The following is a 56,214-nucleotide window of genomic DNA, read 5'->3' as shown; positions in this document are numbered from 1 at the left end:
CTTCGCCGGCCTGATGTTCCTCATCTCCGGCGGCGAGTTCGCCGGACAGTTCCTCGCGGGCTGGCTCACCGAGTACAGCCTGTCGATCGACAATCTCTTCGTCTTCGTCATCATCATGGCGAGGTTCTCGGTGCCCAAACGGCTCCAGCAGGAAGTGCTCATGGTGGGCATCATCATCGCCCTCATCTTCCGCGGAATCTTCATCCTCCTCGGTGCGCAGCTCATCGAGAGCTTCAGCTGGGTGTTCTACCTCTTCGGCGCCTTCCTGCTCTACACCGCGTGGAAGCAGGCGTTCGGCCACAACGACGACGCTGAAGACGGCGAAACTGCCCTTATCACCTACATGAAGCGCCACATCAGCGTTTCGCCCGACTTCCACGACTCGAAGCTCCGCACGGTCATCGACGGCAAGAAGGTGTGGACGCCGATGCTCATCGTCTTCATCGCCATCGGAACCACCGACGTGATGTTCGCGCTCGACTCGATCCCCGCGATCTTCGGAATCACGCAGAGCCCGTTCATCGTGTTCACCGCGAATATCTTCGCTCTGATGGGACTCCGCCAGCTGTACTTCATGCTCGGTGGCCTCCTCGAGCGCCTTCACTACCTCAAGTACGGCATCGCGTTCATCCTCGCGTTCATCGGAGTGAAGCTCGTGCTCCACGCCATGCACGAGAACGAACTTCCGTTCATCAACGGTGGACAGCACATCGAGTGGGCACCGGAAATCAACACCTGGACATCGCTCGGCGTGATCGTCGTATCGATGGCCGTCGCCACGATCGCGAGCCTCATCAAGTCGGGTCGCGACGCGCGGCGCGCTGAACCGAAGGAATCAGTTCCCAGCGAGTGATATTCTGAGCGCGTGCTGTTCGGGATGCTTCTTAGCTGCCGCGACGGGGCCTAGTCACCAGGCTGCCCCGTCGCGGGGTTCGTCGTTGCCTGAACCATCACTCTTCGCAAGGAATGCAGCATGCAGCAGACAATAGAGTCCACAGCACCGGCGCCGTTCACAGGCATCGGGCACCCGAAGCACGCGGCGCCGGCCGGACAGCCGCGCACTCTCGCCGAAAAGGTCTGGGATGACCACCTGGTTGCCAAGGGTGAAGACGGCAATCCCGACCTGATCTACATCGACCTGCACCTCGTGCACGAGGTCACCAGCCCACAGGCCTTCGACGGTCTCCGGCTGGCCGGTCGACCGGTACGGCGCCCGGACCTCACCATCGCCACAGAGGACCACAACACGCCGACGATCGGCATCGACAAGCCGATCGCCGACCTGACCAGCCGTACCCAGATCGAAACGCTGCGCAAGAACGCCGTCGAATTCGGCATCCGCCTGCACTCGCTCGGTGACATCGAGCAGGGCATCGTGCACGTCGTCGGGCCACAGCTTGGCCTCACCATGCCGGGCATCACCGTGGTCTGCGGCGACTCGCACACCTCTACCCACGGCGCATTCGGGGCCATGGCATTCGGCATCGGCACGAGCGAGGTCGAGCACGTCATGGCGACGCAGACCCTCCCGCTCAAGCCGTTCAAGACCATGGCGATCAACGTCGACGGGACACTGCGGCCCGGCGTGACCGCGAAGGACATCATCCTCGCGGTCATCGCGAAGATCGGGACGGGTGGCGGGCAGGGCTACGTGCTCGAGTACCGCGGTTCGGCCATCCGGGCGCTCTCGATGGAGGGCCGGATGACGATCTGCAACATGTCGATCGAGGCTGGCGCCCGCGCGGGCATGGTCGCCCCGGACGAGACGACCTACGAGTACCTCAAGGGCAGGCCGCACGCACCGAGCGGTGCGGACTGGGATGAGGCCGTCAGCTACTGGAACACCCTCTCGACCGATGAGGGTGCCACCTTCGACGCCGAGGTCTACCTCGACGCCGACACCCTCGATCCCTTCGTCACCTGGGGCACCAACCCGGGGCAGGGCGTCTCTCTCAGCGACACTGTGCCTCACCCGGAAGCCATCGTCGACCCCAACGAGCGCGCAGCCGCCGAGCGAGCGCTCGAATACATGGACCTCGTCGCCGGAACACCGATGAAGGAGATTCCCGTGGATGCCGTGTTCATGGGATCGTGCACCAACAGCCGGATCGAAGACCTCCGTGCCTTCGCGTCGGTGATCGCGGGCAAGAAAAAGGCTGATGGAGTCCGTGTGATGGTGGTTCCCGGATCGGCGCGCGTCCGGATCGAAGCGGAAGCCGAGGGGCTTGACCAGGTGATCAAGGACTTCGGCGCCGAGTGGCGGTTCGCCGGCTGCTCGATGTGCCTCGGCATGAACCCTGATCAGCTTGCGCCGGGCGAGCGCTGTGCCTCGACGAGTAACCGCAACTTCGAGGGTCGCCAGGGCAAGGGTGGGCGCACCCACCTCGTGTCGCCGCTCGTGGCAGCGGCAACAGCCATCCGCGGCACTCTGTCGAGCCCCGCAGACCTCGAAGGAGCGAACTGACAATGGACAAGTTCACCACGGTGACCGGTATCGCAGCGCCGCTGATGCGCTCGAATGTCGACACCGACCAGATCATCCCAGCCGTCTACCTCAAGCGAGTCACCAAGACCGGCTTCGAGGACGCGCTCTTCGCCGGCTGGCGCCAGGATGAGAACTTCGTGCTCAACCGCCCGGAGTTCCAGGGAGCGACGGTTCTCGTGGCGGGTCCCGACTTCGGGACGGGCTCCTCACGCGAGCACGCTGTATGGGCGCTGCGTGACTTCGGCTTCAAGGTGATCCTCAGCCCGCGCTTCGGCGATATCTTCCGTGGAAACTCCGGCAAGCAGGGACTCCTCGCCGCAGAGATCTCCGAAGACGACACGAAAAAAATCTGGGCAGAAATCGATCGCCAGCCGGGAATAGAAATTACAGTCGATCTGGTTGCGAAAGAAGTCGCTATCGGTGACCTCACGGTTTCGTTTGAGATCGATGATTACACTAGGTGGCGATTGATTGAAGGCCTGGACGACATAGGCCTGACCCTGCGTGACGAGGCGCGGATCACTGAATTTGAGGCTGCCAGGGAAACCTGGCGCCCCAAGACCCTTCCCATTAAGTAATCAGGCTGCGCAGGTAAAACATTTGACTTCACTTCTTCAGGACGCATCACGGGCAGGAGCCAGCGTGGGGCTCGCAGGTGACAAGATCACAATCCACGGTGGACGCCCGCTCAACGGACGAATCGAGCTGAAGGGGGCGAAGAACCTGGTCACCAAGGCCATGGTTGCTGCCATCCTCGGTGAGACACCGAGTGTGCTCCGCGATGTGCCGGATATCAGCGATGTCCGCGTGGTTCGTGGCTTGCTCGACGTCCACGGCGTCAAGGTCACAAGCGACGAAGACGGCGTGCTCACCCTCGACCCCTCGAACGTTGAGAGCGCCCACATGGCGGACATCGACGCTCACGCGGGATCAAGCCGTATTCCGATCCTGTTCTGCGGACCGTTGCTGCACCGCCTCGGCGAAGCGTTCATTCCCGACCTCGGTGGGTGCCGCATCGGTGACCGCCCGATCGATTACCACCTGGAAGTTCTTCGTCAGTTCGGTGCCGTCGTGGAGAAGCAGCCGAGTGGCATCCGGATGAGTGCACCGAACGGGCTCAAGGGCACCAAGGTCCACCTGCCGTACCCGAGCGTCGGCGCGACCGAGCAGGTCCTGCTCACCGCTGTGCGCGCGGAGGGCATCACCGAGCTGCGTGGCGCGGCGATCGAGCCCGAGATCATGGACCTCATCAACATCCTGCAGAAGATGGGCGCGATCATCGCTGTGGACACCGACCGTGTGATCCGCATCGAGGGCGTTGAACGACTCGAGGGCTACAGCCACACCGCCCTGTTCGACCGCAACGAGGCTGCAAGCTGGGCAGCGGCTGCACTCGCGACCGAGGGAGACATCTTCGTCGGTGGAGCACGCCAGGCCGAGATGCTCACCTTCCTCAACGTGTACCGCAAGGTCGGCGGCAAGTTCGACATCCACGATGACGGCATCCGTTTCTACCACCCGGGCACCGAGCTCAACCCGGTGATCATCGAGACGGACGTCCACCCCGGCTTCATGACCGACTGGCAGCAGCCGCTCGTCGTCGCGCTGACCAAGGCGAAGGGCGTCTCCATCGTGCACGAGACCGTGTACGAGCAGCGCTTCGGTTTCGTTGACGCGCTCGTCGAGATGGGCGCGACAATCCAGGTGCACAAGGAATGCCTCGGCGGACAGGCGTGCCGCTTCGGGCAGCGCAACTTCAACCACTCAGCGGTGATCTCGGGCCCGACCAAGCTGCGTGGAGCAGACATCGTGGTCCCGGACCTCCGTGGTGGATTCTCGCACCTCATTGCCGCGCTGAGCGCCGAGGGAACCTCGACGGTGTCGAACGTCGGCATCATCAGCAGGGGCTACGAGAAGTTCATCACCAAGCTCGAGCAACTGGGAGCCGACTTCGTTCTCGAAGGATAATGGGGCGGTGACCTCACCGAAACCAGTGCGCCTCAGGGCGAGCCCGGAAAAGACCCGACCGTCCATCTACTGGCTTCTGGCATCGATTGCTTTGCCGCCGGCGAGCCTGATGATGCGGCTCCATGTCACCGGCGGTGAGAAGCTGCCTCGGAGCGGACCGTTCATCCTCGCGCCGAACCACTTCAGCGAGATCGACCCGATCGTTGTGGGCATGGCCGTGTGGAAGCTCGGCCGTGCGCCCCGGTTCATGGCAAAGGCGGGCCTGTTCAAAGTGCCGGTGATCGGTTACCTGTTGACGAAGTCGGGCCAGGTCCCAGTGGAACGGACCGGCTCGGTTCGCGGCCAGGACCCGGTCGCGGCCGGCGGGGAGCTCGTCGACAAGGGACAGGGCGTTGTTGTCTACCCGGAAGGGTCGCTCACCCGCGACCCGGACCTGTGGCCGATGCGCGGCAAGACCGGCGCCGTTCGGATCGCGCTGACCTACGGCATCCCGATCACGCCGATGGCGCACTGGGGCACCGACAAGGTCATGGCGAGGTACTCGCGCAAGATAAGCTTTTTCCCGCCCAAGCGTATTGACGTCAAGGTGGGCGATCCGGTCGATCTGTCGCGGTTCGCTGACCGACCGCTCGATGCCGCGACGCTGACCGAGGCGACCGCCGTCGTGATGGCGGCGATCACCGGGTTGCTCGCCGAGATCCGCGGCGAGACGCCCCCGGATGAGCCGTGGGACCCGAGTAAGCACAACCAGAAAGACACGGGCCGATTTTGAGCCGAAAGACAACCGCGCGCGTTGCCGTACTCGGGACGGGCAGCTGGGGCACAACCTTCGGCAAGATCCTGGCGGATGGCGGTTCCCACGTCACCATGTGGGCGCGCCGGCCGGAACTCGCCGCAGAGATCTCCCGCAGCCACCGCAACAGCGACTACCTCCCCGGCGTCGTGCTGCCCTCGAACCTCACGGCAACAGCGAACCTCGCGGACGCGCTCAAGGGCGCCCAGCAGGTCTTCATTGCGGTTCCCAGCCAGTCGCTGCGCGAGAACCTGGCGGCGATCCGCCCCCACATCGAACCGACGACGATCGTCGTCTCGCTGATGAAGGGTGTCGAACGGGGGACAGGACTCCGGATGAGCGAGGTCATCGCCGAGGGCCTCGGTATCGACCCGTCGAGAATCGCTGTGGCCTCTGGCCCGAACCTCGCGCTCGAGATCGCCAGGGAACAGCCGACCGCCGCGGTGATCTCCTCGCAGAGCCTCGAGACCGCCCAGGCCGTCGCGCTCCTCGCCCGCAACAAATACTTCCGTACGTTTGTGAACACGGATGTCATCGGTACGGAATTCGGCGGCGTGCTGAAGAACCTCATCGCGGTTGCCATCGGCATCGTCGACGGGGTCGGGTACGGCGAGAACACCAAGGCGTCGATCATCACCCGCGGGCTCGTTGAGATGACGGACTTCGCCGTCGCGCAGGGCGCGAAAGCCGAGACGCTGTCCGGTCTTGCCGGCCTCGGCGACCTCATCGCCACCTGCCAGTCCCCGTTGTCCCGCAACAATACGGCGGGCCGGCTGCTCGGGCAGGGCTACAGCTTTCCCGCGGTGGTCAAGCAAATGCAGCAGACCGCCGAGGGCCTCGCGAGCGTTGCCCCCGTTCTCGAGCTCGCACGATCCATCGGCGTCGGAATGCCGATCGTCGAGCAGGTCAAGCAGGTACTCGACGGTACCCTCGACCCCAAAGACATTGCACCTCACCTCACGACAGACAGCGACGAGCCCCAGGGCGAAAGGACAAACGATGATCGAGAAGCGCCTGGTGGTGGTGTTGTTTGGAGGTCGGTCAAGCGAGCATTCGATCAGTTGCGCTACGGCGGGCGGAGTACTGCGGGCAATTGATCGCTCGCTGTTCGATGTTGTCCCCGTCGGGATCACCCGCGACGGCGTCTTCGTTCTCGAACAGGACGACCCCGACAGGTTCGCGCTCGACAGGTCGCACCTGCCAGAGGTCGTCGACAACGGCACCCGTGTGCGCTGGCCCGACAGTGCGACCAGCCGCGAGCTGACCGTCACCGCCGACGGCGTCACGACGTCGCTCGGCAACGTCGATATGGTCTTTCCCATCCTGCACGGTCCGTTCGGCGAAGATGGCACGCTCCAGGGCATGCTCGAACTGATCGACATGCCGTACGTCGGCAGCGGAGTGCTCGCGTCAGCCCTCGGGATGGACAAGCACTTCACCAAGACCGTGCTCGAGCACGCGGGGATCACTGTCGCGCCGTGGCGGACCATCTCGCAGCGCGACTACCACGTTGACGACTCGGCAGCATTCGAGGCGCTCAGCACACTCGGTGCGCCCGTGTTCGTGAAACCGGCGAGGGCCGGCTCGAGCGTCGGCGTGAGCAAGGTCACCTCACCCGAACAGCTCGACAGCGCCATGCGCACGGCGTTCGCCGAGGACGACAAGGTGCTCATCGAAAAGGGCATGCCGGGGCGCGAGGTTGAAATCGCCGTGCTCGGAGGCCGTCCGGGTGAACCGGCGCGGGCATCCGTCGCCGGTGAGATCATGATCACCGGGCGGGACTTCTACGACTTCGACGCGAAGTACCTCGACGCCCCGGGAGTCGACCTGATCTGCCCGGCTGACATCGACGCGGACACGCTCGCGGCGCTGCAGTCAATTGCACTCCGTGCGTTCGACGCCATCGGTGCTGAGGGGCTCGCTCGCGTCGACTTCTTTCTCACTGAGGACGGAATCGTCGTCAATGAGGTCAACACGATGCCGGGATTCACGCCCATCTCGATGTTCCCGAGCTGCTGGATCGCGAGCGGCCTCAGCTATGCCGATCTCATCACCGAGCTCATCGACGTTGCCCACGCGCGCCGCGCAGGCGCGCTCTACAGCTAGTCGAGGACGTCTTCGGGGCCGACACAGGCTGTCGTCGCCGGTAGCGACGACACGGCGCTGGAGAGATCGATGAGAGCCGTCGTCCCCGAGACGCCGCCGGTAGCGGCATCCGCGTTGATAATGACCTCGACGGCTGGCTCACGCCCGTAGGTGGTGTATCGGTAGGTGTCGTTCGCCGCTTCGCTCTCGTCGGCGATCCAGTCGATGCCGTTGAGGGCGATGCACGGATCGGTTGTCGGGCCGGGAACGGCGACTCCGCAGCGGAGGATGACAGCGGCTGGTGACCCCCAGGCGGCCGTCGACTGGGCGTTGGTCTCGCGCTTCGGTTTGTCGGCGACGGTGTCTGGCAGCCGGACGATCACGTCGGCGCACGCCGGGTTGTTGGCGTCTGCCGCTGGCTCGAGGGTCACGGCCGAAGAGCACCCGGTGAGGCCGATGAGCGCGGCGAGGAGTACGCCACCGGCGAGGGAACGGAGGGGGAGAGCGCGAGGAGACATCAGGTTCAGGCTACCGTTGAACGCATGACGCAGCCTGACAACTCCCACCCGGATGCCGGGTCAGACACGGTCGGCAGCGTGCACGAGCTGGCCGTGCTGTCGCGCATCTTCCCGCTTCTGCCTGCGGCCAGTGCGGCAACAGTCGGTCCAGGCGATGACGCAGCGGTGATGGCGGCTCCCGACGGCAGGTTCGTGATCACGACAGACATGATGGTGCACGGACCGGACTTCCGCTTCGCGTGGTCGACCGGGCACGACCTCGGCTGGAAGGCAGCCGCGTCAAACCTCGCCGATGTTGCCGCAATGGGTGCACGGCCGACAGGGCTCGTCGTGGCCATCGCTGCAACACGCGACACCCCGGTCACGCTGCTCGAGGACATCGCGACAGGTCTTCGGGATGCCTGCGAAGAGCTCGCTCCCGGCTGCGGTGTGGTCGGCGGGGACCTGTCGGTCTCCGACACCTTCACCCTCGCCATCACCGCATTCGGCGACCTCGAGGGCCGCGCGCCGGTTCTCCGCTCCGGGGCACGCCCCGGCGACACTCTTGCGCTGTGTGGCGACGCCGGGGTCTCAGCGGCCGGCCTGAAACTGCTCTTCACGGATGCCGTGACCCGCGACGGGAGGCCTGACCACGCGAAAGCTCAACGGCTGAGGCAGGAGCACCCCCGCGTTGTCGGCGCACAGCTGGCACCTCGTCCTCCCATCGCGTCAGGCGTCGCCGCCGCACTCGCCGGCGCAACAGCGATGCTCGACGTGTCGGACGGGCTCGGCCTCGACGCGCGAAGAATTGCCGCAGCATCCGGTGTCGCCATCACCCTGGACCGAGCCAGCCTGGGAGACGACCCCGACACGGCACTGCGCGGAGGCGAGGACCACGCACTGCTCGCGACGTTCCCACCCGGCAGTGAGCTGCCGGAGGGATTCCGTGTCATCGGCAGCGTGACCGCCGGCGACGGTGTGACCGTTGGCGGCGAAGCTATCGCTGGTGTCGACGGCTGGGATCCCTATGAGGGGTGGAACGGCGGCACGGGCTAGGGCCTATTCCGGCACTGCCCACCACACGGTGGTCTCGCCATACTTTTTGCGTCGCGCCTGCACGAGACCCGCAGGCCAGACCGGCTCGGGGGAGCGTGAGCTCCGTTCGACCACAACGAGCGAGTCGGGGCCGAGGACCCTGAGGACTGCCGCGAGGTTCGACGCCAGCTCTGCCTCGGGCAGGTCGTACGGCGGGTCGAGGAAGACGAGGTCGAACGGCCCGACCGCTGAGTCGAGGTAGCTCTGCACCGGCCGCGATGCCACGTCGATCTTCACCTTGCCCGGCGCTGCGTTCGACACGGCCTTTGCGTTGAGGCGGCACACTGCTGCTGCCTGAGACGAGCGTTCGACGAGAATGACCTCGCTCGCACCCCGGCTTGCCGCTTCAAGGCCGAGGGCGCCGGATCCGGCGTAGAGGTCGAGCACCTGCGCGCCGTCCAGAATGTCGCGTGCATCGAGTGCCGAGAACATGGCCTCCCGAACCTGGTCGCTCGTCGGCCTGGTGCCGGATTTGGGGACCTTCAGGGGCAGGGAACCGGCAAATCCGGAAACGATTCTTGTCACCAGCCCACAGTACGCTGAGCCTCGACGTCGGTGCGCCCGAATAGACTCGGAGCATGAACGCCCAGCCACTGGCCGCCAAGCTCGACAGCGTCATCGGCGGTCGAACGGCGTCCGCGTTCAAGCGTGCCTTCGGCGTCGTCACCGTCGGCGACCTGCTCGAGCACTACCCGAGACGATACGCGCGCAGGGGTGAGCTGACCGCCCTGAGTGAGCTGCCGGTCGGCGAACCGGTGACCATCGTCGCCGAGGTGATCGAGGTGCGAGAGCGCACCATGAAGGCCCGCAGGGGGTCGATCCTCGAGGTTCGCATCACCGACGGAAAAGGCATCCTGAGCCTGACGTTCTTCAACCAGGCGTGGCGGACGCGCGAGCTTCGCCCCGGTGCCCGCGGAATCTTCGCCGGCAAGGTCGGCGACTACAAAGGTGCACTCCAGCTGGCCCACCCCGACTACGAACTCTTCGAGTCAACCGACGCGGACGCCAGACCGGATGCGGCCAGGAAGTGGGCGGAGACTCCCATCCCGATCTACCCGGCAACGAGCACAGTGGCGAGCTGGCAGGTGCACAAGGCGATGGCGCTTGTGCTCGATTCGCTGCCAGAACTGCCCGACCCGGTCCCGGTTGAGGTCAGGACTCGCGAGAACCTCTTGACCTACGGCCAGGCGATCGAGAAGATCCACCGGCCGACGACGGATGCCGACTGGCACGTCGCGCAGGAAACCCTGCGGTACCGCGAGGCGTTCCTTCTCCAGGCGGCGCTGCTCCAGCAGCGGCAGATCGCCCGACTGGAGGAAACGACACCACGCGTCGCCACCCCGGGCGGTCTGCTCGAACAGTTCGACAGGCAGCTCGCCTTCACCCTCACCGGCGATCAGACCCGCGTGGGCGCTGAGATCGCCAGGGACATGGCGGAGCCGGTGCCGATGAACCGGCTCGTGCAGGGCGAAGTGGGTTCAGGCAAGACTCTCGTCGCCCTCAGGGCAATGCTCGCCGCCGCAGACTCGGGCGGGCAGTCCGCGTTGCTCGCACCCACCGAGGTCCTCGCCGGCCAGCACCTCAGGTCCCTGGTGAAGTCGCTCGGGCCCGACCTGTCCGCGCAACTGTTCCCGACGCTGCTCACCGGGACGATGCCGACCGCGGAGAGACGCAAGGCGCTGCTGCGAATCGTGAGCGGCCAGGCGCGCATCGTCGTCGGAACCCACGCCCTGCTCGGAGAGAGCGTGACCTTCTACGACCTCGGACTCGTCGTCGTCGACGAGCAGCACCGATTTGGGGTGGAGCAGCGCGAAGCGCTTCGGCAGAAGGGCCATCAGCCGCCCCACGTGCTCGTACTGACCGCAACTCCCATTCCGCGAACCGTTGCCATGACCGTCTTTGGCGACCTCGAGGTGAGCACGATTCGTGAGCTGCCGGCTGGCCGGGCCGGGATCGAGTCGTTCGTCGCCGGTCTCGCGGAACATCCCGGGTGGATCCACCGGGTGTGGGAGCGGGTCAGCGAGGAGGTGGCTGCCGGTCGACAGGCGTTCGTGGTCTGCTCAGCGATCGACGTCAACGAGCCCGACGACGTGGACTTCGACCCCACCGACCCCGATGCGCAGCTGCCGGACCTGAAGGACGTGAAAGACCAGGGCCCGCCGCGTTCAACCGTGGTCGGGACGCTCGCCGAACTGCGCCAGTTGCCCGCGACAAAGAATCTTCGCATCGAGGCGCTCCACGGTCGGATGCCAGGCGAGGAGAAAGACCGCATCATGCGCGCGTTCGCCGCCCACGAGATCGACATTCTCGTGGCCACAACGGTGATCGAGGTGGGTGTCGACGTGCCGAACGCATCGACGATGGTCGTGCTCGACGCCGACAGGTTCGGAGTATCCCAGTTACACCAGCTCCGTGGTCGCGTCGGCAGGGGGGAATGGGCCGGACTGTGCCTGCTGGTGACGAACGCAGCACCCGGGACCATCGCCAGGACCCGCGTCGACGCGGTCGCCAGCACCCTCGACGGCTTTGAACTCGCCCAGGCCGACCTCGAGCTGCGCCAGGAGGGAGATGTCCTCGGCAGTGCCCAGTCCGGCGGACGCTCCTCACTCAAGCTGCTGCGCGTGGCTTCGGACGGCGATCTCATCGCCAGGGCGAGGGAAGACGCGCAGGATGTCCTCGAACACGACCCAGGGCTCGACGACCACGTTGCGTTGCGTCACGCGCTCGAGCAGCGCGTCGACGCGTCGGCCCGCGCGGCGCTGTCCAAAAACTGAGAACCGCCGCGCGGCGAATCGGACGAGGGGGCGTCACTGCGGATTCTCTGGGGGACTGCCCGTGACTCTTGTGTGTGCCGGTAGGCTGAGGCCATGCAGAGGATCGCCGTCGTTCCAGGCTCGTTTGACCCCGTCACCCTGGGGCATCTTGACGTGATCGAGAGGGCGGCCGGCCTCTTCGACGAGCTCCACGTGCTCGTCGTGCACAACCCGTCGAAGGTTGCCCTTCTGCCGATCTCTGAGCGCGTCTCGCTCCTCGAGGAGTCGATTCGTGACGCGGGGATAGCGGGCAAGATCGTGGTGGCGTCCTGGAGTGTCGGGCTCCTCGTCGACTACGCGACCGACGTCGGCGCCTCTGTCCTGGTGAAAGGCATCCGTTCACAGGTCGACGTGGCCTATGAAACACCGATGGCGATCGTCAACCGGCACCTCGCCGGCGTCGAGACGGTGTTCATGCTGCCTGATCCCGCCCATGCCCACGTGTCGAGTTCTCTCGTGCGACAGGTGTCCTCCCTCGGCGGGGATGTCAGCCCGTACGTGCCAGCTGCAGTGACCCGGTTCCTCCAGCGATCATGACTTCGATCCCGGCGACGGACGGCAAGGCCACGGCGGTCGAAGAGACCGCGGGCTTCGACATCCGCGACGCGCATCGCCTCGCCTCGGACATCATCCGCAATGTGGAGTCGGTGATCGATGGGAAACACCGGGTGGTGCGCACAGCGCTCACGGTGCTCCTCGCCGAGGGACACCTGCTCATCGAGGATGTGCCGGGCGTCGGGAAGACGATGCTGGCGAAGGCGCTCGCCCGGTCCATCACGGCGACGGTCAGCCGCATCCAGTTCACGCCGGATCTCCTGCCGAGTGATGTGACCGGAATCTCCGTGTACAACCAGGCCGAGCGGCGGTTTGAGTTCAAGCCTGGTGCGGTCTTCGCGAACATCGTGATCGGCGACGAGATCAACAGGGCGTCACCCAAAACGCAATCCGCCCTGCTCGAGTGCATGGAGGAGCGTCAGGTCACCGTGGACGGGACCACCTACCATCTGGCCACGCCGTTCACCGTGATCGCAACCCAGAACCCGATCGAGATGGAGGGGACATACGCGCTCCCTGAGGCCCAGCGAGACAGGTTCATGGCGCGCATTTCGATGGGTTACCCCGATGAGTCCGCCGAACTCAGCATGCTCGCTTCGCGGGACGTCACGAATCCGCTCGCCGATCTTGCCCCCGTTGTCTCGGCATCCGCTGTGCAGCGCCTGATGGCGAGCGTTCGGGACGTTTACGTCTCTGATGCCGTCAAGGAGTATGCGGTCCGGATCCTGCGCGCGACCCGCGAACATCCCGACCTCAGGCTCGGAGGGAGCCCGCGCGCGACGCTCCAGCTCGTGCGGGCTGCGAAGAGCTTCGCGCTCGTCGAGGGCAGGGACTTCGTTCTTCCCGATGACATCGATGCGCTCGCGAACGCTGTCCTCGGCCATCGCCTGATGCCGACGAGCAGGGCGCTCGGCAACCACCAGCACACGGACGAACTCATCCGCGACATCATCGACGGCATCATCGACGAGACGGCAGTGCCGCCGTCACGCACAACAGGGACCTGAGATGCCGACGCCCAGCCGTGGGAGTTCGCGGGCCGTTCGGCCCACGAGGCGCGGCTGGAGTGTGCTTCTCACCGCTGGCGCTGTTCTCGTCGGCGCGACCCTCATCGACAGGAGGGAAGGCCTCTACCTGTCCGCGTTCCTGGTGCTGCTGTTCGTGGGCTGCGTTGTGTACATCCAGGCCCACAGGCCCAGGCTCGCCGCGGTTCGCTCGTTCTCGCCGCCGAGCGTGATGGTCGGCCAGCCCGCGGTCGTGCACACCAGGGTGACGTCGAAGAGTGACCTTGAAACCGCGACCGTCTGGATCGAGCAGGTTCCGGCTGTCTTCGGGCGAACGCCGACCGGCGAACTGGCGCGAGGCAGGTGGCAGCGCGGGCGTGGTTACTCCACTGACATCGAATACGAGCTCAGGTCCTCCCACAGGGGGCGGTACCCGATCGGTCCGCTGTGGGTCACCCACGGTGACCCGTTCGGGCTCGTCGTTGCCGAGCGCGCGATCGCCGGCACCAGGGAGATCTCGATTACGCCGCGCGTCAGTGTGCTCGCCAATGCGGGCCTCGCGAATGCCAGCGGCGACGGCGTCCGTCACGAACTGAACCACTTCGCGGCCCAGCGTGCCGACGAACTCATCGCCAGGGAGTACCGCACCGGCGACTCGCTGCGTCGCGTGCACTGGAGTCAAACGGCCCGCAGGGGCGAACTCATGGTGAGGCAGGAAGAGCGCCAGGGCGACCCGGAAGCAGCAATCGTGCTCGACACCGCCCTCGCCGGCAGGGGTGAGGCGAACGGTGCCACCTCTGACGCTCACTTCGAACGCATGGTCGAGCTCGTTGCGTCGCTCGGCGTGCACCTTCTTGATGCGGGCTACCAGGTCTCCCTCGTCGAATCAGCGACGGATGCCATCCCGAGCACTGAGGGGACGTCGCCGTACCGCATCTCACGGTTCGAGCCCGGCGCTGCACCCGCCCTGCTCGATACCCTCGCCGAAACGCAGCGCCACCCGGTGCCGGACGGCTATGACGTGACCGCCGGACTTGCGACGGTGATCAGGAGAACGGGAAAAGTGATGCCCGTCTTCGCGGTTCTCGGACAGGTGTCTCCGACGGGAGCCCGGCGGCTGGCGGGGATGAAGATCAACGCAGCCCCCGCCGTCGCTTTCTTCGACCCCGCCGAGAACCAGGCGAGCCGCGGCTACTCGACCGAGGCCCAGGTTCTTGGCGACGCCGGATGGCGAACCGCCGTGTTCACCGAACGCACGCCGGTGGTCGAGGCGTGGTCTCTCGTCGCGTTCGGGGCAACCGGCGGACAGTCCGCCCGGAGGGGCCGTGACCGTGTCGGGAACTAAAACAGCCCCAGAGCGCCCGGCAGCGGCGAAGGCCCCGCCGACAGCCGGGCCGGGAGACCGGCCGGGACGTGATCATGTCACCAGTCAGAGGATGGGCGCGCGGCTCTGGCCGCTGAGCCTCGCGACCCTTCTGGTCTACACGGTGGCAATCTCGACACTTTCCCCGCTCCTTAGCGGTGCCTCATGGTGGCTGGGAACCGCGATGCTCGGCGCCGTCGTCCTCTGCTCCGCGGCAACGGCCCGGGGACTCGGCGTGAGGCCGGCTCTCGGGTCGCTCATCGGTGGTGTCGTCTGGGTCGCGATGCTCGTGCTGTTTTTCGCTCCCGACACCGCGCTGGCCCTCGTCGTCCCCACCTGGGACACCGCCGAAACCTTCCGCGAACTGATGTCGGACGGATTCCGCTCGATCAGCCGTCAGGGCACGCCGGCGAACGCCGACGTCGGAATTCTCTTCGTCCTCGCGGTGGGGGCTGGCGCATTCGCCCTTCTCTGTGACCTGCTCGCGGTCGTCGTCCGGATGCCGGCGCTCGCCGGCATCCCTGTTGTCGCCATCGCACTGGTTCCCGGCTTCGTCATCGGTGAGGTCAACCTGGTCGCGCTCGCCCTGTGCGCCGCCGCGTATCTCGTGCTCCTCGCCGCCGACACGAGGGTGCGCCAGTCGGCAGCGCGGCACCCGAGGGGAATGCTCGGCATCGGCGCTTTCGCCGTCATCGGTGCACTGCTGGCGGCGGCGGTCGCCCCCGGTTACAACGGCGAGAGCCTTTTCCAGGCAACGGGTGGTTCGACATTCGGACGCGGCGTGAGCCCCCTCGTCGACCTCGGAAAAGACCTGAGGCGACCGGGAGGGGCCCGCCAGTTCACCTACACCACGACGACCGATGAGTCGCTGTATTTCCGTCTTCTGACCCTCGATCAGTTCGACGGGACCACCTGGTCTGCGAGCCGTTCGAACGATCGTGTCTTCAACGAACCAGACCTCATGGTCGATGTCCCCGGGCTGTCCGCTGAGGTGGCCACGGAGCCAACGACGACGACCGTCGAGGTCGCGGCCATGGTGGCGCCCTGGGTTCCGGTCCCGTTCCCGAGCGTGCGCGTCTTCGGGCTCTCCGGGCGCTGGTCGTGGGACGTCGACGGGCTCACTCTCTCGAGTCGCCTGTCGAGCGCAAGCGGGCAGTCGTACATCGCCGAGAGCGTGCTGATCAAGCCGACACGGGAGCAACTGATCGCCGCTCCCGGCGCGTATCCGGACTCCGTCAGCCGGTTCCTTGAACTTCCTGATGAGATCCCCTCGATCATCACTGATACAGCCGCCCAGCTCGTTGGGGAGTCGACGAACGGGTTCGACCGGGCGTTCGCGCTCCAGCAGTACCTGCGGAGCACCGACTTCACCTACTCCGTCGAGGCCCCTGTCGAGGACGGCTATGACGGTGACGGCTTCGACGTCATCGCCAAGTTCCTCGAGAAGAAGAGCGGGTACTGCGTCCACTACGCCTCGGCGATGGCCATCATGGCGAGGGTGCTTGGCATCCCGGCCAGGGTGGCACTCGGCTACCTCCCCGGTGACAGGCTGGGGAGCGCGGGGGACCGGCGCAACTATGCGGTTGCGACCGACGATCTTCACTCCTGGCCGGAACTGTATTTCTCCGGCGTCGGCTGGGTCCCGTTCGAACCGACACCGGGGCGAGGGTACGTTCCCGACTACGCGACATCGGTGTCTCAAGGCAGCCCGACGGCGAACCCGAATGACCTGGACTCCGCCAATCGGAACGCACAGGAGCGCACTCCGGTCGAGCAGGCGCCGACAACACAGGCCGGTTCGTCGCAGGTCGACTCCGCACCTCCCGTCGGGATCATCGCCGCCTTCGGGGTAATCGTCCTCGCCATCGTCGCGTTCCCCTGGGTGAGGAGAAGCCTGCGGCGCCGCCGCCGGTTCCGCGCCCTCAGAACCGGACGCGCCGGCCCCGTCGACGCCTGGCAGGAGCTGAGCGAGGCGGCACTCGATTTCGGCGTCGGGATGAATGGCGCCGAAACCCCCCGCGGGTTCGCCGCGCAGCTCACCCGGGCGGTGGCGCTGTCCGGTCCCGACGCCGAGGCCCTGGATCGCCTGCTCGAGAGTGTCGAACGGCTCAGATTCGCGGCGCGAGCCGAGCCGAGTTCGGGCGAAGCGCTCGTCGCGGACGTCGAACGCCTCACGCGAGCGATGGCGACGGCGTCGACGCTGCCCGTTCGGTTGCGCGCGACGCTCGCACCGGCATCCGTTTTGCAAGGAACACCCAGCGGACGCTCAGCGGGCGTGCCAAGGTCACTGTAGAATTTCTCGGTGACCAAATACACCAAACTGCCATTCGCGGTGAACGTCCGCGACCTCGTGCGGCGACCGGGTGAGATGCAGGAACGCGACATCACCGTCGACGCTCCGGAGACCTGGGGCGCTGGCCTCATTGCCGTCACCCAGGGAACGCCGGTCTACGAACGGGTCCGACTTGAGTCGGTCCACGAGGGGATCCTCGTTACCGCCGAAGCCGAAACTGTTGCGACCGGAGAGTGCGGAAGATGCCTGATTGACATCTCCCAGAGCGTCCAAGTCGAGTTTCAGGAGCTTTTCGCGTACTCTGGTGAAGAAGCTTCTGACCTAGAGGTTCACAATGACCATGTGGATCTTGAACCTCTGATCAGAGACGCAGTGGTTTTATCACTGCCGTTTCAGCCGGTATGCCGGCCAGATTGCCCCGGACTCGACCCAGAGACCGGCGAGCGACTGGCAGATAACCCGGATAGAAAACCCCAAGAGCACCTGGATCCTCGCTGGTCCGCGCTCGCCGGGTTCTCCCAAGACCCAAGCTCCGACAACTCGGATGCTCCAAGCAAAGAAGAGAGATAAGTCATGGCTGTTCCGAAGCGGAAAATGTCACGAGCCTCCACCCGTGCACGCCGTGCGCAGTGGAAGGCTGAAGCCCCCACCCTGGTGAAGACCGTTGAGAACGGCAAGGTTACATACAGCCTTCCGCACCGCGCCAAGGTCGTCGAAGACTCCGCCGGCACCGCGCTCTTCATGGAATACAAGGGCCGCAAGGTCGCCGACGTTTAGTCAGCGCTTCGCTCGCTGAGACCGAAGGCTGAGAAGTGTCGGTAACAGACAGCACGACAGACCGAGGGTCGCTACTGGCGGCCCTCGGTGTGTCGCTTAACGAAGCGGTGTTGGAGCATGCGCTCACACACCGCTCTTTTGCGTACGAAAACGGCGGCATCCCGCACAACGAACGCCTCGAGTTCCTCGGCGATTCGGTGCTGGGTTTGAGCGTTACCCAAAAGCTGTACCGGGAGAACCCGGATCTGCCGGAGGGTTCCCTCGCCAAAATGCGTGCGAGTGTCGTGTCGACGGCCGCCCTCGCCGAAATCGCGAGGACGATCGGCCTCGGCGCCCACCTGAAGCTCGGGCGGGGCGAAGAGCTCACCGGCGGACGCGATAAGGCGTCCATACTCGCCGACACCATGGAAGCTCTCATCGGTGCCGTGTACCTGGACCAGGGCCTCGAGACAGCCTCTGCACTCGTGCTGCGACTGGTCGAACCGCTCCTCGAGGATCCCGCACGATTCGGTGCGGCAATGGACCCGAAGACGAGCCTGCAGGAAGTCGCCGCTCGCTTCAACGCTCCGGCTCCCGTCTACGAGATCGAAGCGTCAGGGCCAGACCACAACCGTGTGTTTGTCGCCACGGTGACCGTGGGCTCCCTCGTGACCGCCGTCGGTGAGGGTTCGAGCAAGAAACACGCCGAGATGGCGGCAGCGCTCACCGCATGGACCGAGCTGAGTGCCCGAGCTTCCTGAGGTCGAGGTGGTGCGAGCCGGCCTCGAGCCCGCCGTCACCCGTGCGCTGATCACGAGCGTCGACGTTCTCGACGCGAGGAGCCTCAAACGCCATCCGGCGGCATCCGGGGTCTTCGTGGACCTGCTCGAGGGGCGACGGATCCTCGCTGCAACGCGTCGTGGCAAGTTCCTGTGGTTTCCGCTCGATAACGACACGGCCCTCGTCACCCACCTCGGCATGAGCGGACAGATGCTGCTGCGTTCGCCGGGGACCGACGACCGGCTGACGCGCATCCGCATCGGCATCGAGTCACCAGAGCATGGCGAACTGCTCGTCAATTTCGTCGACCAGCGCATCTTCGGCGGGATGGCTGTCGACACCCTGCTGCGAACGCCGGACGGCCAACCGGGAGGTTTCTCCGGTGCGGTCCCAGGACCCGCACGCGTGCCGAGCCAGGTGGCCCACATAGCGCGGGATCCGCTCGACGAGGCCTTCGACGACGGCGGGTTCCTGGAGCGCCTTGGCCGCAAGGGCACAGGGGTTAAACGCGCACTTCTCGATCAGACCCTGGTCTCCGGCATTGGCAACATCTACGCCGATGAAGCGCTGTGGGCTGCGAAGATCCACTACGAGCAGCCGGCGTCCTCTCTGTCGAAGCGGAGAGCCGGCGTGCTGCTCACCGAGGTGCGTGCCGTGCTCGAGAAGGCCCTGGCCGAGGGCGGGACGAGTTTTGACGCGCAATACGTCAACGTGAACGGGGCGAGCGGGTATTTCGCGCACAGCCTCAATGCCTACGGGCGCCAGGGCCAGCCGTGCCCCCGCTGTGGGACACCGCTTCGGCGGGAGAAGTTCATGAACCGGTCGTCGCACTTCTGCCCGCGCTGCCAGCGTCGACGCTGAGCACCCCGCCTGCAACCGCGACCACCCTCTGGTCGCCCCGCCTGCACCGCGCCGTCCCGCCTGCACCGCGCCTCGCCCCGCCTGCACCGCGCCGTCCCGGCATCCGGGTGTCGTCGGCTTCAACTGTCGCAAATGCACGCCATAACGCTCAAAAGCGTGCATTTGCGACCACCGAACCGTCGGGGCTGTGCACCGTCGGCTTCGACTGTCGCAAATGCAGGCAAGAGCGCTCCGTAACGTGCATTTGCGACCACCGAGCCGCCGGGGCTCCTCACCGTCGGCTTCAACAAACGAGCCGCTTTGCGGAGCTTCTGCCCCCGCTGCCTGTCTCTGCGCAGCCGACATATGACCTGCGCCCGACCCGCCGGTTAGGGCGAACGCCCGGTCGCGGGGAAGATGGATGTATGACACTCGCTTTCATTCGCCACGGCCAGACCGACTGGAATTTCGAGAACCGACTCCAGGGTTCCACCGATATTCCCCTCAATGAGACTGGTCGGCAGCAGGCGCGTGACGCGATCGCGACGCTGGATGGAGTGAACTGGGAAGTCATCGTCAGCTCGCCTCTCCGCCGTGCCAGGGAGACCGCGTCGATCATCGCGGAGGGCCTCGGCATTGAACTCGGCCCCGCATACGACGAACTCGTCGAACGGAATTACGGCGAGGCGGAGGGCGCAACCGCCGAGGTCATCGCCGAGCGCTGGCCGGCCAGGGACTTCCCTGGTCTCGAATCGCTCGAGTCAGTCGTCGCGCGCGGCACAGCGGCCATCGAGCGCGTGCACGCCGACTACGGGGATCGCAACACACTCATCGTCTGCCACGGCACGATCATCAGGTACACGCTGTCGTCGCTCGCCGGACGCCGGTTCGACCAGATCCGTAACGCGTCTGTCGCGACGTTCGACCGGTTGGGCGAGGGCTGGCGAGTGCTGAGCGTCAACGACGAACCGGTCGCAGAGCTTCCCGTCGGCTGAGCGACTGCCTCGGTGGGCCCCGGAGTGACAGCGCCCTGAGTGACGGGCCGACCGGGAGCCCGGGTCAGACCACCTTTTTCCACGACGCTTCGTAGGCCAGAGGGACAAAGCCGACGGCTTCGTTCACACTCAGCATCGGACGGTTCTCCTCGGCATTGAACGTGATGATGGCGGGTGATGCGGGCGAGACACGCATGAGCTGCTCGAGGTTCGCGAGCTTCAGCAGCATTCCCAGCCGGTGTCCGCGGTGTTCTCGGAGCACGAGCGTGTCCTCCTGGATGGCCGTCTTGCCGTTCGCTTCGGGGATCGCGATGTCGGTATAGCCGACGAGCCGATTCGTGGCGATATCCAGCGCGGCCGAGGTCAGGTTCGTACGTCCTCCGGCCTCGTTGCGTTCGTCGAGGTTGGCCACGCGGGCTTCGTCCCAGTGCTCTTCAGCGAATTCGAGGCCGGCGGCAGGGGCATCCGTCGACATTCTCTGGTGCAGCCGTGCCATGTCGGCGAGCCACTGTTCCGGGCACCGCCCCACCCACTGCACGACCCGGTAGCCCGACGCGTGTGATTCAGCGACACGTCGGTTATCCGCGAGCACCTCCGGATCGATCGGGAGTTCGATTCGTGACACCCGCGCCACCTGCTCGAGGTTGTACCCGTGAGCCTCGGCGAACCGGACGGCGGGTGAGTCCCGGTCGACGGTGCCAAAGCCGGTCGGTGGCACGACGACGTCGTTAGTCTCCGACGGCCGGTGCATGCTGAAGGACTGGAGCACCCGCAGGCCGTTGCTATCGGCAAGAGCCTCGAGCACGCGGAGCAGAGCTGTTCCGATACCTCTCCGGCGAACGTCGCTCTCCACCTCGATTTCGAGAAACGCGGCGGGGGCACCCTCCTCGGGCTGCCACTCATACACTCCGCGTCCGACGAGACGGCCGTTCAGGCGGGCGAGGAAGAGCCGCTTGGGAGCGAAGCTGTCATGCCAGTCAGGAAGGTACTCCTTCGACGTCCGCGTCAGGTCGTCCGTGCCGAGCGCTTCCTCCTCGACCCTGTTGCGGAGGTTCACCATCTCGACGAACGACCGGCCGTCGGGTGAATCGAGGGTGGCGGGAATGGCGAGTTCCTCGATCGACACCTCATCGATCAGCGGGTGCAAAGCCATGTTCCGTCCCTACCTGTCTGGTGCCGGCGTGCCGCGGGCAGCGGATCAGCCTAGCCACGGCCGATCGGGCTGTAAAGGGTGGCTATTTCGCGGGAATGCCCGGGTCTGTCGGGGTTCACGACGGTTCGTTGGGTACGGTAGTGCTGAGAATTCGCGTGGCAGAAGCGCGGAGAGACCGGAGACAGCGTGTATTTGAAGAGCCTCACCCTGAAGGGCTTCAAATCGTTCGCGCAGCCGACGACTTTTGCATTCGAACCCGGCGTGACCTGTGTGGTCGGTCCGAACGGATCCGGGAAGTCCAACGTCGTCGACGCCCTGGCCTGGGTGATGGGCGAGCAGGGCGCAAAAACGCTCCGCGGCGGCAAGATGGACGACGTCATTTTCGCTGGCACGTCGACGCGCGGCCCGCTCGGTCGCGCACAGGTCATCCTCACCATCGACAACTCGGACGGTGCCCTCCCGATCGAATACACCGAGGTGACAATCAGTCGCACCCTGTTCAGGAACGGGGGCAGCGAGTACGCGATCAACGGCGACACGTGCAGGCTGCTCGACGTGCAGGAACTCTTGAGCGACTCAGGACTCGGGCGCGAGATGCACGTCATCGTCGGTCAGGGCCAGCTCGATGCGGTACTTCGGGCGAGCCCGGAGGAACGTCGCGGCTTTATCGAGGAAGCCGCAGGCATCCTGAAGCACCGACGCCGCAAGGAGAAGACGCTCCGCAAGCTCGAGGCCATGCAGACCAACCTCACCAGGCTGAGCGACCTGGCGGGGGAGATCCGCAGGCAGCTGAAGCCGCTCGGCCGACAGGCTGAGGTCGCCCGCGAAGCGCAGACCATCGCCTCCATCGTCCGTGATGCCAAGGCGAGGCTGCTCGCCGATGAGGTCGTCACGCTCAGGACCCTGCTCGACGGTTATGGCCGTACCGAGAGCGAGAGGCACACCGAGCGCATCGTGCTGCAGGAGCAGCTCGAGCAGAAACAGCTGCGCATCGCGCGGATCGAGCAGGCCCAGGTCGGCGACGCCGTCGACGCGGCACGGCGCACGAGCTTCGCGCTCGAGTCCGTGCAGGAGCGGCTCCGCAACCTCTTCACCCTCGCCAACCAGCGGCTCGCTCTCCTCGGAGCGCAGTCAGAGACCTTCGACGCATCCTCGAGCGTCACGCGAAGCATGGTCGACGACGCACGGGCCGAGGTCGACGCACTGAAGCAGGCCATCCTCACGGCGGAAGACGCGTGGCGGTCCGCCCAGCAGGCGACCCTCGCCTCCCGCGAACGACTCGATGCCGTCGACATGGAGATCGCCGCCCAGAGTGCCCTCGTCTCCCGGCACGACCTGGAAATCACGAAGCTCAGCGGGCAGGCCGACGCCGCGTCGTCGCGGCTGGCCGCCGTGCGTGGCGAGCGTCTCCGCCAGGAGAACGCGCTCGCCGCCGCGACTGAGCGCAGGGAGGCGGCCGTGCGGCACTTCGCCGAGGTCGAGGAGAGCGCGGCTGACGTGGACGCGGGGGAGAGCGGGCTCGACGAAGCCTACGAACTCGCGCAGGCACGGGTGTTCGAGACCGAGGCCGAGATCGAACGCCTCCGCGAACTGCTCCATGGCCACGAGCGTGAGCGCGACGCGCTCGCCGCACAGACCAGCGCCCTCTCCCGGGCACTCAACATCAAGGACGGCTCAGCCGACCTCATCGCCGCCGGGCTCGACGGCATCCGCGGTGTCGTCGCCGATGCCGTCTCGGTGACGCCCGGATTCGAGGCGGCCATCGCATCGGCGCTCGGGACGCTCGCTGACGGGCTCCTCGCTGACGACAGGGCTGCCGCCGAGCGCGCCATCGCGCACGCGAAGGATCACGACCTCGGTCGGGTCGAAATCGTGATGGCGGATGCCACGGCGCGGCAGGTCGAATGGCCTGCGATCGAGGGCGTGGTTCCCGCGACGAGTGTGGTCACGGCGCCGACCGGTGTGCTCGGCATCCTGACCTTCATCGGAATCGCCGAAGACGTCGACGCAGCACGCCGCGCCGCACCACAACTCGGCAGGCTTGGCGGGCCCGTCACCCTGATCACCCGCACCGGTGACGTGCTCACGGACTTCGTCCTGCGGGGAGGATCGGGCGCCAAGCAGGGCCGCATCGAACTCATCGCCGAGCGCGACGCTGCGGCTGAGCGGCTGACCGAGGTGACCTCGGCACTCGAGGACGTCAGGTTCGAACTCGACGAGCAGCGGACGGCGCTCGCCGGAGCGAAGGAGCTCTCGCGCGCCGCTCTCGGAGCACTGCGCGAGTTCGACGCGCAGCTGGCGGCGCAGGCAGAGAAGCTCAACAGGGCACGGGTCCAGGTCGAGGCGTCGACCGCGGAGAGCGACAGGCTTCAGACCGCGTTCGCGCAGTCTGCTGGCGCAGTGGCCGAGGCGGAGTCCGCAGCGAACAAGGCCAGGGCCGAACTGGATGCCGCGCGCTCAAGGCCCCGCCCGATCCTGGACGTTTCGGGGCGCGAAGCGCTCCTCGTCGAACTCGAGCAGGCCAGGGAACGTGAGATCGAGTCCCGGCTGCAACTTGAGACGGCGAGGGAACGCGTCAGGTCAGAGGAACAGCGGGTCAAGAACCTGCTCGCGCAGATGGAATCCGACCGGGTCGCCGCCGAAGCAGCCGCGCGCCGCGCCGTGATCCGCGGGCGCCAGATCGATGCGGCAACCGCCGTCGCGAACATCCTTCCCTCCGTGCTCGATTCCGTTGACGGGTCCGTTGCCGAGGCGAAACTCGTGCTGGCCAGGGCGGAGGAGGAACGCGCGAGCCAGAATGCCGAGCTCACCGGGTTGCGCCGCGAGGAGCAGGGCCTGCGTGAACGGCTCCAGGTGATCACGGAGAACGTGCACGGGCTCGAACTGCAGATCTACGAGAAGAAGCTGCATCTCTCCAGCCTGCTCGAACGGGCCGCTTCGGAGCTGGGCCTGGTCGAGGACGTGCTCGTCGCCGAGTACGGGCCCGATGTGCTTATCCCGACCGACCAGGCCTCAAACGAACCCGACAACGACAACGAGACCGACGGCATCCGTTTCTCCCGCCCCGAACAGCAGAAGCGGCTCGAGAAAGCGGAGCGCAAGCTGGCGCAGCTGGGTCGCGTGAACCCGCTCGCCCTCGAGGAATTCGCCGCGCTCGAACAGCGACACAAGTTCCTCACCGAGCAGCTCACCGACCTCACCAACACGCGCAAGGACCTGCTGACGATCATCGAGGAACTCGACGACAAGATGCAGGCGATCTTTGCCAGCGCCTTCGACGACACACTCACCGCGTTCGGTGAGGTGTTCCCGGTGCTGTTCCCCGGCGGTACCGGCAGCATTTCGCTGACCAACCCCGACGACCTGCTCACCACGGGCATCGAGGTCACCGTGAAGCCGGCCGGCAAAAAGATCGAACGGCTGTCGCTCCTCTCCGGTGGAGAACGCTCACTGGCCGCCGTCGCCCTGCTCATTGCGATCTTCAAGGCGAGGCCGAGCCCGTTCTACATCATGGACGAGGTCGAGGCGGCGCTCGACGACGCGAACCTCGGCCGCCTGCTCACGATCTTCGAAGACCTTCGGCGATCGAGCCAGCTCATCGTGATCACGCACCAGAAGCGCACGATGGAGATCGCGGATGCCCTCTACGGCGTCTCGATGCGGCAGGACGGAGTGTCGGCGGTCGTGGGTCAGCGGGTGGCGAACGAGGAGAAGGCGAGCTGACGACTCGTTAGTCTTAGTACATGGCACAAACTTCGTCCTGGTCCCTTTCGGGCGCTCTCAAGGGCATGTTCTCCAAGCCCACCATCGACGAGAACACGTGGGAAGACCTCGAGTACGCGCTGCTCACCGCTGATTTCGGCCCGGATGTCACCGAGGCGGTCATCGATGACCTGCACGCCAAGGTCGACAGGTACCGCACCACCGACCCTCGTGACCTGCAGCGGATGCTCCGCGAATCGATCGAAGAGCGTCTTTCGAAATACGACACAACGTTGAAGCTCACCGAGCGGCCCGCCGTCGTGCTCGTCGTCGGCGTCAACGGCGTCGGCAAGACCACGACGATCGGCAAGTTCTCGAAGTTCCTCGGCACGTACGGACGCACTGTCGTCGTCGGAGCGGCTGACACCTTCCGCGCGGCTGCCGTCGAGCAGCTCGCCACCTGGGCTGAGCGCGGGGGAGCCCAGATCGTGCGCCCGCAGCAGCACGGCCAGGACCCGGCGTCCGTCGCCTTCCAGACCGTTGACTTCGCCAAGAGGAACGGCATCGAGATCGTCCTCATCGACACGGCTGGACGGCTGCAGACCAAGGGCGGTCTGATGGACGAGCTCTCCAAGATCCGCCGGGTCGTCGAGAAGCAGGCACCGATCTCCGAGGTGCTCCTCGTGCTCGACGCGACGACAGGTCAGAACGGGCTCTCCCAGGCCGAAGCATTCATTGAGCATGCCGGGGTGACCGGCCTCGTCCTCACCAAGCTGGACGGGTCAGCGAAGGGCGGCTTCGTGCTCGCGGTCCAGGAGAAGACCGGCATTCCGATCAAGCTCGTTGGCCAGGGCGAGGGCATCCACGACCTCACCGGCTTCACCCCGCACGTGTTCGCACAGAAACTGGTTGGCTGATATGACAACGGAACACGACTTCTTCGGCGCGCTCGAAAGCGACGCGAACGGTGGAATCTACTGGTCGGAGACCGTCGAGGTCGGCGATCAGCCCGTCGACGTCTCGGTGAGTTCTCCCGGTGACCGGACCGTCACCGTCGAAGGGCTCGACACCGCTGCCGGTTTCGTCAGTTCCCTCGACGGGCTCGACCTGCGTGCCCGTGAGGCCATGCTCAGTGACGTCGACAACCGCAGCTCTGACGTGACGAGCTTCATCGAAGCGACCGTCGAAGAGGTGGGGGAGGACCTGCCCGAGATGCTCGTCGACCGGTCAGGAGACAACGACGTCGACATCATCCGTTCGCTCCAGCTCATCCGCGTCGCGATCCACCCCCACCAGACCGGTGAAGGCGCGCCGTTTGCGTCGTTCGAGTTCGCGTTCGACCCGGACAACTCCGACCTCGCGCTCGTCGTCTCGCTGTCGAACCGGGGCGAGTCGGTCGGCATCGAATTGCTCGAGTAGACACTCACAGCCACAACGTCACCCGGTACCGCCGACGCTCGGTAAACTGGATCTCAAATGGCTACTTTTGGAAACCTCTCAGACCGGCTCTCCGAGACTTTTAAGAACCTCCGCAAGAAGGGTTCGCTGTCGGCATCGGATGTCGACGGCACAGTCCGCGAGATTCGTCGCGCCCTGCTCGACGCCGACGTCGCCCTCGACGTCGTCAAGGAATTCACCGGCAAGGTCCGTGAACGCGCCCTCAGCGATGAGGTCAACAAGGCGCTCAACCCGGCACAGCAGGTCGTTCAGATCGTCAACGACGAGCTCGTCGCCATCCTCGGTGGGCAGCAGCGTCGCCTCGAGTTCGCGAAGAACCCGCCGACGGTGATCATGCTCGCCGGTCTCCAGGGTGCGGGTAAGACCACCCTCGCCGGCAAGCTCGCCAAGTGGCTCGCGAAAGACGGCCACACGCCGCTCCTCGTCGCCGCCGACCTCCAGCGCCCCAACGCGGTAACGCAGCTGACCGTCGTCGCCGAGCAGGCCGGAGTCGCGATCTACGCTCCCGAGCCGGGCAACGGTGTCGGCGACCCGGTGCGGGTCGCGAAGGACTCGATCGCTTACGCCAAAACCAAGCAGTTCGACACGGTCATCGTCGACACCGCCGGACGCCTCGGCGTCGACGCCGAGCTGATGAAGCAGGCATCGAACATCCGCAAGGCCATCGATCCCGACGAAGTACTCTTCGTCATCGACGCCATGATCGGTCAGGATGCCGTCAAGACGGCCCAGGCGTTCCAGGAAGGCGTCGACTTCACCGGCGTGGTTCTGTCGAAGCTTGACGGCGACGCCCGCGGTGGTGCCGCACTGAGCGTGGCATCCGTCACCGGCAGGCCGATCATCTTCGCCTCGACGGGTGAGGGACTCGACGACTTCGAGCCGTTCCACCCCGACCGGATGGCGAGCCGGATCCTCGACCTCGGTGACATCCTCACCCTCATCGAGCAGGCGCAGTCGGCGTTCGATGAAGAAGAAGCCATGGCGATGGCGGAGAAGTTCTCGACCGAGACCTTCACGCTCGACGACTTCCTCAAGCAGATGCAGCAGCTGCGCAACATGGGCTCCATCAAGAAGATGATGGGCATGCTGCCGGGCATGGGCCAGATGAAGCAGCAGCTGGATTCGTTCGACGAGCGCGAGATCGTTCGCACCGAGGCCATCATCCAGTCGATGACCCTCGCCGAACGCCAGAACTCGAAGCTGCTCAACGGCTCGCGCCGCCTGCGCATCGCGCGCGGTTCGGGCTCGACGGTGACCGAGGTCAACGCCCTCGTGAACCGGTTCGAGCAGGCCGCGAAGATGATGAAGACCGTCGCCAAGGGTGGCGTGCCGCAGATCCCGGGCATGGGACCCATCCCCGGTGCGCGCAGCGGCGGCTCGAAGAAGCAGCAGCCCAAGAAAAAGGGTTCGAAGAGCGGTAACCCCGCCAAGCGCGCGACGGAAAATGCGGCTCTCGCGTCGGGCACCAAGCCCGGTGCTGCCCTGACGCCCGGTGGAACCGGGTTCGGACTCGGCGGCGCGACCGGTCAAGGCCAGGCCGCCCCCACTGAGGAAGAACTCGCGACCCTGCAGAAGTTCCTCGGGAACTGACCCCCGGTCACTCCGCGTCTCAGCGAACACACCCGTTCCGGTCGAGAACACACCCGTTACAGCGGATGTTCTCGACCGGAACGGGTGTTCTCGTATCGGGGGCTGCCGGGTCAGAGCTGCGTGTCAGGGGCTGCCGGATCAGTGGCTGACGAAGCCGGCTCTGAGCTCGCCGATCAGTGACTTGACCACGGCGGTGAGGTCGCCCTCGTTCTCTGCCGCGGTCGCCTGCTGGCGGGTGTAGCTGCCGCCGGTGTCGATGATCGACGGGATCGAGGCGAGTTCCTGGGCGCAACCGAGCCGCTCGGCGATCGGCGCGAGAGAACCGACGAGGTCACGGATGTCGTCTGTCACGGACCGTTCCGTGCCGTGCCTGTCGGTGATGATGGTCGCGTCGAGGCCGTAGCGTGCTGATCGCCACTTGTTCTCGCGCACGTACCACGGCGGCAGGGTGGGCAGCTCGTGTCCCTCGTCGAGGAGCGTCGAGAGGTGCTCGACGAGGCAGTGGATGAGGGAAGCGACCGCGGCAAGCTCGGCGTGTGTCGAGGCGCCGTCGCAGAACCTGACCTCGATGGTTCCCCAGTGCGGAGATGGTCGGATGTCCCAGCGCACCTCGGTGTAGTCGTCGATAGTGCCCGTCGCCGTCATGTCCTGGACGTACGCTTCGAACTCGGCCCAGTCCGCGACCTGGTACGGCAGCCCGGCCGTTGGAAGCTGCTGGAACATTAGCGAACGGTTGGACGCGTATCCGGTGTCGATGCCGCCCCAGTACGGGCTCGACGCGCTCAGGGCCTGCAGGTGCGGGAAGAACCTGAGCATGCTGTTGAGGATGGGGATGACCTTGTCGCGGTCTTCAATGCCAACGTGCACATGCATGCCCCAGATGAGCATGTTGCGTCCCCACCACTGGGTGCGCTCGATGAGCTTGTGGTACCTCGCCTTGTTTGCAACAGGCTGGTCGTACCACTGCCCGAACGGGTGTGAACCGCTTCCGATCAGTTCAATGCCGCGGGGATCTGTGACACGACGGACCTCGGTGAGCTGGGCATCGAGATCGGCGACGGCGTCGGAGACCCGGTGGTGAACCGCACTCACAAGCTCGATGGTGTTGAGGAGGAGTTCACCGGTGATCCGGGGGTGCGGCTGGCCTTCGGGGCTCTCGAGGTCCTGGAGCACCTCGTCAGCGGCGGAAACGAGTTCACCTGTGTCGCGGTCGACGAGGGCGAGTTCCCACTCGATCCCGACGGTCGACCGTTCAGATCGCGTGAACTCAATGCCCATACCGTTGTCCGCATCCGCCGCGCGGGAGCGCAGCACCCTTTCATCATTCCACGCGCGGCGGCGCTGTGGATCTAGGCTCTAGGCATGACGACAACTCACGCACAACGACCGGTTCGTATCGGCGTGCAACTGGCACCACAGCACGCCCAATACCGGACCATCCGCGACGCAGTATCCGAACTCGAAGACGCTGGCGTCGACATCCTGTTCAACTGGGACCACTTCTTCCCGCTGTCGGGCGAGCCTGACGGGCTCCACTTCGAGGCGTGGACGATGCTCGGCGCCTGGGCAGAGCAGACGAGCCGTGTCGAATTCGGCACGCTCGTGAACTGCAACAGTTACCGGAACGCTAACCTTCAGGCCGACATGGCCAGGACCCTCGACCACATCTCGGGTGGCCGCTTCATCTTCGGCACCGGCGCCGGCTGGTGCGAGCGCGACTACGACGAGTACGGCTACGAGTTCGGCACCCCTGGCTCACGGATCGCCGCTCTCGCGAACGACCTTCCGGTGATCAGAGAGCGGTGGTCGAAGCTCAACCCGCCACCGGTGCGGAAGATCCCCATCATGATCGGGGGAGGCGGCGTCAAGAAGACACTGCGCATCGTCGCTGAGCACGCCGACATCTGGCACAGCTTCAGCACGCCGGAGGTGCTTGCCGAGAAGCTCGAGGTTCTCCGCGCACACGGAGAAGACGTTGGCCGCGACGTCAGCGAGATCGAGATTTCCACGGAGATACGAGATTCGAGCGAGGAGAACGCCGAGAAGCTTCTCGAACTCGGAACGACGATGTTCACGATCGGACTCAGCGGGCCCGACTACGACATCGCGAAGGTCAAGCGCTGGCTGGACTGGCGCGACCGCATGAACGGCTAGGGACCGGCAACCGAACGTGGTCACACAACGCCGAAATATCTGACAGAATGGTTAGTCGAGTCTGTACTCGCCCGACCCTCTAATCAGGCGCTACAGCATTAGAAGGCTTTCGGACCGAGTGTGCCCCCACGCTCCCGGTGACGAGCACAATCACACAACAAATAATTCAGGAGAATTGTGTCTGTCAAGATTCGTTTGAAGCGCATGGGTAAGATCCGTGCGCCGTACTACCGCATCGTCGTTGCTGACTCGCGCACCAAGCGCGACGGCCGCGTCATCGAGGAAATCGGCAAGTACCACCCCACCGAGAACCCCTCCTTCATCGAGGTCAAGTCTGACCGCGCGCAGTACTGGCTCTCCGTTGGCGCACAGCCGACCGAGCAGGTTGCCGCTCTTCTCAAGCTCACAGGTGACTGGGGCAAGTTCAAGGGTGACAAGGACGCTGTTTCCACCGTCAAGGTGAAGGAGCCCAAGGTTCCCTTCGTCGCAGACGAGAAGAAGAAGCCGGTCCTCAAGCCAAAGGCAGAGAAGCCGGCCGTCAAGGAAGAGGCTCCTGCCGCTGACGAGACCGCTGCAGAAGAAGACAAGGCGTAACAATTGCTCGCACCTGCTCTCGAACACCTCGTCAAGGGGATTGTTGACAATCCGGACGACGTGACCGTCGTAGCGCAGAGCTCACCACGCGGTGAGGTCCTCGAGGTTCGCGTGAACCCCGAGGACCTCGGCCGTGTGATCGGCCGTTCAGGCCGCACGGCAAAGGCACTGCGCACACTGGTTTCAGCCCTCGCCGATGGCCGACGCGTCCGCGTCGACGTCGTCGACACCGATTCCTAAGGTGAGCACCGACAAAATGCCGAAGACCCAACTGCGGGTGGGTCGGCTCACGAAGGCCCACGGGCTCAAGGGAGCCATCAAGCTCGAACTCTTCACCGACGACCCCGGCAGACGATTTGTCCCCGGCGCCGTCTTCACCCTCCAGGTTCCGACAGGATCGCCCTGGCACGGCAAGACGCTCACTCTGAGCGAGCTGCGCTGGTACAACGGCCACGCCGTCGGGTTCTTCGAGGGTGTCACCGATCGCTCCGAGGCGGAAACCCTCGTGAAAGCGATCCTCTGGATCGAACAGGATTCCGCTGAGCCTTCGCAGGAGGAAGACGCGTGGTACGACCACCAGCTGGTCGGGCTCGCTGTCTCGCGTGATGGCCAGACCATTGGCTCCGTTGCCCGGGTCGAGCACTTCCCGGCACAGGACCTTCTCATCGTGAAGACGCCTCAGGGCGAGGTCATGCTTCCGTTCGTGAAGGCGCTCGTTCCCGCTGTGGACATCGCCGCGGGGATCGTCACCATCACGCCACCGCCTGGCCTCTTCGAGGAGTTGCCGGACGAGCCCGATGACGAGACTGACGTGCCGGTCGACGCGGATGCCGCTGACGGTGTTGAGGCTGATGCTGACGTCGCTGAAACCGACGCTGATGAAGCGGATGCCTCTGCCGAGTCCGCTGCGGACGTCGCGGATTCAGGCCACACAGACCGCTAACCCCGGTTTCACGATGCAGGCCGCCGGGCGACCGGCGTCCCCGCCAGCAAGGGCCGCGTCCGGCGTCCGCCCCGTGCCACCTAGGATTTCTCATATGCGTATCGACATCGTCACGATCTTTCCCGAGTTCTTCGATGTGCTCGATATCTCCCTCCTCGGCAAGGCACGGCAGGCCGGAATCATCGACCTCGGCGTGCACAACCTCCGCGATGCCACGACGGACCGCCACCGCACCGTCGACGACACCCCGTACGGCGGCGGTGCAGGGATGGTGATGAAGCCTGAGCCGTGGGGGAAAACCCTCGACGGCATTCTCGCCGCAGACGGTTCGGAGGCCGACCACGAGAAGGGGCCCCTCGTCATCTTCCCCTCGCCGGCCGGTGAGGTCTTCACGCAGTCGATGGCCCGCGAGCTCTCCACCGAGGAACACCTGGTGTTCGGGTGCGGTCGCTATGAGGGCATCGACCAGCGCGTGTTCGATGACACGGCAACCCGGGCGCGGGTTCGGCTCGTCAGCCTCGGCGACTACGTCCTGAACGGGGGAGAGGTCGCCGTGATGGCAATGATCGAAGCAATCGGTCGGCTGATTCCCGGTGTCGTCGGCAACCCGCATTCCCTCGTCGAAGAGTCGCACGAAGACGGACTCCTCGAGGCACCGAGCTACACCAAGCCGGCCTCCTGGCGCGGCCTCGACGTTCCTCCGGTGCTGCTGAGCGGTAATCACGCTGCAATCGCCGCGTGGCGCCGTGAGCAGCAACTCGAACGCACCAGACGGGTGCGTCCGGACCTGCTTCAGCCCTGAGCGATCGGTCCGGCACGCGGGGGGATATTCCCAGCACACGGGCCTAGGCTTGGGCCATGATCGTACGCCGGGTATATCGGACCTGGATGCTCGTCGCATCCGTCGCCCTTCCCATCTGGCCGCTTATCGGCTGGGGCATCTTCGGCGGTGGCGGCTGGGAGTTCGTCGGCCTCGTCATCGCCATGCCGATTCTCTTCCTCGCCCTCGCCGCGGTATCCCTGCTGATCTACGCCCGCCCGACGGTACGCCGCGAGAAAGCCGTGAACTGGTGGGACGTCCTCGTACTCACTCTCTGGCACGTGTTCATCATTGGCTTCGGGTTGTTCGGTGACAACACCACGACATTCGCCGTCCTCGGAGTACTCGCCGGCATCGTCGCGTTCTGGTACTCGGTGTGGGCGTTCTTCAAGGATGCCGCGAAGCGCGCGCGGGAGACCCTCGCCGAGTTCGAGCAAATGGCGACGGCGCCCACCATCGGCCGGGTTCCCCCCGGTGCGACCGGCGTGGCGAGTGAGCAGGTAATCATAGTCAGGGAGAACCCCAGGGACGAGCCGTAGCCCACCCCGCTTTGCGCGTGGCATCCGATTCATGACAGAATAGAACATTGTGCCGCGGCCGGACTCTGCCACAGGGGAGTAAGCGCCTTCGCCCTGACTTTTCAGGGCAAGCGGACACACATCAACTCAACCCCTTATTCGTAGTCGACCTGTGGCGGTTACAGAGAGCGAACTATCATGCACATCCTCGACAGTGTCGATGCAGCATCCCTCAAAAGCGACATCCCTGAATTCCGCGCCGGTGACACGGTCAAGGTTCACGTCAACATCGTTGAGGGCAGCCGTTCTCGAATCCAGGTCTTCCAGGGCATCGTGATCGGTCGCCAGGGCGAAGGCGTCCGCGAGACCTTCGCCGTCCGCAAGGTCAGCTTCGGCGTTGGCGTCGAGCGCAAGTTCCCGGTGCACTCCCCGGTGATCGAGCAGATCGAGGTCATCACCCGCGGTGATGTCCGTCGTGCCAAGCTCTACTTCCTCCGCGAACTGCGCGGCAAGAAGGCGAAGATCAAGGAAAAGCGCTTCAACTAAGGTTTCTGAGAACTCAGCGAAACTTCACCGAGCTCCCCACCGATAAACTGGTGGGGAGCTCGGGCGGTTATATGACAGATATCACAGTGCCAGCGGACGATACGTCCGCCAGGTTGCGACGACGATCGCAGAAGAAAGGCGCGCTCCTCTTCGTGAGGGATGTGCTCGTTATCTTCGTCGTCGCCCTGCTCGTCTCCTTTCTCATCAAGACGTTCCTCGTCCGGTCGTTCTTCATCCCGTCGAGCTCCATGGAGCAAACCCTTCAGATCGACGACCGCATTCTCGTCAACGAGCTGGTGCCTGACCTCATCGACGTCCAGCGCGGCGACGTTGTCGTGTTCCGCGATCCGGGCGGCTGGCTGCCGCCGTCGGTCGAGCCGGAGCAGGCTCCGTTGATCGCCGCGGCCGACTGGGTGCTCTCGGCGATCGGGTTGTCGGCCTCTGACAGCGACGATCACCTCATCAAGCGCGTCATCGGCCTTCCCGGTGACCATGTTGTCTGCTGCAACGCCCTCGGGCAGATGACCGTCAACGGCGTTCCGCTGAACGAGCCATACGTCACGCTTCCCGCCGGGGTCGCCACCGTGTCGAAGGATGCCTTTGACGTCACGGTTCCCGACAATTCGCTCTGGGTGATGGGCGATAACCGGTACAACTCGAAGGACTCGCGGTACAACCGCGAACAGCCCGGCAACGGGTTCGTCCCCATCGATAATGTTGTCGGCCGCGCCTTCGTCATCAGCTGGCCGAGTTCGCACTGGGGCTGGCTCGACAACCATCCGTCGGTCTTTGCCGGAATCCGGGACCCGGAAGGGTCATGATGGCGGTCTGCGACCCGACCGACCTCGTCGAGCGGGAATTCTTCTCGGCCGGTTCCCGGTTCGTGATCGGGTGTGACGAAGTCGGCCGCGGCGCTGTCGCAGGTCCTGTCGCCGTCGGTATGGCTGTCGTCGCCGAGACCTGCGGCGCCCACCCCGATGGGCTGCGCGATTCCAAACTGCTCAGCCAGAAGCGGCGCGAGGAACTCGAACCGCTGCTCAGGAAGTGGGTGCTGTTCGGCGCCGTCGGAATCGCCGACGCGCGGGAGGTCGACGACCTCGGCATCGTTCACTGCCTCGGCCTCGCCGGCAAGCGGGCACTTCAGTTGCTTCACTCACAGGGCGCAGACGTCTCGTCGAGCGTGATCCTCCTCGACGGGAACCATGACTGGCTGAGCCCGGTGCTGTCGACGCCGCTCGACGTCCGGACCCGGATCAAGGCCGACCGCGATTGCGTGTCTGTTGCAGCGGCATCCGTCCTGGCCAAAGTGCACCGTGACGCGATGATGATCGCGCAGGATGCTGTGCTTCCCGGCTACGGCTGGAGCGGCAATAAGGGCTACGGAAGCGGCGAACACCTCGATGCCATCCGCACGCTCGGTACGACCGAATTCCACAGGAAGAGCTGGCTGGTTTCCTACGCGTAGGATGGACTCACCATGGAAGAAGACGAGTTCGAGGACTACGACCGCGAGGTCGAGCTGGCCCTGTATCGCGAGTATCGCGACGTTGTGTCGCAGTTCAAGTACGTGATCGAGACGGAGCGCCGGTTCTATCTGGCGAACGACGTGGACCTCGTTCGCCGCGACACCGAGCACGACTTCTACTTCGAGATCACCATGACCGACGTGTGGGTCTGGGACGTCTACCGGTCCGACCGTTTCGTAAAGAGCGTGCGGGTGCTGACGTTCAAGGATGTCAACATCGAAGAACTCTCCACCCGCGACTTCGAGCTTCCGAAGGAACTCGCGCTCGACGAGTAGGGCGCCCGGCTCCCGAGGCCTCGATTGCGTCGCGTTCGCGTGCGACTATTGTCTCCATGGCGGAGACTGATGCCGGAACTGGGCGAGGCGCTGGCCACCGCCTGATCCGGATGTCGGGTCGGGACCCCGCCGAGCCACACCGAGGTGCGACTCCACTCGAGCTGCTCTTCGACCTCACGTTCGTCGTGGCGATCAGCCAGGCCAGCTCCCAACTGGCGCATGTGCTGGCAGAAGGCCACACGGCGTCCGCTGTTCTCGCGTTCTCCTTCAGCATGTTTGCAATCTGCTGGGCGTGGATCAACTTCACCTGGTTCGCATCGGCATACGACACCGACGACTGGTTCTTCCGGGTAACGACAATGGTGCAGATGATCGGCGTTCTCGTGCTGGCGCTCGGCCTGCCCGCCGTCTTCGAGTCGGTCGACCATGGCGAGTACCTCGACAACCGGGTCGTGGTCGCCGGGTACGTCGTCATGCGCATCGCGATGGTTGCCCAGTGGCTGCGGGCCGCGCGGAGCGACCCGCCGAGGCGCAGGGTGGCGCTCACGTACGTCGGATTCATCGCCGTCGCCCAGATCGGCTGGACCGTACTTGCCGTGATCGACGTGCCGCTCCTGGCGTTCTGCGTCTTCGCGGTGATGCTGTACCTCACCGAGCTCGCGGGCCCACTCACCGCCGAGAAGCGGTTCGGGAACACCGGATGGCACCCGCACCACATCGCCGAGCGTTACGGACTGCTCACGATCATTGCGCTCGGCGAAGTCATTCTCGGTTCGGTCGCGTCGGTGGCGGCCGTTGTCGAGAAGCACGGCTGGAGCGCCGAGGCGGTGTTGCTCGTCGTGGCAGGTATCGGCCTTGCCTTCGGGCTCTGGTGGATGTACTTCATGCTTCCGGCCGGGCGGCTGCTCGAGAGACACCGGAGGCGGAGCTGGGTGTGGGGATACGGGCACATCGTTCTCTTCGCGTCGATTGCCGCGACCGGTGCAGGGCTCCACGTCGCCGCTTACGTCGTTGAGGATGCTGCGCACATCGCGGTGAGCGGGGCGGTCCTGGCCGTGGCGGTTCCCGTTGCGGTTTTCCTGGTCGCGCTCTTCATCCTGCACAGTCTTTTGCTGGGTGAAGCCGCCCGATTCCAGGTTGTGCCTCTCGCGTGCGCCATTGTCCTGCTCGCGTGCGCCGTTGCGCTCGCGGGTGCTGGCACGCCGCTCGGCCCCTGCCTGCTGGTGGCGATGGCAGCGCCAGCAGTAGTCGTGGGCACGTTCGAGGTGGCGGGACACCGAGGGCAGGAGCGCATTCTCGCCCGGGCCCTCGGGGAACAACTGCGGCCCGGTTCAGGACCTACTTGAGCAGCCGCGAGAGCACCCGGTCGGCGAGCACCTTCCCACCGGTCTGGCAGGTAGGGCAGTACTGGAACGTCGAGTCGGCGAAGATGACCTGCCGCACCATGTCTCCGCACACCGGGCAGGGCTCGCCGGTGCGGCCGTGCACCTGCAGGCCGGCTTTCTTCTCTTTCTTCAATTCGGATGCCGCGAGGCCGTCAGCGCGCTCGATCGCGCTCCGCAGCGTGAACTGCATCGCGTCGTAGAGGCGCGCCACTTCCTCATCGTCGAGGGTTGCCGGCTTGAACGGAGACATCCTTGCGGTGTGGAGGATCTCGTCCGAGTAGGCATTGCCGATGCCGGCGATCACCGACTGGTTACGCAGCACGCCCTTGAGCTGAGCTCGCCCCGCCGAACGGAGGATGGCTGCGAGGGCGTCGACGGTGAAGCTTTCGTCGAGCGGGTCCGGGCCGAGCCGCGCGATCCCGGGGACATCCGCCGGGTCACGAACCACCGAGAGTGACAGGCTCTTCTTCGAGCCGGCTTCGGTGATATCGATGCCTGACCCGTCATCGAGGACGAGCCGCGCTGCGAGTGCAGTTTTTCCGCCCCGCGCCGACCGCTCAGGCGCGTTGTCGCGCCAGCGGATCCAGCCGGCCCTCGCGAGGTGGAGCACAATGTGCAGGTCGCCGGCACCGATGTCGAGGAACTTGCCGTGGCGGGAGACCCCGTCGATCGTCGCGCCGGCGAGCGCCGTGACGGGCGGGTCGTAGGTCTTGAGCGCCGCGAATGCGATGACCTCGAGCCGTTCGATGACGCGGCCGGTGAGGCGGGCGCCGAGGTCGGCGGTGAGCGCGTGTACTTCGGGGAGTTCTGGCACGGTCCCAGTCTGACGCGCGCCGCCGTCATCAGTCCAGCGTGGTGGCTGCCACCCGGGCCTTCGGTTGCCACGGAGTGCGGTGATCCCGCTCGGGGACGTGCGTTTGCGACATCTGTAGCAGGATGCCCGTCCTCCCCACGCGGACGTCCCGACGGGATTTTCCGCAGATGTGTGGGTGGGCGGCAGGACGGGCGACCGCGCGCCAGCATCGAGGGATGAAGGTACTCGTGTCGAATCGGATCGCGCTCGGGCGCCGCGGCGAAGATCTCGCCGCTGAGCACCTCACCGGGCTTGGCTACCGGGTAATCGCACGCAACTGGCGTTGCCGACAGGGCGAAATCGACATCGTTGCCACGCGCGGTGATGTCATTGCATTTGTGGAGGTGAAGACGCGCTCCTCGCTCGCTTTCGGGCATCCGTTCGAAGCCGTCACGCCAATGAAACTGGCCCGTCTGCGTCGGCTGGCTGCCGCGTGGTGTGCTGAGAACGATCCGCAGACGCCGCGCATCCGCATCGATGTGATCGCCGTCGTGATTCCTCACGATGGTCCATTCACCATCGAGCACCTGAGCGGGGTGTCCGCGTGACGGTCGGACGCACCTGGGCCGTCGCCCTTCTCGGCCTCGACGGCTCACTCGTCGAAGTCGAAGCCGACATCTCGGCCCAGCTGCCCAAGTTCGTGATCATCGGCCTCGCCGATCGTTCCCTCGGTGAGGCGGAGGGCCGGGTCCGTCAGGCGGCGACCAATGCCGGGTGCCGGCTGTCGGGCCAGCGCATCACCGTGAACCTGTCGCCAGCGAGCCTGCCCAAGAACGGGTCAGGCTTCGACCTCGCCATCGCGCTCTCGTGCCTCGCCGCCGACAGCGTTGTGTCGAATGAATCGATCGACGGCGTTGTCCACATCGGCGAACTCGGTCTCGACGGGAGGCTGCGGCCCACCCCCGGGGTGCTGCCCGCGGTCCTCGCCGCCGTGCGCGCGGGCCGAAAAACGGTGATGGTTCCGGCGGGAAACGAGCACGAGGCCCGCCTTATCCCCGACGTGACGGTCATCCCTGTGGCATCGCTCCGTGAGGCCGCTATCTGGCATGGCGCCGCCCTGACGCCGGTGGAGGTCACACCGATACTCGCCGCAGCGACGGATGCCGAGGCGCCGGTCGATTTGGATCTCTCGGAGATCGTCGGCCAGGAAGACGCGATCCAGGCGCTCCTGGTCGCAGCGGCCGGCGGCCACCACCTCATGATGCTCGGCCCGCCCGGGGCGGGAAAGACGATGCTCGCCGCCCGGCTCCCCGGCATCCTGCCCGACCTCGACGTCACCGAAGCACTCGACGTGACCTCGGTCAGGTCGCTCGCCGGACAGCCGATAGGCACGCAGCTCGTGTCGCGCCCGCCCTTCGAGAGTCCGCACCACACAGCGACGACCGCGGCGATCCTCGGCGGCGGGAGCAAGCTCATCCGCCCCGGTGCGGCGGCGAGGGCTGCGCACGGTGTCCTCTTCCTCGATGAGGCACCGGAATTCCAGGCGAGCGTTCTTGACGCACTGCGCCAGCCGCTCGAATCCGGAACCATCAGCATCCACCGTGCCAACGCCGTCGCCCATTTCCCGGGCAGGTTTCAGCTCGTCCTCGCTGCGAACCCCTGCCCGTGCGGCCAGTACGGCAGCAGGGAGAATTCGTGTGTCTGCCCGCCGTCCGCGATTCGTCGTTACCTCGGCCGTCTCTCCGGACCGCTCATGGACCGGATCGACATCCAGCTCAGAATGCGGCGGATCTCGCGGGCAGAAATGGTGCTCTCGGGTGAAAGCGCCGGCACGCACAGCGCTGACGCACGGCGCGTGGTCTCGGAGACCCGGCAGCGCACCATGGCCCGTCTGGCGGGCACCCCGTGGACCACGAACGGGCAGGTGCCAGGCCCGTGGCTGCGTGCAGGTCCGCGAGCGTTGCCGCGTGACGTCACAGAACCGATTGATCGCGCGCTCGAACACGGCAGCATCACCATGCGCGGATACGACCGTGTGCTTCGCGTCGCGTGGACTCTCGCCGATATGGAGGCGGCCCAACGGCCGGAGAAGACGCACATCGGGCGGGCTCTGTTTCTCAGGAAGGGGATCTGACATGCGGGTGTTCGAACTCGACGCCGACGACGTGAACATGGCGATATTCTCGATAACCCCACAGGCCGTCGTCGACGCTGCCCGCGAATCCGGTGCGACGGCCGAGGTGGCGGCGGAGCGATTCGCCCGAGCCGTCTGGACGGGCATCGTCGAGCCGGGAGACGGCACCGCCGGATCCTTGATCGATGCTGTCGGTGCGACCGCGGCACTGCGCATGCTGATCGAGCGGTGGGGTCCGCAGCGGATTAGCGCGGCGCTTGGCGGCACTCGTAACGACGGTGCTCCTGGTGACAGCGACCCGAGTGACGGCGACTTGCTCGAGCACGTTCAGAAAGCGTGGGCCAGGTGGATTCCCCGGCTGGATTCCGCAGCAGCGATGGCATCCATCCGGCTTGCCACACACAACGGCGCGACGCTCATTTGCCCTGACGACGGCTGGTGGCCGGCGGGGCTGAACGACCTGGGCCCGCATGCCCCGCTCGCGCTCTGGGTGAGAGGGGATCCCTGGCGGTTACCGGCGACCTCGCCGTCGATTGCGCTGGTCGGCGCTCGCGCGGCCACCGGCTACGGCGAACACGTGACGGTCGAAGCCGCGAGCGCTCTCGTCGATCGTGGTTTCACCATAGTGTCCGGGGCGGCGTACGGAATCGACGGAGCGGCACACCGCGCAGCGCTCGCCTCGCAGGGCACGACGGTTGCGTTCCTCGCCGGGGGAGTCGACCGCCCGTATCCGAGCGGCCACGACGCGCTGATCGGGCGCATTATCGAGACGGGCGCCGTCGCTTCGGAGGTGCCCTGCGGAGTGCCGCCGAGTAAGTGGCGTTTTCTCCAACGCAATCGACTTATAGCTGCGGTCAGTTCGGCGACCGTCGTGCTCGAAGCGGGGTGGAGGTCGGGCTCGCTCAACACTGCCGGCCACGCTGCGGCGCTCGGCAGGCCGCTGGGTGCCGTGCCGGGCCCCGTGACGAGTGCCGCGTCTGCCGGATGCCATCGGCTGATCAGAGAGTATGGAGCGACGTGCGTGACGAACGCCGACGAGATGGCCGAACTCGCGGGGGAGGTGGACCTGGGAGTTGGCATGCCCGGAGACACGCCCTCCCGGGGGACTGATCGAAGCTCGGATGAGGTGCGGGTGCTCGATGCGCTGAGCACCCGATCGGGTCGCAACGTCGACGACATCGCACGGCGGGCCGGGCTTCCTGTCGATGCGGTGCAGTCAGTACTCGGCGTGCTGGAACTCGACGGCGTGGTGGGAGAGCGTCCGCTGGGCTGGGTGTACCTGCCTCAGGGGCGCTGAGGCGGAGGCACGTGTTCAGCGGGTCAGACGACCTCCTCCAGGAGCCTCACCTGGTCGGCAAGCAACCGGGCACGGATCTCGGGACGATAAACGTCGACGTGCGCGACGTCGTAATCGATCTGGCGTCCACGCGGGGCACGGTTAGCGAACTCGCTCACCTGATCGAGCGGGGACTCCCGATCCCCGACGGCAGCGCAGACCGACAGGGCCACAACCTCGATCCGTATCTCGTCAGGAAACGAACGATACCCGCGTGGTTGACGGGCGTTCAAGGGGCTCCCCGGAAAGACCGGCGGGTAGAACCGTACTGGATGGTATGGTCCTGCCATGAGTGAAGCACGGGAGCGCTGGCTGAACGAGGGCGTCCGCGTCCTGATGGACGAGGGGTTCAACGGCGTCCGGATTGACAGGCTCGCGGCCAGGCTCGGTCTGTCGAAGGGGTCGTTCCACCATCACTTCGCCGGCGCAGATGACTTCAAACACGCGCTGCTCGGCCGGGTCGAACAGCTGTCGCTCGAGGCGCTCGAACGGGCGGTCAACAGTGCTGCGAAAACAGCCACCGCGCGGGACATCCTGGGGCGCCTTACCGACGCCGTCGGAGCTCCGGAGGCGGGACTGTACCGACCGGAACTGGACATCGCGGTGCGCGGGTGGGCCCTCTCTGACGCTGACGCGAGTGCCACCCTGGCGAGGATCGACGAAGCGCGACTCGCGGCGCTGGAGCAGGTATGGCGACCGTACGTTCGGACGGACGCCGAGGCGCGCATCGCCGCCCTGGTCCCGTACCTGCTGTCCGTCGGAGCCGCGGTCACCTCACCGCCGGTCTCAGGTGCAGAGTTGAAAGCTGTGTTCGAGCGGATCCTGCCGCTCGTTCCCGAAGTGCCGGGGGAGTAGGCCCCTCTCGCCGCCGAAGGATTCACCTTCAGACCCCTTGATCCAGACCATACGGTTTGGTATGTTTTGGCATCAGTTCAAAGGTGGTTGACCATGACTGCACTGCCAGCGCCCGTCTGGCCCGTTCTCGCGCTCGCCGCGATCCAGGTGGCCGACGGCATCCTCTGTATCAAGCCTGTCGGGTTCGTGGCAGCGTGCTTCACCGACGTCAATTTCCCGAGGCGGTACTGGCGGCTCATGACCCCGGTCAAATTCGCCGCAGCCGTGGGTCTTATGGCAGGCATCTGGATTCCTTACCTCGGTGCGATCACGTGCGCGGCGCTGGTGCTGTATTTTCTCGTCGCGATCTCCATGCACATCGCCGCCCGCGACTTCGGCAGGAATCTCTTCCTGAACGCAACGGGGATGCTGGCCATTTGTGTGGCGACAGGGATGTTCTGTTTTCTGCTGTGAAGCTCGTCGCTCACCAGCGTCCCAATCCGGGCAGAGAGCGATTCGTGGTGCGCCTGCGGGGGATAGGGCAGCGGGTGCGCAATTCTTGACGGATGAAGATCCCGTCCGCCGTCGCTCAATACATCGACCACATAGCGGTCGAGCGGCAGTACTCCGAGTCGACCTGCAGGGCCTATGAATCCGACCTCACTGACTTCGCGGCGTTCGCGGCGAAACGTGAGAGGGCTCTCGTGACTGATGTGGACCTCGACCTGCTGAGGGACTGGCTCTGGAAATCGTCCCAGTCAGGGCTCGGGCCGTCGACGCTCGCCCGACGATCCGCTTCCGTCAGAGGGTGGTCCGCCTGGCTCGCGCACAACGGACATGTCCCGGTCGATACCGCGGTTCGGCTGCGGTCGCCGAAGACAGGCAGGGCCTTGCCGCACGTGGTGCAACGGCCCCAGATGGACGCCATGCTGGATTCCCTCGCCGAACTGGCCGCGGAAGGCGATCCGGTCGCCCTGCGCAACGCGGCGCTCATCGAATTGCTCTACGCAACCGGGACCCGGGTGTCGGAGCTGTGCGGCCTGAATGTCGATGACATCGATCTCGACCGACTGACCCTCCGCGTGGTCGGCAAAGGATCAAAGGAACGCGTCGTTCCGTTCGGTGTCCCCGCGCACTCGGCACTCGTCGACTACCTGCGGCTCGGTCGCGACGCCCTGCTGGCGCGCGGGAAAGAGAGAACGGATGCCGTGTTCCTCGGTGTGAAGGGAGCGCGAATGGGTCCGAAGAGCGTGTACAACCTGGTCAGTCGGCTGCTGGCGTCGCTTCCGGGTGGCTCTGCCCAGGGGCCCCACGCGCTTCGGCACACAGCGGCGACACATTTGCTCGACGGCGGCGCCGATCTTCGCGCGGTCCAGGAGATGCTCGGCCACGCCTCACTCGGCACGACCCAGATCTACACCCACGTCTCAACCGAGCGACTGAGGGAGAGCTACCGCGGCGCTCACCCCCGCGCCTGAGTGGATCTCAGCCCTCCAGCGGGAGGAGCACCGCCCGGTGGAGGGACTCGAGCAACGCGAGGGGGCTCACATACTCGCCGTGGAGCCGGACGCCGAAGTGCGCGCAGGATCCCGAACAGTGACCGCCGGAAGTCACGGTGCCGATCACGGCGCCCGCCAGGACCTGATCGCCCTCGGCCACCGTGGCGATGACGGGCTCGATGCTCGACACCAGCCCGTCGGGAAAAGTGATCGACAGCACCGGCCGGTCGACGACCGTACCAGCGAAGCTCACCGCGCCGTCTGCCGGTGCCACGACCGACGTGCCCGCGGGCGCTGAGAGATCCACTCCGCGGTGACCGGCCGAGTACCTGGTGGCCGGTGCCTCGAACCGCCGGAGAACCACCCGTTGCCCAGCGACGGGCCACACCCAGCTGTCGTCTGCTCTGGCGATGGGGGACGTGGCCTGACCGACCCGCGCTGCGGCATCCGGAACCGCAGCCGCGGTCGGCACCGCGAGGGTGGCGGCCACGCAGCTCGCGGCGAGAGCGCCGGAAAAAACTCCGTGCGATCGAAGGGTCATCCACCCACACTGGCCCGAAGCGCCCAGCGGCTCAGCGCCGGACGAGTGCCTGTGCCGAACGCGCAGGCCAGAGGCAGCTGTTCGGGACTCCGACGGCTGTCCCGTGCTGCTAAGATATTCGGAGCACCTCGCATGTCGGGGTGACTACGCGTGCCCATTCGGCTCCCACTTCCAATCGGTCTCTCTCGTGAAATACGACAGGGCGGACGTGCGCCGGGCACCAGGAGGAGCGGCCACTCGGCCGCACTGACAACCGACAGACGCTCGCCCGGCATCCGGGCGCGTCAGAATAGGAGAACGGCTCATGGCCGTCGTAACCATTCGCCAGCTGCTCGACAGCGGCGTGCACTTCGGGCACCAGACCCGCCGTTGGAACCCGAAGATGAAGCGCTTCATCTTCACCGAGCGTTCCGGCATCTACATCATCGACCTCCAGCAGTCGCTTGGATTCATCGACAAGGCATACGACTTCGTCAAGGAGACCGTCGCCCACGGTGGAACCATCCTCTTCGTTGGTACCAAGAAGCAGGCACAGGAAGCGATCGCCGAGCAGGCAACCCGCGTCGGCCAGCCCTACGTCAACCAGCGCTGGCTCGGTGGACTCCTCACCAACTTCCAGACGGTTTCCAAGCGTCTCGCTCGCATGAAAGAGCTCGAAGAGCTTGACTTCGAAGACACCGCAAAGTCGGGCTTCACCAAGAAGGAAATGCTCATCAAGAAGCGCGAGCTCGACAAGCTTCACAAGTCGCTCGGTGGAATCCGCAACCTCACCAAGACGCCGTCGGCTCTGTGGGTTGTCGACACCAAGAAAGAGCACCTCGCCATTGACGAGGCCAAGAAGCTCGGTATCCCCGTGATCGGTATCCTCGACACGAACTGCGACCCCGACGAAGTCACCTACCCGATCCCGGGTAACGACGACGCGATCCGTTCGGTCGGCCTGCTCACCCGCATCATCGCTGACGCAGCCGCTGAAGGCCTCATCCAGCGTCACCAGAAGCCGGTCGAGGGCGATGCCCCCGTCGAGCCGCTGGCCGCATGGGAAGCAGAACTCCTCGGAGCTGACGCTGCTGCAGCTGACGCGCCCGCAGCAGACGACGCCGCAACCGAAGCGCCGGTCGAGCAGAACGACGCTGACGCTGAAGTAGCCGAGAAGAACGCGGCAATCCCGGAAGACGCTCCGGTCGAGGTCGTTGCCCCCGAAAGCGACGAGAAGACTGAAGAGCGCCTCGAGGCGGAAGCGACCGAGGCTGAAAAGCAGCCGGTCGCCGACAACAACTAACCCGTAAACGAGGAGTTCACGAATATGGCAAACATCGCTCTTGCTGACATCAAGGCTCTTCGCGAGCAGCTTGGGACCGGAATGGTCGACACCAAGAACGCGCTCGTCGAGGCCGACGGTGACATGGAGAAGGCCACCGAAATCCTGCGTCTCAAGGGAGCAAAGGGTAACGCCAAGCGCGCCGACCGCTCCACGAGCGAGGGTCTCGTTGCTGTCAAGGAAAACGGCACGACGGCAACGATGATCGAGCTCGCCTGCGAGACCGACTTCGTTGCGAAGAACGACAAGTTCGTCGCTCTCGCCGACAAGGTCCTGGAAGCTGTCGCGGCATCCGGTGCATCCTCGCTCGAGGAAGCACTCGCCGCACCGGCCGGTGACCAGACGGTCGCCGACCTGATCAACGACCAGGCCGCCATCCTCGGCGAAAAGGTCGAGCTGCGCCGTGTCGCGCTGGTAACGGGTGAGCAGTTCGCTGTTTACCTGCACAAGACCAGCAAGGACCTGCCGCCGCAGATCGGTGTTGTCGTCAGCTACACCGGTGATGACGCTGAAACCGCCCGCGCGGTCGCCCAGCACATCGCCATGTTCGACCCGCAGTACCTCACCCGCGAAGAAGTTCCGGCTGAGACTGTGGACAAGGAGCGCGAGATCGTCACCGAGATCTCGAAGAACGAAGGAAAGCCGGAAGCGGCACTTCCCAAGATCGTCGAGGGTCGCCTGACCGCCTTCTTCAAGCAGGTTGCCCTGCTCGAACAGGACTACGCACGCGACAGCAAGATTCAGGTCAAGAAGGTTCTTGCCGATGCGAACCTGACAGTGACGGGCTTCGCCCGCTTCAAGGTCGGCGCGTAAGCACATCATGAGGAGTCCGGATCACAGTCGTGATCCGGACTCCTTTTTTGTGTGCGGCCACTCGCTCACACCAACTCCCCATCTCTGAAGTTCAAGGAAAGGCGTACAACGGATGTCTGCAGCCACGAAGAAGCGCAGGGTACTGCTCAAACTCTCCGGAGAGTCGTTTGGGGCAGGCTCCCTCGGCGTCAACCCCGACGTCGTTTCGAACATCGCCCGCGAGATAGCGGAAGCGGCAAAGACCGTCGAGATCGCGATCGTCGTCGGTGGAGGGAACTTCTTCCGCGGGGCAGAGCTGTCCCAGCGCGGCATGGATCGCGGCCGAGCTGACTACATGGGGATGCTTGGCACCGTCATGAACGCCCTCGCCCTCCAGGATTTCCTCGAGCAGGCCGGTGCCGAAACCCGGGTTCAGTCCGCGATCTCCATGACGCAGGTGGCTGAACCCTACATTCCGCGCCGGGCGGAACGTCACCTCGAGAAGGGCCGGGTCGTGATCTTCGGCGCCGGCGCCGGCTTGCCGTACTTCTCGACCGACACCGTCGCCGCCCAGCGCGCGCTCGAGATCGGCGCAGACATCGTCCTTCTCGCGAAGAACGGCGTTGACGGCGTCTACACGGCGGACCCGAAGGTCGACCTCAGTGCGACCCGCATCGATCACATCACGTACCAGGAGGCCCTGCAGAAGGGGCTCAAGGTCGTTGACTCCACCGCGTTCAGTCTCTGCATGGACAACGCGATGCCCATGCAGGTGTTCGGCATGGCGCCAGAGGGCAATGTCACCAAGGCCATCCTCGGTGACGGCATCGGAACGCTCGTCTCCAACTGACCCGCCGGTCTCCGGCCGACCTCGAGTCCTCCGCCTAGAATGGAGGACGACTACACGCAACAAGAAGGAGTCGCACGTGATTGCCGAAGTTCTCTCTGACGTAACAACCCGAATGGGAAAAGCGGTCGAGGTCGCGAAGGAGGACTTCGCTACCGTACGAACGGGGCGCGCAAACCCCCAGATGTTCCAGAAGATCCTCGTGAACTACTACGGCACCCCGACTCCTCTCGACCAGCTTGCGTCGCTCAACAACGCCGAGGCGCGCACGATCATCGTCAGCCCGTACGACAAGACGGCGCTCAAGGACATCGAGCAGGCCATCCGCGACGTACCGAACCTCGGTGCCAACCCCACCAATGACGGCACCATCGTCCGGGTCACGCTCCCTGAACTCACTCAGGAGCGCCGCAAGGAGTACGTCAAGATCGTGCGTACCAAGGGCGAGGACGCGAAAATTGCTGTCCGCAACATCCGCCGTAAAGGCAAGGATGACCTCGACGCGCTGAAGAGCGAGGTCGGGGATGACGACGTAGCGAGGGCCGAAAAGGAACTCGAGCAGGTCACGAAGACCCATATCGACGCCATCGACGACGCTCTGAAGCGCAAAGAGACCGAACTGCTTGAGATTTAGGCGCCCGTGGCTTCTGGAACGACGGTGACGGCATGACCGAACCCGGTGACGGACCAAGGGGACGGGCCCCTCGGTCGAAGCGTATGTCGCGCGACGACCTTCAGGCACAGCTGAGGGCACGGCGGGCCGAGCTCGAGCGCCAGGTGCGGTCGACTCGTGCGCAAATTGACCAGGTCAACGAGCGGATAGAGGCTCGCGCCGGGCGCAACCTGCTCCTGGCGACGGTCTTCGGCCTCGCACTCGGCCTGGTCATGATCGCGAGCCTGATCTTCGTGAAGGCCATCTTCGTGGTGTTCTGCGGGATCGTCGTTGCGTTCACCACCTTCGAGCTCGTGCGTGCGCTCAGCGAGAGCGGCAGACGCATCGACATTATCCCGGCGGTGCTCTCCGGCCTCGGAGTCGTTGCAGTGAGCTTCCTCGCAGAGCCCGCGTGGCGCTGGATAAGCCTCGCGGCCGCAGTGCTCTTCATCGTCGTGTGGCGGTTGATCGCGCTGCTCTTCGAGAAGGACAAACGAGCGCCTGGCAGCGTTCTGCGCGACCTCGTCACCGGGATTCTCGTTCAGCTCTACGTTCCCTTCCTCGCGAGCTTCGCGGTCGTCCTCGTCGCCCAGCCCGAGGGGCAGTGGTGGACGCTCGCGTTCCTGATCCTCGTGATCTCGGTCGACATCGGTGCGTACGCAAGCGGGCTCTCGTTTGGTAAGCACCCGATGGCGCCGAAGATCAGCCCGAAGAAAACCTGGGAAGGGTTTGCCGGTGCAGGCGTCGCCGCCGTGGTCGTCGGCACCCTGCTCGCTATCTTCATGCTGCACGTCCCCTGGTGGGTCGGTGTGATCTTCGGGCTTGCCCTTCTCGGCACCGCGACGCTCGGTGACCTGACCGAGTCGCTGATCAAGCGGGACATCGGCATCAAGGACATCAGTTCCTGGTTGCCAGGGCACGGAGGATTCCTCGACCGGATCGACTCCATGCTTCCGTCAGCACCGCTCGCGCTTCTGATGTACACGCTCTTCAGCGTGACCGGTATTACGGCATAGTGCTCACAGGTTATGCATGCGGGCACCGGTGCTGAGAGGATGAACGGGTGAGCACGACTTTTCCTCAGGCTGCCAAGCGCACAAAGGGCTATAAGCCTTCCCAGGTCGATGCATTTCTTGCGAAGGCCAGAGAGGCTTATGACGCCGATGAGCAGGACGGCGGGGCGCTGACCGCCGCCGACATCAGGCATACGTCTTTCTCCCTGGTGCGGGGCGGTTACTCCACGAGTCACGTCGACGCGGCGCTCGAGAGGCTCGAGGACGCTTTTGCGCTCCGCGAGAGGGAGCGCGCCCTGGCCACCGAAGGGAAGGGCGCGTGGCTCAGCGCAGCGCGAGAGACGGCGCAGGTGATCCTCAACCGCATCACGCGTGAGCCGGGACATCGGTTCCAGCGCACGAGCGCCCTCGCCCAGGGCTACAACGTCGACGATGTCGACGCTCTGTGTGACGCGTTGACCGAGTACTTCGAGCGCGGTGTACCGTTCAACACCGACGCCGTGAGGACCGCCGTGTTCCGAGCGCAGCGGGGCGGATACCGCGAAGCGCAGGTCGATCTGCTGCTCGACAGCGTGGTCGATGTGATGCTCGCTGTTCGGTGAATCGGGATTCAAACTCGCGGTGAGCGGTGTTCTGGGCTAAAATCGAAAAATCGTGGCTAAACATCCTGTGAAACTCGAGTCCTCTGTACCTGCTCCCCGAGTCGGGCGGGCGTTCGAGAGACCCCGGTCCCGCAGCCCGTTCACGCTGTTCTTCTTCTCCTTTGTCGCCGCGGTTTCGGTTGTGGCTGTCAACGTGGTTGACCCTTACTCAGGAGCAACGGCGTCGCCATACTTCCAGGTCGCTGACCGGTATGACGGTGAGAGCACTCAGACCCTCGCAGTCGCTGGCGCGTACGAGACCACCTTCACGCGCGACGGTTACCAGTTCGTCGCTGCGCCCATCCCTGAGCCGGTCGTCGTCGAAGAACCCGAGGCCGAGCCGGACGCGAAGGCCACAACGCCGGGCAAGACGCCGCCTGCAGCGCTTCCGAAGGTCAACGCTGACCCCGGATCGGCGCAGGCCATCGCCCACGACATGGTGCTTGCCCGCGGTTGGGGCGAAGATCAGTTCTCCTGCCTCGTTGCCCTGTGGAAGAAAGAGTCGGGCTGGCGTGTGAACGCAGAGAACAAGTCCAGCGGTGCGTATGGCATCCCCCAGGCCCTGCCAGGAAGCAAGATGGCCAGCGCTGGCAGCGACTGGAGGACGAACCCGGCGACCCAGATCACCTGGGGCCTCGGATACATCACTGGCCGCTATGGCACCCCGTGCGGTGCGTGGGGTCACTCGCAGGCCAAGGGCTGGTACTAGCCGCAACGCCCGCCGATCGGCGGGCGCAGTGTCTAGGCTGAACCCATGCCACGAAGCAACCGTCCGAAGCGACGGCCCGGCGGTGCGCCCTCGGGTGACGGCGGTTCCCTCGAGCACCTGCTTTCCGGGTGGAAAAGAACGGAATCCCGGCGGGGGCGTGAGTTCTTTGTCCAGCCCGTCAGCGCTGAGCGCGCTGTCAAGGAGTACATCTGCCCGGGTTGCGGTCTCGGCATCGCGACATCGGTGCCGCACCTCGTCATTTGGCGCGCTGACGGCGTCCTGGGGGACGAGGCTGACCTCGCGGCGCGGCGGCACTGGCACAATCACTGCTGGCGAATCGGCTGAATGGAACCCATGACCCGAATTGAGGTGCGCGGCGGCACGCTCTTGCCCGCTGTGCGCGAAGAGATCACGCTCACGACCGATGATGGGCTCACGCTCGTCGGTGAACTCGCTGTCCCCGTCGACCGGCCTCCGGTCGCGACGCTTGTCACGCTGCACCCGCTGCCGACCGCCGGCGGCTTCATGGACTCCCACATCCTGCGCAAGGCTGCGGCTCGACTTCCCGCCGTGGCTGACCTCGCTGTGCTCCGATTCAACACGCGGGGCACCAGCTCCGACCGGGGGACGAGTGATGGCGAGTTCGGCGACGGCGTCGCCGAGGAGCTGGACCTCAAGGCGGCGATGGACTTCGTCACCGCGAGGTCACTGCCGCGGCCGTGGCTCGTTGGCTGGTCATTCGGAACCGAGATCATCATCAAGTACGGCAGGGATCATCCGGTCGAAGGCGTCATTCTGTTGTCGCCGCCGCTTCACCGGGCCACGCAGGCGGAGCTTGACGCCTGGCGAGACGATCCCCGCACCCTGATCGCCGTCATCCCTGAATTTGATGACTATCTCCGCCCCGACGAGGCACGGGCGCGGTTTTCGACCCTGCCTGACGCCAGGCTGATCGCCGTCGACGGCGGGAAACACCTCTGGGTGGGCGAAACGCAAACCCGCCGCGTGCTTACCGAGATCGTCGCCGCGGTGAACCCGGCAGCGCTCCCGCTGCCGGACGAGTGGGACGTCGACGACGCCTGACCGCGCACCGGAGCGTTTCGGGCGGAGAATCGTCGGGTCCGGCCGTCTCTCGAGCGTCGACAGCCGCATTTGCCTCCCGAAACGACAGGGAGGGCCCACGGCATTGAGCGGTGCGACGGATGCCGGTGGTCGGCACAGTTCCTGGGCCACGGCTGCTGCGTCCCGGTTTCGGCAGCCGGGTCAGTGTCGCGCCGTGTGGTTTCGGGCGGAGAATCGTCGGGTCCGGCCGACTCTCGAGCGTCGACAGCCGCATTTGCCTCCCGAAACGACAGGGAGGAACCACGGGACCGAAACGACAGGGAGGACCCAGGGCATTGAGCGGTGCGACGGATGCCGGCGGTCGGCGCCCTGCCGCACCGTGCCGCCGGGCCGGCGCCCGGACGCCGGGTGCTGGGTCACAGCTCGTTCTGCCTGGGGATGACCACCTGTTTGATGATGAGCAGTATCGATGCCGCCGTCGGGATGGCGATGAGGGCGCCGAGAAGTCCGAGCAGCGATCCGCCGGCGAGTGCGGCGATCACGACGACGGCGCCTGGCACGCTGACGGCACGCCTCATGATGTTCGGGCTGAGGATGTACGCCTCGACCTGCATATAGATGAGGTAGTAGATGGCGGCAACGAGCGCGGTGAGCGGTGAACCGAGACCCGGGATCAGGCAGACGAGCGTGATGATGATCGAGCCGGTCAGGGTACCAACGAGCGGGATCATCGAGAAGAAAAATGCGACGCACGCGAGCACCGGCGGGAATGGTCCCTTGATAATCGACAGGAAGATGAAGGTCAGGATGCCGCTGCACGCGGCGATTCCCACCTGCCCGATAACGTAGCGTCCCACCGAGTCGGTGATCTGCTCGGCGAGGTCGGCGAAACGCTCACGCTTGGTCGCCGGAACCAGCTGGTAGAGGCCCCGCTTGATCGCCGGGAGGGATGCCGTGAAGTAAATCGTCAGGATGAGGATGATGAGGGCCCCGAAGAGCCCGCTCCCGATGGCGACGGCGAACTTAATGGCGCCACTGCCGATGTTGGTGATGTTCTCGGTCAGGAAACCACCGGCGTCCGTGATGATCTTCTGGAAGTCAATGAACGGGAACTGCTCGGAGAGGTTGTCGACGAGCGGATACTCCTGGAACTGCGTCTGCAGGTCAGGAATGATTCTGATGAGCTCCGAGATCTGATCGACGATGATGGGGACGACCATCCACACCAGGCCGGCGAAGAGCGCGAGCAAACCGACGATGACGACGATCAGCGCACTCCAGCGGGGGACTCTCTTCTTCTCCAGCCAGGTGATGATCGGATCGAGTCCGAGTGCGATGAAAATCGCTGCACCGATGTACGTGAGAATCGTCTGCAGCGTGACGATCGAGAGGATGATGAGTACACCGAGACCGACGCCGAGGGTGCCGATAAGGCCGAACCGGAACGGGTTCTGAATCTTCACGTGGGTACCATCGCGGTGAACATTTCATCATCGTAGTGGTCGGGCACCGACGTGTGCGATGCCCACGGCGCTGCTAGGTCCCTCTCAGGGATCTCGGCTAGTCTGAAACGTCTGTGCCTGTTGCTTCCGGCCCGATGATGACCATAATTCGAGCGAAAATGCCCGTGCGGTAGCAGCAGAGAAGGAGATTTAGTGCGATTCGTACTCGCTATTCTGGCGTTCGTGGTTGCCGCGACAATGATTGTGCTCGGCATTGCCCAGCGCACCGTGTTCCTCGGCCCGTCAACCTACGGCATCGAGACCAGTGTCGACAGCGACCTTCCCTACACCGTGATTGACGGAGAAGTCCTCGTTTCCGAGGAAGGCCAGCAGTCGCTGACGGTCTCCGGCAGCGACACTGTTTTTGTGTCGTACGGCAGGACCGCCGACGTACTCGCCTGGCTCGGAGACGCCTCGTACAACGAACTCACCCTTGACGAAGAGAGCGGTGAGCTCGTCGACGCGGTTGTCGAGCCGGAGCCCGCTGACACGCCACAGGACGAAGCCGGTGAGCTCACCCCCGAGCAGGTCACCGCGCAGATGGCACTCGACGATCCACGCGGTTCCGATCTCTGGCTGGCCGAGCACTCGGAAGAGGGTGCTGTCGTCACGACCATCAATGTTCCGGAAGACATCAGCGTGCTGATCGCCTCGAACGGAACAGACCCTGCACCGTCGAATGTCGGTATTTCCTGGCCGCTGGATAACGCGACCCCGTGGGCCGGCCCCCTCATTGCCGGCGGCATCCTCCTCCTGATCGCCGGTCTCGTTCTGTACCTGCTCGGTATCCACCAGATGCGGAAGAGCCGTGGGCCTCGCCGAAAGGGCATCACGGCCGGACCCGGAATGGAGAAAATGCCCAAGGTGCCGAAGCCTTCGCGCTACAAGTCAGACAAGAGGCACGGAAGCGTCCCCCGCCGACAGCGCGCGCCGAAGAGGACAATGGTCGCGCTCATTCCTGTCGCGCTCGTCTCCTCCCTCGCGCTCAGCGGTTGCTCCGCCGGGTACTGGCCGGATTTCTCCAGCGACGAGACGCCGTCGGCCACACCGACGGAGGGCGAACTCGAGCTCGAGGCTGACGACCAGCCGGCCCCCGCCGTGACGACGCCCCAGCTTGAGCGCATCACAGCCCGTATCTCGACCGTCGCGTCCGAGGCAGATGAGGCGCTCAACGCGGACCTCGCCGCCACCCGATTCGTGGGGCCGGCGCTCGACGAACGCAAAGCGAACTACCTGATTCGTGCCAAGATCCCGGAGTACGCACCGGCACCGTCGATTCCCTCTTCGCCGGGCGGACTCACCCTGCCGCAGGCAACGGACACCTGGCCACGCACGGTCATGACCGTGGTGCAGGACGAAGCGAACCCGACGGCGGCTCCGACCGCGGTCGTTCTCGTGCAGGCGAGCCCGCGCGAGAACTATCACGTCGAATACGCCGTGCGCCTCGAGCCGCAGGCACAGATCCCAGAGGTTGCACCCGCGACGATCGGCGCTGCCCAGCTGCCGCCGGACTCCGCGTTCCTCCTCCTGCCGCCGAACGAGCTGGCCGCGGCTTACGCCGACATCATCACCAACGGAGACAACAGCGAGTTTGCGCCCCTGTTCAGCGGTGACGCGGACACACTCAGGGGAGTGATTGCCGCTGACCGTGAGGCCAAGAAGTCCGCTCTCCCGACGACGGCATCCATCGAGTTCTCCGTCGCTGCGGGCAACGCCCCAGCCATTGCGCTCGCGACCAACGACTCGGGAGCTCTCGTCTCCGTCGACATTGCCGAGAACGAGATTGTCAAACCGCTCGAGGTCGGTGCCAAGATTAAAACGACCGGCGCGGTATCGGCGCTGAGTGGAATCACAGAAACGGAGAAGGGCGTGCAATCGACCTACGGTGATCAGCTTTTGTTCTACGTGCCCCCGGCCGGGAGCACCGATCAGATCAGGTTGCTCGGCTTCAGCCAGAGCCTGACCGCCGCGGTGCAGCTGCCGTGAGCGGGGTCCAGCCAGGGCCGTCGCCCCTCAACAGTGCAGCACTCCGCGGCGCGGTCGACCTGTCGAGCCTCGTGAACCGTCCGGCACCAGGAGCCGCGGCGCCGGCAGCACCAGGTGTTCCCGGCGCGGCACAGGGCGACGGGGGCGGCGTGAACGTACCCGCTCTCGTGCTCGACGGTACCGACGAGAACTTCGCCCAGTTCCTCGAGATCTCGCAGCAGGTTCCCGTGATCGTCGACCTGTGGGCCGAATGGTGCGGGCCGTGCAAACAGCTGTCGCCGGTGCTGGAAAAGCTCACCGCCGAGTACGGAGGACGACTCCTTCTCGTCAAGGTTGACGTTGACTCGAACCCGCAGCTGGCGCAGGCGTTCCAGGCGCAGTCGATCCCGGCCGTTGTCGCCCTCATCGGTGGCCGCCCGTTGCAGCTCTTCACCGGGGCCATTCCCGAACAGCAGGTCCGCGCCATCTTCGAGCAGGTGCTCCAGGCGGCAGAACAGACGGGCGTCAACGCCGTCGCTGTTGCTGCCGGCGAACCGGTTGAAGAGGCCGAACCCGTTGAGCCGCCGCTTCCCCCTCTGCACGCCGAAGCGTACGACGCCATCGAGGCGGGGGACTACCCGCGCGCAATGGCCGCATACTCGAAGGCGATCGCCCAGAACCCCCTCGACAAGATGGCGGTGGCCGGACTGGCTCAGGTCAGCCTGCTCCACCGGCTCAACGGCAAGACCATCGAGTCGATCCGCTCCGCGGCCGCCGCGAAACCCAACGACCTCGACGCGCAGCTCGATGTGGCCGACCTTGACCTCTCCGGAGGCCACGTCGAGGATGCCTTCGACCGGCTCCTCACCCTCTTCGAGGCAGCGGGACCCGAGGATCGCACGGTCATTCGTACGCGGTTGCTCGACCTGTTCGAGGTCGTCGGCGTCACGGACCCCCGGGTCGGACGGGCGCGGGCGCGCCTGACGAACCTGCTCTACTGAGCCGGCTCCGAGCCAGCTTCACTGAGAGCACCCGTTCCGGTCGAATACACCCGTTATAACGGGTGTTCTCGACCGGAACGGGTGTTTTCGCGAGGGGACGGCGGTTGTGGCGTGGGGCCGCACACCACGCGGGGCAGCGCACGGGCCGGCGGACGAGACGTGTGACCTCAGCGCGAGCGCATCAGTTCCGGTCGAGAACATCCCGCGGAAGTGGTGCTTTCGACCGGAAGTGATGCTCTCGCGGTACGGCGGGCCCGACGACCGCGTGGCACGCCGGGCCCAACGAGAACGCGCCCCGCGCCGGTCACGGGGACCAGCGCGAGGCGCGATGCAGGGGTGCTGAGCGGCCTAGCGGCGAAGACGCAGCCAGATGCTCCCGAGCGGGGGCAGTGTCACCTCGGCGGAGGCGGGACGCCCGGCCCACGGTGTGTCCGTGGCCGTGACGGAACCCATGTTGCCGACTCCAGAGCCACCGAAGACTGTGGCATCCGTGTTGAGCAGTTCTTCCCACTCGCCGGCTTCTGGCAGACCGACCCGGTACGGGCCGACAGGTGCGCCGGAGAAGTTCAGCAGCACGGCAATGGCG

General features: G+C 65.4%; 59 protein-coding genes (2 of these 59 only partly in view). 50 read left to right on the top strand and 9 right to left on the bottom strand.

Annotated features, from left to right (window positions below; genetic code table 11):
* The 7 genes from AC1X6S_RS03790 to AC1X6S_RS03760 all read left to right on the top strand — a co-directional run.
* Positions 1–853 carry the 3' portion of a TerC family protein gene (locus AC1X6S_RS03790; protein ID WP_108962094.1) on the top strand. The gene continues 158 nt to the left of window position 1, outside the view, so the window shows 853 of its 1,011 coding nt (coding positions 159–1,011); its start codon lies off the left edge, out of view; its stop codon occupies positions 851–853.
* A gap of 120 nt (positions 854–973) precedes the next feature.
* A complete protein-coding gene (gene leuC / locus AC1X6S_RS03785; protein ID WP_483404458.1) occupies positions 974–2,464 on the top strand; it encodes a 3-isopropylmalate dehydratase large subunit in 1,491 nt (496 codons plus the stop codon).
* A gap of 2 nt (positions 2,465–2,466) precedes the next feature.
* Positions 2,467–3,063 carry a 3-isopropylmalate dehydratase small subunit gene (gene leuD, locus AC1X6S_RS03780; RefSeq protein ID WP_483404457.1) on the top strand — a complete coding sequence of 199 codons (597 nt, stop codon included), beginning with the start codon at positions 2,467–2,469 and terminating at the stop codon, positions 3,061–3,063.
* A 64-nt stretch (positions 3,064–3,127) separates the two neighbouring features.
* Positions 3,128–4,453 (top strand): UDP-N-acetylglucosamine 1-carboxyvinyltransferase, encoded by a 1,326-nt coding sequence (gene murA, locus AC1X6S_RS03775; protein ID WP_483404456.1) that lies wholly within the window; start codon positions 3,128–3,130, stop codon positions 4,451–4,453.
* Between the two features lie 7 nt (positions 4,454–4,460).
* Positions 4,461–5,225: a lysophospholipid acyltransferase family protein gene (locus AC1X6S_RS03770; RefSeq protein WP_483404455.1), complete on the top strand. Its 765-nt coding sequence runs from the start codon at positions 4,461–4,463 to the stop codon at positions 5,223–5,225.
* Positions 5,222–6,343, top strand: coding sequence for an NAD(P)H-dependent glycerol-3-phosphate dehydrogenase (locus AC1X6S_RS03765; RefSeq protein ID WP_483404454.1), 1,122 nt, complete (start codon positions 5,222–5,224; stop codon positions 6,341–6,343). The genes AC1X6S_RS03770 and AC1X6S_RS03765 overlap by 4 nt, the downstream gene beginning before the upstream one ends.
* Entirely contained in the window at positions 6,246–7,352 is a 1,107-nt protein-coding gene (locus AC1X6S_RS03760) for a D-alanine--D-alanine ligase family protein (RefSeq protein WP_483404453.1), read from the top strand. Before AC1X6S_RS03765 ends, AC1X6S_RS03760 begins: the two co-directional genes overlap by 98 nt.
* On the opposite strand, the gene AC1X6S_RS03755 is transcribed toward AC1X6S_RS03760, so the two are convergent.
* Complete coding sequence (locus AC1X6S_RS03755; RefSeq protein ID WP_483404452.1) at positions 7,349–7,849, bottom strand: DUF3515 domain-containing protein; 501 nt, start codon at positions 7,847–7,849, stop codon at positions 7,349–7,351. The two genes, AC1X6S_RS03760 and AC1X6S_RS03755, sit on opposite strands and share 4 nt — an antisense overlap.
* Before the next feature lie 24 nt (positions 7,850–7,873).
* Between AC1X6S_RS03755 and thiL the strand changes: the two genes are divergently transcribed.
* Positions 7,874–8,884, top strand: coding sequence for a thiamine-phosphate kinase (thiL, locus tag AC1X6S_RS03750; protein WP_483404451.1), 1,011 nt, complete (start codon positions 7,874–7,876; stop codon positions 8,882–8,884).
* Between the two features lie 3 nt (positions 8,885–8,887).
* Here the strand turns inward: thiL and rsmD are convergent, their stop codons facing one another.
* Positions 8,888–9,448 carry a 16S rRNA (guanine(966)-N(2))-methyltransferase RsmD gene (rsmD, locus tag AC1X6S_RS03745; protein WP_483404450.1) on the bottom strand — a complete coding sequence of 187 codons (561 nt, stop codon included), beginning with the start codon at positions 9,446–9,448 and terminating at the stop codon, positions 8,888–8,890.
* Positions 9,449–9,501: 53 nt separating this feature from the next.
* Here rsmD and AC1X6S_RS03740 point away from each other — a divergent pair, with 53 nt between their 5' ends.
* From AC1X6S_RS03740 to AC1X6S_RS03695, 10 genes are all read left to right on the top strand, one after another.
* The gene (locus AC1X6S_RS03740) at positions 9,502–11,697 is read left to right on the top strand and encodes an ATP-dependent DNA helicase RecG (protein ID WP_483404449.1); all 2,196 of its coding nucleotides are present in this window, start codon (positions 9,502–9,504) and stop codon (positions 11,695–11,697) included.
* A gap of 93 nt (positions 11,698–11,790) precedes the next feature.
* Complete coding sequence (gene coaD / locus AC1X6S_RS03735) at positions 11,791–12,273, top strand: pantetheine-phosphate adenylyltransferase (RefSeq protein WP_483404448.1); 483 nt, start codon at positions 11,791–11,793, stop codon at positions 12,271–12,273.
* Positions 12,270–13,298: an AAA family ATPase gene (locus AC1X6S_RS03730; protein WP_483404447.1), complete on the top strand. Its 1,029-nt coding sequence runs from the start codon at positions 12,270–12,272 to the stop codon at positions 13,296–13,298. Before coaD ends, AC1X6S_RS03730 begins: the two co-directional genes overlap by 4 nt.
* Positions 13,299–13,359: 61 nt before the next feature.
* Positions 13,360–14,640, top strand: a complete 1,281-nt coding sequence (locus tag AC1X6S_RS03725; protein WP_483404446.1) for a DUF58 domain-containing protein — start codon at positions 13,360–13,362, stop codon at positions 14,638–14,640.
* 91 nt (positions 14,641–14,731) lie between these two features.
* Positions 14,732–16,951 (top strand): transglutaminase TgpA family protein, encoded by a 2,220-nt coding sequence (locus tag AC1X6S_RS03720; protein ID WP_483404445.1) that lies wholly within the window; start codon positions 14,732–14,734, stop codon positions 16,949–16,951.
* A 9-nt stretch (positions 16,952–16,960) separates the two neighbouring features.
* Positions 16,961–17,521, top strand: a complete 561-nt coding sequence (locus tag AC1X6S_RS03715; protein WP_483404444.1) for a YceD family protein — start codon at positions 16,961–16,963, stop codon at positions 17,519–17,521.
* A 3-nt stretch (positions 17,522–17,524) separates the two neighbouring features.
* Complete coding sequence (gene rpmF, locus AC1X6S_RS03710) at positions 17,525–17,728, top strand: 50S ribosomal protein L32 (RefSeq protein WP_108391343.1); 204 nt, start codon at positions 17,525–17,527, stop codon at positions 17,726–17,728.
* A gap of 74 nt (positions 17,729–17,802) precedes the next feature.
* Entirely contained in the window at positions 17,803–18,468 is a 666-nt protein-coding gene (gene rnc / locus AC1X6S_RS03705) for a ribonuclease III (RefSeq protein WP_483404971.1), read from the top strand.
* Positions 18,452–19,348 carry a bifunctional DNA-formamidopyrimidine glycosylase/DNA-(apurinic or apyrimidinic site) lyase gene (gene mutM / locus AC1X6S_RS03700; protein WP_483404443.1) on the top strand — a complete coding sequence of 299 codons (897 nt, stop codon included), beginning with the start codon at positions 18,452–18,454 and terminating at the stop codon, positions 19,346–19,348. The genes rnc and mutM overlap by 17 nt, the downstream gene beginning before the upstream one ends.
* Before the next feature lie 404 nt (positions 19,349–19,752).
* Positions 19,753–20,322, top strand: coding sequence for a histidine phosphatase family protein (locus tag AC1X6S_RS03695; RefSeq protein WP_483404442.1), 570 nt, complete (start codon positions 19,753–19,755; stop codon positions 20,320–20,322).
* A 64-nt stretch (positions 20,323–20,386) separates the two neighbouring features.
* On the opposite strand, the gene AC1X6S_RS03690 is transcribed toward AC1X6S_RS03695, so the two are convergent.
* Entirely contained in the window at positions 20,387–21,475 is a 1,089-nt protein-coding gene (locus tag AC1X6S_RS03690) for a GNAT family N-acetyltransferase (protein WP_483404441.1), read from the bottom strand.
* Between the two features lie 186 nt (positions 21,476–21,661).
* On the opposite strand from AC1X6S_RS03690, the gene smc reads away from it, so the two are divergent.
* Genes smc through ffh form a run of 4 tightly spaced genes read left to right on the top strand, consistent with a single transcriptional unit; the run spans position 21,662 to position 28,225 of the window.
* Entirely contained in the window at positions 21,662–25,198 is a 3,537-nt protein-coding gene (gene smc / locus AC1X6S_RS03685; RefSeq protein WP_483404440.1) for a chromosome segregation protein SMC, read from the top strand.
* Between the two features lie 20 nt (positions 25,199–25,218).
* On the top strand, positions 25,219–26,094 hold the full coding sequence (gene ftsY / locus AC1X6S_RS03680) for a signal recognition particle-docking protein FtsY (RefSeq protein ID WP_483404439.1): 876 nt from the start codon (positions 25,219–25,221) through the stop codon (positions 26,092–26,094).
* Between the two features lies 1 nt (position 26,095).
* Entirely contained in the window at positions 26,096–26,596 is a 501-nt protein-coding gene (locus AC1X6S_RS03675) for a DUF2004 domain-containing protein (RefSeq protein ID WP_483404438.1), read from the top strand.
* A gap of 57 nt (positions 26,597–26,653) precedes the next feature.
* Positions 26,654–28,225 carry a signal recognition particle protein gene (gene ffh, locus AC1X6S_RS03670; RefSeq protein ID WP_483404437.1) on the top strand — a complete coding sequence of 524 codons (1,572 nt, stop codon included), beginning with the start codon at positions 26,654–26,656 and terminating at the stop codon, positions 28,223–28,225.
* A 138-nt stretch (positions 28,226–28,363) separates the two neighbouring features.
* Here the strand turns inward: ffh and AC1X6S_RS03665 are convergent, their stop codons facing one another.
* Entirely contained in the window at positions 28,364–29,503 is a 1,140-nt protein-coding gene (locus AC1X6S_RS03665; RefSeq protein WP_483404970.1) for a glutamate--cysteine ligase, read from the bottom strand.
* Between the two features lie 84 nt (positions 29,504–29,587).
* Between AC1X6S_RS03665 and AC1X6S_RS03660 the strand changes: the two genes are divergently transcribed.
* The 11 genes from AC1X6S_RS03660 (at position 29,588) to AC1X6S_RS03610 (ending at position 36,947) form a co-directional block, all read left to right on the top strand.
* Complete coding sequence (locus AC1X6S_RS03660) at positions 29,588–30,379, top strand: LLM class F420-dependent oxidoreductase (protein ID WP_483404436.1); 792 nt, start codon at positions 29,588–29,590, stop codon at positions 30,377–30,379.
* 177 nt (positions 30,380–30,556) lie between these two features.
* The gene (gene rpsP, locus AC1X6S_RS03655; protein WP_108391333.1) at positions 30,557–30,973 is read left to right on the top strand and encodes a 30S ribosomal protein S16; all 417 of its coding nucleotides are present in this window, start codon (positions 30,557–30,559) and stop codon (positions 30,971–30,973) included.
* A 3-nt stretch (positions 30,974–30,976) separates the two neighbouring features.
* On the top strand, positions 30,977–31,213 hold the full coding sequence (locus tag AC1X6S_RS03650; RefSeq protein ID WP_090709355.1) for an RNA-binding protein: 237 nt from the start codon (positions 30,977–30,979) through the stop codon (positions 31,211–31,213).
* A 16-nt stretch (positions 31,214–31,229) separates the two neighbouring features.
* Positions 31,230–31,916 (top strand): ribosome maturation factor RimM, encoded by a 687-nt coding sequence (rimM, locus tag AC1X6S_RS03645; protein WP_483404435.1) that lies wholly within the window; start codon positions 31,230–31,232, stop codon positions 31,914–31,916.
* A 94-nt stretch (positions 31,917–32,010) separates the two neighbouring features.
* Positions 32,011–32,718: a tRNA (guanosine(37)-N1)-methyltransferase TrmD gene (gene trmD, locus AC1X6S_RS03640; protein WP_483404434.1), complete on the top strand. Its 708-nt coding sequence runs from the start codon at positions 32,011–32,013 to the stop codon at positions 32,716–32,718.
* 56 nt (positions 32,719–32,774) lie between these two features.
* On the top strand, positions 32,775–33,275 hold the full coding sequence (locus AC1X6S_RS03635; RefSeq protein ID WP_483404433.1) for a hypothetical protein: 501 nt from the start codon (positions 32,775–32,777) through the stop codon (positions 33,273–33,275).
* Between the two features lie 177 nt (positions 33,276–33,452).
* Entirely contained in the window at positions 33,453–33,800 is a 348-nt protein-coding gene (gene rplS / locus AC1X6S_RS03630) for a 50S ribosomal protein L19 (RefSeq protein WP_483404432.1), read from the top strand.
* Positions 33,801–33,871: 71 nt separating this feature from the next.
* Positions 33,872–34,621 carry a signal peptidase I gene (gene lepB / locus AC1X6S_RS03625; protein ID WP_483404431.1) on the top strand — a complete coding sequence of 250 codons (750 nt, stop codon included), beginning with the start codon at positions 33,872–33,874 and terminating at the stop codon, positions 34,619–34,621.
* Positions 34,618–35,265: a ribonuclease HII gene (locus AC1X6S_RS03620; RefSeq protein WP_483404430.1), complete on the top strand. Its 648-nt coding sequence runs from the start codon at positions 34,618–34,620 to the stop codon at positions 35,263–35,265. The genes lepB and AC1X6S_RS03620 overlap by 4 nt, the downstream gene beginning before the upstream one ends.
* A 12-nt stretch (positions 35,266–35,277) precedes the next feature.
* On the top strand, positions 35,278–35,601 hold the full coding sequence (locus tag AC1X6S_RS03615; protein WP_108391321.1) for a DUF2469 domain-containing protein: 324 nt from the start codon (positions 35,278–35,280) through the stop codon (positions 35,599–35,601).
* Between the two features lie 56 nt (positions 35,602–35,657).
* Positions 35,658–36,947: a low temperature requirement protein A gene (locus tag AC1X6S_RS03610; protein WP_483404429.1), complete on the top strand. Its 1,290-nt coding sequence runs from the start codon at positions 35,658–35,660 to the stop codon at positions 36,945–36,947.
* Here AC1X6S_RS03610 and AC1X6S_RS03605 read toward each other — a convergent pair.
* Entirely contained in the window at positions 36,940–37,800 is an 861-nt protein-coding gene (locus tag AC1X6S_RS03605; RefSeq protein ID WP_483404428.1) for an Fpg/Nei family DNA glycosylase, read from the bottom strand. The genes AC1X6S_RS03610 and AC1X6S_RS03605 overlap by 8 nt on opposite strands.
* 215 nt (positions 37,801–38,015) lie before the next feature.
* Between AC1X6S_RS03605 and AC1X6S_RS03600 the strand changes: the two genes are divergently transcribed.
* Genes AC1X6S_RS03600 through dprA form a run of 3 tightly spaced genes read left to right on the top strand, consistent with a single transcriptional unit; the run spans position 38,016 to position 41,210 of the window.
* Entirely contained in the window at positions 38,016–38,387 is a 372-nt protein-coding gene (locus AC1X6S_RS03600) for a YraN family protein (protein ID WP_483404427.1), read from the top strand.
* A complete protein-coding gene (locus tag AC1X6S_RS03595; RefSeq protein WP_483404426.1) occupies positions 38,384–39,913 on the top strand; it encodes a YifB family Mg chelatase-like AAA ATPase in 1,530 nt (509 codons plus the stop codon). Before AC1X6S_RS03600 ends, AC1X6S_RS03595 begins: the two co-directional genes overlap by 4 nt.
* Position 39,914: 1 nt before the next feature.
* Entirely contained in the window at positions 39,915–41,210 is a 1,296-nt protein-coding gene (gene dprA / locus AC1X6S_RS03590) for a DNA-processing protein DprA (protein WP_483404425.1), read from the top strand.
* A 23-nt stretch (positions 41,211–41,233) separates the two neighbouring features.
* Here dprA and AC1X6S_RS03585 read toward each other — a convergent pair whose 3' ends face one another.
* Positions 41,234–41,482, bottom strand: a complete 249-nt coding sequence (locus AC1X6S_RS03585) for a hypothetical protein (protein WP_483404424.1) — start codon at positions 41,480–41,482, stop codon at positions 41,234–41,236.
* 55 nt (positions 41,483–41,537) lie between these two features.
* Between AC1X6S_RS03585 and AC1X6S_RS03580 the strand changes: the two genes are divergently transcribed.
* From AC1X6S_RS03580 to AC1X6S_RS03570, 3 genes are all read left to right on the top strand, one after another.
* Complete coding sequence (locus tag AC1X6S_RS03580) at positions 41,538–42,104, top strand: TetR family transcriptional regulator (protein ID WP_483404423.1); 567 nt, start codon at positions 41,538–41,540, stop codon at positions 42,102–42,104.
* Positions 42,105–42,197: 93 nt separating this feature from the next.
* On the top strand, positions 42,198–42,557 hold the full coding sequence (locus AC1X6S_RS03575) for a DoxX family protein (RefSeq protein WP_483404422.1): 360 nt from the start codon (positions 42,198–42,200) through the stop codon (positions 42,555–42,557).
* 92 nt (positions 42,558–42,649) lie between these two features.
* Complete coding sequence (locus tag AC1X6S_RS03570; RefSeq protein ID WP_483404421.1) at positions 42,650–43,561, top strand: tyrosine recombinase XerC; 912 nt, start codon at positions 42,650–42,652, stop codon at positions 43,559–43,561.
* 7 nt (positions 43,562–43,568) lie between these two features.
* Here the strand turns inward: AC1X6S_RS03570 and AC1X6S_RS03565 are convergent, their stop codons facing one another.
* Positions 43,569–44,123 carry a murein hydrolase activator EnvC family protein gene (locus AC1X6S_RS03565; RefSeq protein ID WP_483404420.1) on the bottom strand — a complete coding sequence of 185 codons (555 nt, stop codon included), beginning with the start codon at positions 44,121–44,123 and terminating at the stop codon, positions 43,569–43,571.
* A gap of 304 nt (positions 44,124–44,427) precedes the next feature.
* On the opposite strand from AC1X6S_RS03565, the gene rpsB reads away from it, so the two are divergent.
* From rpsB to AC1X6S_RS03520, 9 genes are all read left to right on the top strand, one after another.
* Positions 44,428–45,405: a 30S ribosomal protein S2 gene (gene rpsB, locus AC1X6S_RS03560; RefSeq protein ID WP_483404419.1), complete on the top strand. Its 978-nt coding sequence runs from the start codon at positions 44,428–44,430 to the stop codon at positions 45,403–45,405.
* Positions 45,406–45,429: 24 nt separating this feature from the next.
* The gene (tsf, locus tag AC1X6S_RS03555) at positions 45,430–46,257 is read left to right on the top strand and encodes a translation elongation factor Ts (protein ID WP_483404418.1); all 828 of its coding nucleotides are present in this window, start codon (positions 45,430–45,432) and stop codon (positions 46,255–46,257) included.
* 112 nt (positions 46,258–46,369) lie between these two features.
* Positions 46,370–47,086 carry a UMP kinase gene (pyrH, locus tag AC1X6S_RS03550; RefSeq protein WP_483404417.1) on the top strand — a complete coding sequence of 239 codons (717 nt, stop codon included), beginning with the start codon at positions 46,370–46,372 and terminating at the stop codon, positions 47,084–47,086.
* A 76-nt stretch (positions 47,087–47,162) separates the two neighbouring features.
* On the top strand, positions 47,163–47,717 hold the full coding sequence (frr, locus tag AC1X6S_RS03545; RefSeq protein ID WP_483404416.1) for a ribosome recycling factor: 555 nt from the start codon (positions 47,163–47,165) through the stop codon (positions 47,715–47,717).
* 83 nt (positions 47,718–47,800) lie between these two features.
* A complete protein-coding gene (locus tag AC1X6S_RS03540; RefSeq protein WP_483404415.1) occupies positions 47,801–48,751 on the top strand; it encodes a phosphatidate cytidylyltransferase in 951 nt (316 codons plus the stop codon).
* A gap of 47 nt (positions 48,752–48,798) precedes the next feature.
* Complete coding sequence (locus AC1X6S_RS03535) at positions 48,799–49,350, top strand: DivIVA domain-containing protein (protein WP_483404414.1); 552 nt, start codon at positions 48,799–48,801, stop codon at positions 49,348–49,350.
* A gap of 52 nt (positions 49,351–49,402) precedes the next feature.
* Positions 49,403–50,098 (top strand): aggregation-promoting factor C-terminal-like domain-containing protein, encoded by a 696-nt coding sequence (locus tag AC1X6S_RS03530; RefSeq protein ID WP_483404413.1) that lies wholly within the window; start codon positions 49,403–49,405, stop codon positions 50,096–50,098.
* Positions 50,099–50,143: 45 nt separating this feature from the next.
* Positions 50,144–50,443 carry a hypothetical protein gene (locus AC1X6S_RS03525; RefSeq protein WP_483404412.1) on the top strand — a complete coding sequence of 100 codons (300 nt, stop codon included), beginning with the start codon at positions 50,144–50,146 and terminating at the stop codon, positions 50,441–50,443.
* 9 nt (positions 50,444–50,452) lie between these two features.
* Positions 50,453–51,181 carry an alpha/beta hydrolase gene (locus tag AC1X6S_RS03520; protein ID WP_483404411.1) on the top strand — a complete coding sequence of 243 codons (729 nt, stop codon included), beginning with the start codon at positions 50,453–50,455 and terminating at the stop codon, positions 51,179–51,181.
* Positions 51,182–51,576: 395 nt separating this feature from the next.
* Here the strand turns inward: AC1X6S_RS03520 and AC1X6S_RS03515 are convergent, their stop codons facing one another.
* Positions 51,577–52,623 carry an AI-2E family transporter gene (locus tag AC1X6S_RS03515; protein WP_483404410.1) on the bottom strand — a complete coding sequence of 349 codons (1,047 nt, stop codon included), beginning with the start codon at positions 52,621–52,623 and terminating at the stop codon, positions 51,577–51,579.
* A 192-nt stretch (positions 52,624–52,815) separates the two neighbouring features.
* On the opposite strand from AC1X6S_RS03515, the gene AC1X6S_RS03510 reads away from it, so the two are divergent.
* Positions 52,816–54,648 carry a DUF8094 domain-containing protein gene (locus AC1X6S_RS03510; RefSeq protein WP_483404409.1) on the top strand — a complete coding sequence of 611 codons (1,833 nt, stop codon included), beginning with the start codon at positions 52,816–52,818 and terminating at the stop codon, positions 54,646–54,648.
* Positions 54,645–55,628, top strand: a complete 984-nt coding sequence (locus AC1X6S_RS03505) for a tetratricopeptide repeat protein (RefSeq protein WP_483404408.1) — start codon at positions 54,645–54,647, stop codon at positions 55,626–55,628. The genes AC1X6S_RS03510 and AC1X6S_RS03505 overlap by 4 nt, the downstream gene beginning before the upstream one ends.
* 348 nt (positions 55,629–55,976) lie before the next feature.
* On the opposite strand, the gene glgB is transcribed toward AC1X6S_RS03505, so the two are convergent.
* A protein-coding gene (gene glgB, locus AC1X6S_RS03500) for a 1,4-alpha-glucan branching protein GlgB (protein ID WP_483404969.1) crosses the window boundary here: on the bottom strand, positions 55,977–56,214 show its 3' end. The gene runs 1,949 nt beyond the window's last position; the window shows 238 of its 2,187 coding nt (coding positions 1,950–2,187); its start codon lies off the right edge, out of view — the gene reads right to left on this strand; it ends in the stop codon at positions 55,977–55,979.

This window comes from Mycetocola sp. Y442, assembly GCF_056898615.1.
This window is presented reverse-complemented; position numbering and strand designations above follow the sequence as displayed.

What these genes read in the sequence shown, in the direction of transcription:
- AC1X6S_RS03520 (WP_483404411.1), top strand. Translation starts at nt 50,453, where the DNA reads ATGACCCGAATTGAGGTGCGCGGCGGCACGCTCTTGCCCGCTGTGCGC.
- AC1X6S_RS03635 (WP_483404433.1), top strand. Translation starts at nt 32,775, where the DNA reads ATGATCGTACGCCGGGTATATCGGACCTGGATGCTCGTCGCATCCGTC.
- rpsB (WP_483404419.1), top strand. Translation starts at nt 44,428, where the DNA reads ATGGCCGTCGTAACCATTCGCCAGCTGCTCGACAGCGGCGTGCACTTC.
- lepB (WP_483404431.1), top strand. Translation starts at nt 33,872, where the DNA reads ATGACAGATATCACAGTGCCAGCGGACGATACGTCCGCCAGGTTGCGA.
- AC1X6S_RS03615 (WP_108391321.1), top strand. Translation starts at nt 35,278, where the DNA reads ATGGAAGAAGACGAGTTCGAGGACTACGACCGCGAGGTCGAGCTGGCC.
- pyrH (WP_483404417.1), top strand. Translation starts at nt 46,370, where the DNA reads ATGTCTGCAGCCACGAAGAAGCGCAGGGTACTGCTCAAACTCTCCGGA.
- AC1X6S_RS03660 (WP_483404436.1), top strand. Translation starts at nt 29,588, where the DNA reads ATGACGACAACTCACGCACAACGACCGGTTCGTATCGGCGTGCAACTG.
- coaD (WP_483404448.1), top strand. Translation starts at nt 11,791, where the DNA reads ATGCAGAGGATCGCCGTCGTTCCAGGCTCGTTTGACCCCGTCACCCTG.
- leuD (WP_483404457.1), top strand. Translation starts at nt 2,467, where the DNA reads ATGGACAAGTTCACCACGGTGACCGGTATCGCAGCGCCGCTGATGCGC.
- AC1X6S_RS03540 (WP_483404415.1), top strand. Translation starts at nt 47,801, where the DNA reads ATGTCGCGCGACGACCTTCAGGCACAGCTGAGGGCACGGCGGGCCGAG.
- dprA (WP_483404425.1), top strand. Translation starts at nt 39,915, where the DNA reads ATGCGGGTGTTCGAACTCGACGCCGACGACGTGAACATGGCGATATTC.
- thiL (WP_483404451.1), top strand. Translation starts at nt 7,874, where the DNA reads ATGACGCAGCCTGACAACTCCCACCCGGATGCCGGGTCAGACACGGTC.
- AC1X6S_RS03755 (WP_483404452.1), bottom strand. Translation starts at nt 7,849, where the DNA reads ATGTCTCCTCGCGCTCTCCCCCTCCGTTCCCTCGCCGGTGGCGTACTC.
- AC1X6S_RS03600 (WP_483404427.1), top strand. Translation starts at nt 38,016, where the DNA reads ATGAAGGTACTCGTGTCGAATCGGATCGCGCTCGGGCGCCGCGGCGAA.
- trmD (WP_483404434.1), top strand. Translation starts at nt 32,011, where the DNA reads ATGCGTATCGACATCGTCACGATCTTTCCCGAGTTCTTCGATGTGCTC.
- rpmF (WP_108391343.1), top strand. Translation starts at nt 17,525, where the DNA reads ATGGCTGTTCCGAAGCGGAAAATGTCACGAGCCTCCACCCGTGCACGC.
- AC1X6S_RS03690 (WP_483404441.1), bottom strand. Translation starts at nt 21,475, where the DNA reads ATGGCTTTGCACCCGCTGATCGATGAGGTGTCGATCGAGGAACTCGCC.
- AC1X6S_RS03575 (WP_483404422.1), top strand. Translation starts at nt 42,198, where the DNA reads ATGACTGCACTGCCAGCGCCCGTCTGGCCCGTTCTCGCGCTCGCCGCG.
- AC1X6S_RS03740 (WP_483404449.1), top strand. Translation starts at nt 9,502, where the DNA reads ATGAACGCCCAGCCACTGGCCGCCAAGCTCGACAGCGTCATCGGCGGT.
- AC1X6S_RS03720 (WP_483404445.1), top strand. Translation starts at nt 14,732, where the DNA reads ATGGGCGCGCGGCTCTGGCCGCTGAGCCTCGCGACCCTTCTGGTCTAC.
- AC1X6S_RS03760 (WP_483404453.1), top strand. Translation starts at nt 6,246, where the DNA reads ATGATCGAGAAGCGCCTGGTGGTGGTGTTGTTTGGAGGTCGGTCAAGC.
- AC1X6S_RS03525 (WP_483404412.1), top strand. Translation starts at nt 50,144, where the DNA reads ATGCCACGAAGCAACCGTCCGAAGCGACGGCCCGGCGGTGCGCCCTCG.
- AC1X6S_RS03570 (WP_483404421.1), top strand. Translation starts at nt 42,650, where the DNA reads ATGAAGATCCCGTCCGCCGTCGCTCAATACATCGACCACATAGCGGTC.
- AC1X6S_RS03565 (WP_483404420.1), bottom strand. Translation starts at nt 44,123, where the DNA reads ATGACCCTTCGATCGCACGGAGTTTTTTCCGGCGCTCTCGCCGCGAGC.
- rimM (WP_483404435.1), top strand. Translation starts at nt 31,230, where the DNA reads ATGCCGAAGACCCAACTGCGGGTGGGTCGGCTCACGAAGGCCCACGGG.
- AC1X6S_RS03580 (WP_483404423.1), top strand. Translation starts at nt 41,538, where the DNA reads ATGAGTGAAGCACGGGAGCGCTGGCTGAACGAGGGCGTCCGCGTCCTG.
- AC1X6S_RS03620 (WP_483404430.1), top strand. Translation starts at nt 34,618, where the DNA reads ATGATGGCGGTCTGCGACCCGACCGACCTCGTCGAGCGGGAATTCTTC.
- ffh (WP_483404437.1), top strand. Translation starts at nt 26,654, where the DNA reads ATGGCTACTTTTGGAAACCTCTCAGACCGGCTCTCCGAGACTTTTAAG.
- AC1X6S_RS03610 (WP_483404429.1), top strand. Translation starts at nt 35,658, where the DNA reads ATGGCGGAGACTGATGCCGGAACTGGGCGAGGCGCTGGCCACCGCCTG.
- ftsY (WP_483404439.1), top strand. Translation starts at nt 25,219, where the DNA reads ATGGCACAAACTTCGTCCTGGTCCCTTTCGGGCGCTCTCAAGGGCATG.
- rplS (WP_483404432.1), top strand. Translation starts at nt 33,453, where the DNA reads ATGCACATCCTCGACAGTGTCGATGCAGCATCCCTCAAAAGCGACATC.
- AC1X6S_RS03695 (WP_483404442.1), top strand. Translation starts at nt 19,753, where the DNA reads ATGACACTCGCTTTCATTCGCCACGGCCAGACCGACTGGAATTTCGAG.
- tsf (WP_483404418.1), top strand. Translation starts at nt 45,430, where the DNA reads ATGGCAAACATCGCTCTTGCTGACATCAAGGCTCTTCGCGAGCAGCTT.
- AC1X6S_RS03730 (WP_483404447.1), top strand. Translation starts at nt 12,270, where the DNA reads ATGACTTCGATCCCGGCGACGGACGGCAAGGCCACGGCGGTCGAAGAG.
- leuC (WP_483404458.1), top strand. Translation starts at nt 974, where the DNA reads ATGCAGCAGACAATAGAGTCCACAGCACCGGCGCCGTTCACAGGCATC.
- AC1X6S_RS03665 (WP_483404970.1), bottom strand. Translation starts at nt 29,503, where the DNA reads ATGGGCATTGAGTTCACGCGATCTGAACGGTCGACCGTCGGGATCGAG.
- AC1X6S_RS03675 (WP_483404438.1), top strand. Translation starts at nt 26,096, where the DNA reads ATGACAACGGAACACGACTTCTTCGGCGCGCTCGAAAGCGACGCGAAC.